The sequence below is a fragment of the Pseudomonas sp. NPDC089396 genome (genome assembly GCF_044749545.1).
Classification (GTDB): Bacteria; Pseudomonadota; Gammaproteobacteria; order Pseudomonadales; family Pseudomonadaceae; genus Aquipseudomonas.
In genome coordinates, this window is sequence record NZ_JBIVIC010000005.1 from 226,528 (window position 1) to 283,179 (window position 56,652).

At 63.3% G+C, this 56,652-nt stretch carries 49 protein-coding genes and 1 riboswitch (2 of these 50 cut by a window edge); of the genes, 25 read left to right on the forward strand and 24 right to left on the reverse strand.

Annotated elements, in window-relative coordinates:
- Positions 1–345, forward strand: the 3' portion of a protein-coding gene (locus ACIPZB_RS11330; RefSeq protein WP_400640258.1) for a chemotaxis protein CheW. Its footprint begins 129 nt before the window's first position; 345 of the gene's 474 nt are visible here — the last part of the coding sequence; its start codon lies off the left edge, out of view; the stop codon is at positions 343–345.
- Between the two features lie 143 nt (positions 346–488).
- Complete coding sequence (locus tag ACIPZB_RS11335; protein ID WP_400640259.1) at positions 489–1,106, forward strand: hemolysin III family protein; 618 nt, start codon at positions 489–491, stop codon at positions 1,104–1,106.
- Here ACIPZB_RS11335 and ACIPZB_RS11340 read toward each other — a convergent pair whose 3' ends face one another.
- The 3 genes from ACIPZB_RS11340 to ACIPZB_RS11350 form a co-directional block, all read right to left on the reverse strand.
- A complete protein-coding gene (locus ACIPZB_RS11340) occupies positions 1,107–1,829 on the reverse strand; it encodes a 16S rRNA (uracil(1498)-N(3))-methyltransferase (RefSeq protein ID WP_008090297.1) in 723 nt (240 codons plus the stop codon).
- A 172-nt stretch (positions 1,830–2,001) separates the two neighbouring features.
- On the reverse strand, positions 2,002–3,408 hold the full coding sequence (locus tag ACIPZB_RS11345) for an adenosylmethionine--8-amino-7-oxononanoate transaminase (protein WP_400640260.1): 1,407 nt from the start codon (positions 3,406–3,408) through the stop codon (positions 2,002–2,004).
- Positions 3,409–3,487: 79 nt separating this feature from the next.
- Entirely contained in the window at positions 3,488–3,979 is a 492-nt protein-coding gene (locus ACIPZB_RS11350) for a hypothetical protein (RefSeq protein ID WP_400640261.1), read from the reverse strand.
- A 210-nt stretch (positions 3,980–4,189) separates the two neighbouring features.
- Between ACIPZB_RS11350 and ACIPZB_RS11355 the strand changes: the two genes are divergently transcribed.
- The 3 genes from ACIPZB_RS11355 (at position 4,190) to ACIPZB_RS11365 (ending at position 7,311) form a co-directional block, all read left to right on the forward strand.
- Positions 4,190–5,935: a flavin monoamine oxidase family protein gene (locus ACIPZB_RS11355; RefSeq protein ID WP_400640262.1), complete on the forward strand. Its 1,746-nt coding sequence runs from the start codon at positions 4,190–4,192 to the stop codon at positions 5,933–5,935.
- A 211-nt stretch (positions 5,936–6,146) separates the two neighbouring features.
- The gene (locus ACIPZB_RS11360; protein WP_400640263.1) at positions 6,147–6,698 is read left to right on the forward strand and encodes a cytochrome b; all 552 of its coding nucleotides are present in this window, start codon (positions 6,147–6,149) and stop codon (positions 6,696–6,698) included.
- Between the two features lie 34 nt (positions 6,699–6,732).
- Complete coding sequence (locus ACIPZB_RS11365; protein WP_400640264.1) at positions 6,733–7,311, forward strand: YceI family protein; 579 nt, start codon at positions 6,733–6,735, stop codon at positions 7,309–7,311.
- A 164-nt stretch (positions 7,312–7,475) separates the two neighbouring features.
- Here ACIPZB_RS11365 and ACIPZB_RS11370 read toward each other — a convergent pair whose 3' ends face one another.
- From ACIPZB_RS11370 to ahcY, 5 genes are all read right to left on the reverse strand, one after another.
- Positions 7,476–9,371 (reverse strand): DEAD/DEAH box helicase, encoded by a 1,896-nt coding sequence (locus ACIPZB_RS11370; protein WP_400640265.1) that lies wholly within the window; start codon positions 9,369–9,371, stop codon positions 7,476–7,478.
- Between the two features lie 218 nt (positions 9,372–9,589).
- Complete coding sequence (locus ACIPZB_RS11375) at positions 9,590–10,378, reverse strand: substrate-binding periplasmic protein (protein ID WP_400640266.1); 789 nt, start codon at positions 10,376–10,378, stop codon at positions 9,590–9,592.
- 42 nt (positions 10,379–10,420) lie between these two features.
- The gene (locus ACIPZB_RS11380) at positions 10,421–11,497 is read right to left on the reverse strand and encodes a hypothetical protein (RefSeq protein ID WP_400640267.1); all 1,077 of its coding nucleotides are present in this window, start codon (positions 11,495–11,497) and stop codon (positions 10,421–10,423) included.
- 94 nt (positions 11,498–11,591) lie between these two features.
- Positions 11,592–12,437, reverse strand: coding sequence for a methylenetetrahydrofolate reductase [NAD(P)H] (metF, locus tag ACIPZB_RS11385; protein WP_400640268.1), 846 nt, complete (start codon positions 12,435–12,437; stop codon positions 11,592–11,594).
- A gap of 116 nt (positions 12,438–12,553) precedes the next feature.
- Positions 12,554–13,963 carry an adenosylhomocysteinase gene (gene ahcY / locus ACIPZB_RS11390; RefSeq protein WP_264311284.1) on the reverse strand — a complete coding sequence of 470 codons (1,410 nt, stop codon included), beginning with the start codon at positions 13,961–13,963 and terminating at the stop codon, positions 12,554–12,556.
- Positions 13,964–13,984: 21 nt separating this feature from the next.
- Positions 13,985–14,081, reverse strand: a riboswitch (S-adenosyl-L-homocysteine riboswitch).
- A gap of 179 nt (positions 14,082–14,260) precedes the next feature.
- Here ahcY and ACIPZB_RS11395 point away from each other — a divergent pair.
- Positions 14,261–14,662 (forward strand): acyl-CoA thioesterase, encoded by a 402-nt coding sequence (locus tag ACIPZB_RS11395; RefSeq protein WP_008100811.1) that lies wholly within the window; start codon positions 14,261–14,263, stop codon positions 14,660–14,662.
- Between the two features lie 134 nt (positions 14,663–14,796).
- Here ACIPZB_RS11395 and ACIPZB_RS11400 read toward each other — a convergent pair whose 3' ends face one another.
- Entirely contained in the window at positions 14,797–16,032 is a 1,236-nt protein-coding gene (locus ACIPZB_RS11400; protein ID WP_400640269.1) for a cation:proton antiporter, read from the reverse strand.
- 178 nt (positions 16,033–16,210) lie between these two features.
- Between ACIPZB_RS11400 and ACIPZB_RS11405 the strand changes: the two genes are divergently transcribed.
- Together ACIPZB_RS11405 and ACIPZB_RS11410 are read left to right on the forward strand one after the other, a co-directional pair.
- Positions 16,211–17,044 carry an EamA family transporter gene (locus ACIPZB_RS11405; RefSeq protein ID WP_400640270.1) on the forward strand — a complete coding sequence of 278 codons (834 nt, stop codon included), beginning with the start codon at positions 16,211–16,213 and terminating at the stop codon, positions 17,042–17,044.
- 27 nt (positions 17,045–17,071) lie between these two features.
- The gene (locus ACIPZB_RS11410) at positions 17,072–17,458 is read left to right on the forward strand and encodes an MAPEG family protein (protein ID WP_008100806.1); all 387 of its coding nucleotides are present in this window, start codon (positions 17,072–17,074) and stop codon (positions 17,456–17,458) included.
- Positions 17,459–17,570: 112 nt separating this feature from the next.
- Here ACIPZB_RS11410 and ACIPZB_RS11415 read toward each other — a convergent pair whose 3' ends face one another.
- Entirely contained in the window at positions 17,571–18,722 is a 1,152-nt protein-coding gene (locus ACIPZB_RS11415; RefSeq protein WP_008096972.1) for a murein transglycosylase A, read from the reverse strand.
- A 119-nt stretch (positions 18,723–18,841) separates the two neighbouring features.
- On the opposite strand from ACIPZB_RS11415, the gene ACIPZB_RS11420 reads away from it, so the two are divergent.
- Positions 18,842–19,288: a c-type cytochrome gene (locus ACIPZB_RS11420; protein WP_400640271.1), complete on the forward strand. Its 447-nt coding sequence runs from the start codon at positions 18,842–18,844 to the stop codon at positions 19,286–19,288.
- A gap of 162 nt (positions 19,289–19,450) precedes the next feature.
- On the opposite strand, the gene ACIPZB_RS11425 is transcribed toward ACIPZB_RS11420, so the two are convergent.
- The 4 genes from ACIPZB_RS11425 to ACIPZB_RS11440 all read right to left on the reverse strand — a co-directional run bounded on the left by ACIPZB_RS11425 (position 19,451) and on the right by ACIPZB_RS11440 (position 24,006).
- Complete coding sequence (locus tag ACIPZB_RS11425; RefSeq protein WP_400640272.1) at positions 19,451–19,843, reverse strand: DUF1090 domain-containing protein; 393 nt, start codon at positions 19,841–19,843, stop codon at positions 19,451–19,453.
- 129 nt (positions 19,844–19,972) lie between these two features.
- Positions 19,973–21,670 carry an NAD-dependent DNA ligase LigB gene (gene ligB / locus ACIPZB_RS11430; protein WP_400640273.1) on the reverse strand — a complete coding sequence of 566 codons (1,698 nt, stop codon included), beginning with the start codon at positions 21,668–21,670 and terminating at the stop codon, positions 19,973–19,975.
- A 145-nt stretch (positions 21,671–21,815) separates the two neighbouring features.
- Positions 21,816–23,006, reverse strand: a complete 1,191-nt coding sequence (gene metK / locus ACIPZB_RS11435) for a methionine adenosyltransferase (RefSeq protein WP_008096967.1) — start codon at positions 23,004–23,006, stop codon at positions 21,816–21,818.
- A gap of 19 nt (positions 23,007–23,025) precedes the next feature.
- Complete coding sequence (locus ACIPZB_RS11440) at positions 23,026–24,006, reverse strand: ArsR/SmtB family transcription factor (protein ID WP_400640274.1); 981 nt, start codon at positions 24,004–24,006, stop codon at positions 23,026–23,028.
- Positions 24,007–24,243: 237 nt separating this feature from the next.
- On the opposite strand from ACIPZB_RS11440, the gene tkt reads away from it, so the two are divergent.
- The 9 genes from tkt (at position 24,244) to ACIPZB_RS11485 (ending at position 33,708) form a co-directional block, all read left to right on the forward strand.
- Complete coding sequence (gene tkt / locus ACIPZB_RS11445) at positions 24,244–26,241, forward strand: transketolase (protein ID WP_400640275.1); 1,998 nt, start codon at positions 24,244–24,246, stop codon at positions 26,239–26,241.
- A 154-nt stretch (positions 26,242–26,395) separates the two neighbouring features.
- Positions 26,396–27,457 (forward strand): erythrose-4-phosphate dehydrogenase, encoded by a 1,062-nt coding sequence (gene epd / locus ACIPZB_RS11450; protein WP_400640276.1) that lies wholly within the window; start codon positions 26,396–26,398, stop codon positions 27,455–27,457.
- 12 nt (positions 27,458–27,469) lie between these two features.
- The gene (locus ACIPZB_RS11455; RefSeq protein ID WP_400640277.1) at positions 27,470–28,633 is read left to right on the forward strand and encodes a phosphoglycerate kinase; all 1,164 of its coding nucleotides are present in this window, start codon (positions 27,470–27,472) and stop codon (positions 28,631–28,633) included.
- A 32-nt stretch (positions 28,634–28,665) separates the two neighbouring features.
- Positions 28,666–28,884, forward strand: coding sequence for a hypothetical protein (locus ACIPZB_RS11460; protein WP_008096961.1), 219 nt, complete (start codon positions 28,666–28,668; stop codon positions 28,882–28,884).
- A gap of 164 nt (positions 28,885–29,048) precedes the next feature.
- Positions 29,049–29,378 carry an MliC family protein gene (locus tag ACIPZB_RS11465; RefSeq protein ID WP_400640278.1) on the forward strand — a complete coding sequence of 110 codons (330 nt, stop codon included), beginning with the start codon at positions 29,049–29,051 and terminating at the stop codon, positions 29,376–29,378.
- Positions 29,379–29,478: 100 nt separating this feature from the next.
- On the forward strand, positions 29,479–30,543 hold the full coding sequence (fba, locus tag ACIPZB_RS11470) for a class II fructose-bisphosphate aldolase (protein WP_008093958.1): 1,065 nt from the start codon (positions 29,479–29,481) through the stop codon (positions 30,541–30,543).
- Between the two features lie 195 nt (positions 30,544–30,738).
- The gene (locus ACIPZB_RS11475; RefSeq protein ID WP_400640279.1) at positions 30,739–32,859 is read left to right on the forward strand and encodes a putative bifunctional diguanylate cyclase/phosphodiesterase; all 2,121 of its coding nucleotides are present in this window, start codon (positions 30,739–30,741) and stop codon (positions 32,857–32,859) included.
- A gap of 39 nt (positions 32,860–32,898) precedes the next feature.
- On the forward strand, positions 32,899–33,399 hold the full coding sequence (locus tag ACIPZB_RS11480) for a M48 family metallopeptidase (RefSeq protein WP_400640280.1): 501 nt from the start codon (positions 32,899–32,901) through the stop codon (positions 33,397–33,399).
- Between the two features lie 12 nt (positions 33,400–33,411).
- On the forward strand, positions 33,412–33,708 hold the full coding sequence (locus ACIPZB_RS11485) for a helix-turn-helix domain-containing protein (protein ID WP_400640281.1): 297 nt from the start codon (positions 33,412–33,414) through the stop codon (positions 33,706–33,708).
- Positions 33,709–33,724: 16 nt separating this feature from the next.
- Here the strand turns inward: ACIPZB_RS11485 and ACIPZB_RS11490 are convergent, their stop codons facing one another.
- The 8 genes from ACIPZB_RS11490 to ACIPZB_RS11525 all read right to left on the reverse strand — a co-directional run bounded on the left by ACIPZB_RS11490 (position 33,725) and on the right by ACIPZB_RS11525 (position 45,466).
- On the reverse strand, positions 33,725–34,177 hold the full coding sequence (locus tag ACIPZB_RS11490) for a GNAT family N-acetyltransferase (protein WP_400640282.1): 453 nt from the start codon (positions 34,175–34,177) through the stop codon (positions 33,725–33,727).
- A gap of 92 nt (positions 34,178–34,269) precedes the next feature.
- The gene (gene yccS, locus ACIPZB_RS11495) at positions 34,270–36,453 is read right to left on the reverse strand and encodes a YccS family putative transporter (protein WP_400640283.1); all 2,184 of its coding nucleotides are present in this window, start codon (positions 36,451–36,453) and stop codon (positions 34,270–34,272) included.
- A 79-nt stretch (positions 36,454–36,532) separates the two neighbouring features.
- Complete coding sequence (locus ACIPZB_RS11500; RefSeq protein WP_400640284.1) at positions 36,533–37,714, reverse strand: NAD(P)/FAD-dependent oxidoreductase; 1,182 nt, start codon at positions 37,712–37,714, stop codon at positions 36,533–36,535.
- Between the two features lie 151 nt (positions 37,715–37,865).
- Entirely contained in the window at positions 37,866–39,203 is a 1,338-nt protein-coding gene (gene dbpA, locus ACIPZB_RS11505) for an ATP-dependent RNA helicase DbpA (protein WP_238540201.1), read from the reverse strand.
- A gap of 112 nt (positions 39,204–39,315) precedes the next feature.
- Positions 39,316–40,743, reverse strand: a complete 1,428-nt coding sequence (gene mdtD, locus ACIPZB_RS11510; RefSeq protein WP_400640285.1) for a multidrug transporter subunit MdtD — start codon at positions 40,741–40,743, stop codon at positions 39,316–39,318.
- A 115-nt stretch (positions 40,744–40,858) separates the two neighbouring features.
- Positions 40,859–42,190 (reverse strand): TldD/PmbA family protein, encoded by a 1,332-nt coding sequence (locus tag ACIPZB_RS11515; protein ID WP_400640286.1) that lies wholly within the window; start codon positions 42,188–42,190, stop codon positions 40,859–40,861.
- Positions 42,190–43,632, reverse strand: a complete 1,443-nt coding sequence (locus tag ACIPZB_RS11520) for a TldD/PmbA family protein (protein WP_400640287.1) — start codon at positions 43,630–43,632, stop codon at positions 42,190–42,192. Before ACIPZB_RS11520 ends, ACIPZB_RS11515 begins: the two co-directional genes overlap by 1 nt.
- A gap of 31 nt (positions 43,633–43,663) precedes the next feature.
- Complete coding sequence (locus ACIPZB_RS11525; protein ID WP_400640288.1) at positions 43,664–45,466, reverse strand: acyl-CoA dehydrogenase; 1,803 nt, start codon at positions 45,464–45,466, stop codon at positions 43,664–43,666.
- Between the two features lie 443 nt (positions 45,467–45,909).
- Between ACIPZB_RS11525 and ACIPZB_RS11530 the strand changes: the two genes are divergently transcribed.
- From ACIPZB_RS11530 to ACIPZB_RS11545, 4 genes are all read left to right on the forward strand, one after another.
- Positions 45,910–46,152 (forward strand): hypothetical protein, encoded by a 243-nt coding sequence (locus ACIPZB_RS11530; protein ID WP_008096752.1) that lies wholly within the window; start codon positions 45,910–45,912, stop codon positions 46,150–46,152.
- Positions 46,153–46,313: 161 nt separating this feature from the next.
- A complete protein-coding gene (locus tag ACIPZB_RS11535) occupies positions 46,314–46,583 on the forward strand; it encodes a DUF3077 domain-containing protein (protein ID WP_400640289.1) in 270 nt (89 codons plus the stop codon).
- Positions 46,584–46,775: 192 nt separating this feature from the next.
- Positions 46,776–47,453 (forward strand): hypothetical protein, encoded by a 678-nt coding sequence (locus tag ACIPZB_RS11540; protein ID WP_400640290.1) that lies wholly within the window; start codon positions 46,776–46,778, stop codon positions 47,451–47,453.
- Positions 47,454–47,509: 56 nt separating this feature from the next.
- Positions 47,510–47,899 (forward strand): hypothetical protein, encoded by a 390-nt coding sequence (locus ACIPZB_RS11545; RefSeq protein ID WP_400640291.1) that lies wholly within the window; start codon positions 47,510–47,512, stop codon positions 47,897–47,899.
- Between the two features lie 129 nt (positions 47,900–48,028).
- On the opposite strand, the gene putA is transcribed toward ACIPZB_RS11545, so the two are convergent.
- Entirely contained in the window at positions 48,029–51,982 is a 3,954-nt protein-coding gene (gene putA / locus ACIPZB_RS11550; protein ID WP_400640292.1) for a trifunctional transcriptional regulator/proline dehydrogenase/L-glutamate gamma-semialdehyde dehydrogenase, read from the reverse strand.
- Positions 51,983–52,130: 148 nt separating this feature from the next.
- Entirely contained in the window at positions 52,131–52,265 is a 135-nt protein-coding gene (locus tag ACIPZB_RS11555; protein ID WP_317660880.1) for a hypothetical protein, read from the reverse strand.
- Between the two features lie 73 nt (positions 52,266–52,338).
- On the opposite strand from ACIPZB_RS11555, the gene putP reads away from it, so the two are divergent.
- From putP to ACIPZB_RS11570, 3 genes are all read left to right on the forward strand, one after another.
- On the forward strand, positions 52,339–53,817 hold the full coding sequence (gene putP / locus ACIPZB_RS11560; RefSeq protein WP_400640293.1) for a sodium/proline symporter PutP: 1,479 nt from the start codon (positions 52,339–52,341) through the stop codon (positions 53,815–53,817).
- 183 nt (positions 53,818–54,000) lie between these two features.
- Positions 54,001–54,837, forward strand: coding sequence for a 23S rRNA (adenine(2030)-N(6))-methyltransferase RlmJ (locus tag ACIPZB_RS11565; protein WP_008095083.1), 837 nt, complete (start codon positions 54,001–54,003; stop codon positions 54,835–54,837).
- A gap of 205 nt (positions 54,838–55,042) precedes the next feature.
- Positions 55,043–56,652: the 5' portion of a carbamoyltransferase gene (locus ACIPZB_RS11570; RefSeq protein WP_008095081.1), read on the forward strand. The gene runs 148 nt beyond the window's last position; only the first 1,610 of its 1,758 coding nucleotides appear in the window; the start codon lies at positions 55,043–55,045; its stop codon lies beyond the right edge, outside the window.

The window sequence follows — 56,652 nt, forward strand, 5'->3', positions numbered from 1 at the left end:
CCGGGCGAGCCCACGTGGCACCTGGGCTGGATCGACTGGCGCCAGCAACACCTGCCGCTGATCGGTTTCGAGGCCGCCTGCGGCGGCGAGACGCCGTGTGGCGAGCGAGCGCGCATCGTGGTGCTCAATGCCCTGGGCGATACCGGCTTGCGTTATCTGGCGGTGCTGCTGCAGGACATTCCCCGGTCGTGCAAGCTCGACAGCCAGCTCAACTATGTGGATGTGGCGCTGGGCAGCCTGGAGCTGGCGGCGGTGCAGGTGGGTGATCAGGTGGCGCGGGTGCCGGACCTGGGCGCACTGGAAAGGCTGGTGCGTGACGCGCAATTGCAACCTGGGGTTGGGTAGGATGTGAGGCTGATGGCCCTATCGCCGGCAAGCCGGCTCCCACATGGGCTTTGCGCGGTACTTGTGGGAGCGGCTTGCCGGCGATTGGGCCGCAAAGCGGCCCCAATAAGGAACCCAGCCCACCCAAGGAGGTCTGTGTTTGCATGTATTACGGTGAACGCTTCAACGCCTGGACCCACCTGGTCGGTGCCGTCCTGGCCTGTATCGGTGCCATCTGGCTGATCGTCGTCGCAGGCCTGCAGGGCGACCCCTGGAAGATCGTCAGTTTCTCCATCTACGGCGCCACGCTGCTGTTGCTCTACAGCATCTCGACCCTTTACCACAGCACCCGCGGCCGCGCGAAGGTGATCATGCGCAAGCTCGATCACCTGTCGATCTACCTGCTGATCGCTGGCAGCTACACACCATTTTGTCTGGTCAGCCTGCGCGGCCCTTGGGGCTGGAGCCTGTTCGGCGTGGTCTGGGGCCTTGCAGTGATCGGCATGTTGCAGGAAATAAAACCGCGTTCGGAAGCGCGGGTCCTGTCGATCATCATCTACGCGGTGATGGGCTGGATCGTCCTGGTGGCGGTCAAGCCCTTGCTGAACAGCCTCGGCACCGCCGGCTTCACCTGGCTGGCGGCCGGCGGGGTGTTCTACACCGTGGGCATCATCTTCTTCGCCTTCGACAGCCGTTTCCGCCACTGGCATGGCATCTGGCACCTGTTCGTGATTGCCGGCAGCCTCATGCACTTCGTCGCGGTGTCGTTCTACGTGCGCTAGTTACGAAAAATCGCCCCACAACTGCTGAGCCACCGCGAGTGCCACCACGGGCGCAGTCTCGGTGCGCAGCACACGGGGGCCGAGGCGGGCGGCGTGGAAGCCGGCCGCCTTGGCCTGGTCGACTTCCGCTTCGCTCAAGCCGCCTTCGGGGCCGATGAGGAAAGCCAGGCGCGCTGGTTTTTCGTGGCTGGTCAGCGGTTCGGCGACCGGGTGCAGGACCAGTTTCAGGTCGGCTTCACTGCCCTTGATCCACTCGGCCAGGGTCACTGGCGGGTGGATCACCGGCAGGGTCGAACGGCCGCACTGCTCGCAGGCGCTGATGGCTACCTGACGCCAGTGGGCCAGGCGTTTGTCGGCGCGCTCGTCTTTGAGGCGCACTTCACAGCGTTCGCTGACGATCGGGGTGATTTCATTGACGCCCAGCTCGGTGGCCTTCTGGATGGCCCAGTCCATGCGCTCGCCGCGGGACAGGCCCTGGCCCAGGTGGATATGCAACGGCGAATCGGCCTGGCCTGGCAGAGCCTGGTCGAGGCTGACGCGCACGGTCTTCTTGCCCACTTCGAGCAACTGGCCAAGGTATTCCTGGCCGCTGCCGTCGAACAGCTGCACGGCATCGCCGGGGGCCATGCGCAGTACGCGGCCGATGTAGTGGGCCTGGGCTTCGGGCAGGTCGTGCTCGCCAAGGCTCAGGGGGGCGTCGATGAAGAAGCGGGACAGTCTCATGGTTCTGCTCAGGAAAAAGTTGGACATCGGCCCTTGTAGGAGCGGCCTTGTGTCGCGAAAGGGCTGCAGGGCGGCCCCAGGGTTTCGGCGGCGCTGCAACATGCCGGGGGCCGCTTAGCGGCCCTTTCGCGACACAAGGCCGCTCCTACAAGGCAGTGCGAGGGTTGTTCGGTCAGCCCGGATCGCGGAAATCAGGGTGGAAGTTCGCCGGCACGGCGACGCTGACGCTTTCCCGCGTGGCGATATCGATGCCTTCACTGGCCACTTCGGCAAGGAAGTCGATCTGCTCCGGGGTAATGACATACGGTGGCAGGAAGTACACCACGCTACCCAGCGGGCGCAACAGAGCGCCACGGGACAGGGCGTGCTCGAACACCTTCAGGCCACGACGCTCCTGCCAGGGGTAGGCGACCTTGCCGGCCTTGTCCTGCACCATCTCGATCGCAAGCGCCATGCCGGTCTGGCGGATTTCGGCGACATGGGCGTGGTCGGCCAGATGCGCAGTAGCGCTGGCCATGCGTGCCGACAGCGCCTTGTTGGCCTCGATCACGTTGTCCTGCTCGAAGATATCCAGGGTCGCCAGGGCGGCGGCGCAGGCCAGCGGGTTGCCGGTGTAGCTGTGCGAGTGGAGGAAGGCGCGCAGGGTCGGGTAATCGTCGTAGAACGCCTGGTACACGGTGTCGGTGGTCAGGCAGGCAGCCAGCGGCAGGTAGCCGCCGGTCAAGGCCTTGGACAGGCACAGGAAGTCTGGGCGAATACCGGCCTGCTCGCAGGCGAACATCGTGCCGGTGCGGCCGAAGCCGACGGCGATCTCGTCGTGGATCAGGTGCACGCCATAGCGGTCGCAGGCCTCGCGCAGCAGCTTGAGGTAGACCGGGTGGTACATGCGCATGCCGCCGGCGCCCTGGATCAGCGGCTCGACGATCACTGCCGAAACGGTCTCGTGGTGTTCGGCCAGGGTCTGCTCCATGGCCGCGAACATGTTGCGAGAATGTTCTTCCCAGCTCATGCCCTCGGGGCGCAGGTAGCAGTCCGGGCTGGGCACCTTGAGGGTGTCGAGCAGCAATGCCTTGTAGGTTTCGGTGAACAGAGGCACGTCGCCGACCGACATGGCGGCAATGGTTTCGCCGTGGTAGCTGTTGGTCAGGGTGACGAAGCGTTTTTTCGCAGGTTTGCCGATGTTCTGCCAGTAGTGGAAGCTCATTTTCAGCGCCACTTCGATGCACGAAGAGCCGTTGTCGGCATAGAACACACGGTCAAGCCCCGCCGGCGTCATGGCGACAAGGCGCTCGGACAGCTCGATGACCGGCTGGTGGCTGAAGCCGGCCAGAATCACGTGCTCCAGCTGATCGACCTGATCCTTGATGCGCTGGTTGATGCGTGGGTTGGCATGGCCGAACACATTGACCCACCAGCTGCTGACCGCATCCAGGTAGCGTTTGCCATCGAAGTCTTCGAGCCACACGCCCTCACCGCGCTTGATCGGGATCAGTGGCAGTTGCTCGTGGTCTTTCATCTGGGTGCAGGGGTGCCACAGGACCTTGAGGTCGCGTTGCATCCACTGATCGTTGAGGCCCATCGGCACTTCTCCTGGCATTGCGGCTTGGTTTGACCGCGTAAGCCTAAGCAATGCCAGGAGGCAGGACAACCGCTAAGGGTCAATGGCGACAGGTACGGGTCCATTCGAGCTTGCGAATGTGCACGGTGCCGGCTTGCGAAGTGGAGATCGTCAGGCGTCGAAACGGCCCGTCGATGTCCTGGTGGTAGGGCTGGGTGGCGATGGGGCCAGGCCTGAATTCGGTGTAGCCGCTGCCCGATAGGGTGAGCCAGTAGAAGTTGCGCGGGATCGGGGCGATCAAGTCGATGTCGTAGCCATCGGTGTCCAGCAGCATTTGCACATTGTCGAACGACTGATCGCTGACCACGTAGTATTCGAGGCGAAGGCGCTCGACCTCCTGGTTGAAGGCGATTTCCACATCGCTGTGCTCGCCGATCACCAGTTCGGTGCCGTCCTCGCCTTTGAAGGCTTCATGAAAACCGGTCCAGGAGGTGCCGTTGGAGCAGATGCTCAAGCCGGATGGGGTACGAAACAACTGCTTGTGTGACAGGAATTGCCTGTCGACGTGCGCAAAGTGCTCCTCATAGATCATGCCGCAGCTCCTTTTGTCGGTTTTCTAGCTACGTGCGAAAGCATCGCGTAGCGGCGCAAGCCTTGGCTACTGGCAAAAATGTCAGTAGCCAAGGGAACTTGATGTCGCTGTAGTGGCAGGGTATGCAGACCTGACGTATTCTTAACGCATCGTCTCGGGGCATTCCTGCCTCTTCCCATTTCTGTAACGTTTGACTCGGAGTTCGCCATCATGGCTGCTGCTTGGGTGCGCCTGTGCGCGTTGGTATTGATCGGTGTGTCCAGCGGCGCCACGCTGGCCAAGGACAAGACACCTACGGCGATCGTCGTGGGTGGTGGCCTGGCTGGCCTGACTGCGGCCTACGAACTGCAGAACAAGGGCTGGCAGGTGACCTTGCTGGAAGCCAAAGCGGGCATGGGCGGTCGCTCGGGTCTGGCCAACAGCGAATGGATCGGCAACAGCAAGGCCCAGCCGGTACTCAACCAGTACCTGGATCGGTTCAAGCTGGAGACACTGGCGGCACCGGAGTTCGTGCGAACCCCTGGCTACCTGATCGATGGCGAGTATTTCAGCGCCACGGACCTGCCTACCAAGCAACCCGCAACCGCCGAGGCGATCAAGCGTTACGAGAAGACCCTCGACGACCTGGCCCGCTCGATCGACGACCCGCTCAACCCGCAGGCGACCAGTACGCTGTTTGCCCTCGACCAGATGAACGTGTCCACCTGGCTGGACAAGCTGCAGCTGCCGACCACCGCACGGCAGCTGATCAACCAGCAGATCCGTACCCGTTATGATGAGCCGTCGCGCCTGTCGCTGCTCTACTTCGCCCAGCAGAACCGGGTATACCGTGGCGTCAGCGACCGTGACCTGCGTGCCGCGCGTTTGCCAGGCGGCAGCCCGGTGCTGGCCCAGGCGTTCGTCAAACAGCTGAAAACCATCAAGACCAACTCGCCGGTGACCTCCATCGTCCAGGACAAGGACAGCGTCACGGTCAAGGCCGGCAGTGCCAGCTACCAGGCCGATTACGTGGTCATGGCCGTGCCCCTGCGAGCCCTGGCCAAGATCCAGATGACGCCGGTCCTGGATACCCAGCATGTGGCAGCGCTCAGGGGCACCAACTACGGTTGGCGCGACCAGCTGATGCTCAAGTTCAAGCAGCCGGTCTGGGAAAGCCGTTCGCGCATGAGTGGCGAGATCTATAGCAACGTGGGCCTTGGCATGCTGTGGATCGAGCCTGCACTCAAGGGCGGCGCCAATGTGGTGATCAACCTGTCCGGCGACAACGCGCGCCTGCTGCAGGCCTTCGGTGACAAGCAGATGGTCGATCAGGTGCTGATCCGCCTGCATGCCTTCTACCCACAGGCCCGTGGCTCGTTCACCGGCTACGAGCTCAAGCGCTACAGCACCGACGCCGGTACGGGCGGTGCCTACCTGGCCTACGGTCCGGGACAGATCAGCAAGTATTGGCGCCTGTGGGAGCGCCCGGTGCAGCGCATTGCCTTCGCAGGTGAGCACACCGATGCCCTTTATCCAGGCACCCTCGAAGGCGCCCTGCGCAGTGGCCAGCGTGCGGCCAGCCAGGTACAGGACTTGCTCGCCGGCAAATCGTTCGACCCGGCCAAGGCGTTGCCGGTGGCGGCCGCTGCAACCGCAGGCGCGGTGGCGGCGAAGGACAAGGGCGGGTTCTTCTCGCGGTTGTTTGGCGGCGCTGACAAGCCTGAGGTGAAGGCTGTACCGGTTGCCAAGGTGGAGGAAGCGGCGCCAGCGCCGGCACCTGCTGCGGCTGCTGTGCCCGCGTCGATTGCCAAGGAAGAGCCTGCCAAACCTGCCGCCAGCAAAGCGGCTCCGGTCAAGCAGGCGCCCGCGCACAAGCCTGCTGCAAAACAGGCGCACAAAGCCGAGCCGAAAAAAGCCACCGCCAAGACCGAGCCGGCCAAGAAAGCGGTGACCAACGCCCAGGCAAAGGCCAGCTAAGGTCCTGGCCGTAGTGGCCTCTTCGCGGGCTTGTGCCGCGAAGAGGCCGGTGCTGACAACTTCAAATTCCCCGCTATCGTTAATGTTTCCTTAATAGCAATCTCACACACTACCTATCGGTTTTCTCGATAATCCAAAGCGATTTTTTCCGCTTTTCTTCGATACGTTTCGCGATAGTCTGTGCACAGCTTTCACGGGGAAACACTGCATCATGCAACTGCGCAACTCACCTTCTCGCTATGGCGTCGTCAGCATCGTCCTGCACTGGGGCGTGGCACTGGCAGTTTTTGGCCTGTTCGGCCTGGGTTTGTGGATGGTCGGGCTCGACTACTACAGCCCTTGGCGCAAATCGGCCCCTGACCTGCACAAGAGCATCGGCTTGGTACTGCTGGCTGTGATGCTGTTGCGTGTGCTCTGGCGCTTCATCAGCCCACCACCGCCGGCGCCGGCCAACCACGGGCCGCTCACTCGCGTGGCCGCCAAGTTGGGCCACCTGGCGCTGTATCTGGGGCTTTTTGCAGTGATGGCCGCCGGTTACCTGATTTCGACCGCCGATGGCGTTGGCATTCCGGTCTTCGAGTTGTTCGAAGTGCCGGCCCTGATCAGCGACCTGCCCGACCAGGCTGACGTGGCGGGTGTCGTTCATCTCTGGTTGGCATGGGGCCTGGTGATCTTTGCCGTGCTGCATGCCCTGGCAGCCTTGAAACACCATTTCATCGACCGTGACGCGACCCTGACTCGTATGCTGGGCCGCAAAGCTTGACTCACAACCTCAATTGCAAAGGAAGGAAGTAAGGATGTTGAAAAAGACTTTTGCCGCTCTGGCGCTCGGTACCGCTCTGATCTCCGCTGGCCAGGCCATGGCCGCCGACTACAAGATCGACACAGAAGGTCAGCATGCGTTTGTCGACTGGAAAATCAGCCACCTAGGCTACAGCTTCATCCACGGCACTTTCAAGAAGTTTGGCGGCGACTTCACTTGGGATAGCGCCAAGCCTGAAGCCAGCAAGATCAACGTCAAGCTGGATACCGCCAGCCTGTGGTCGAACCATGCCGAGCGTGACAAGCACATCGCCAGCGCCGACTTCCTGGATGTGAAGAAGTACCCTGATGCCAAGTTCGTCTCCACCAGCGTCAAGTCCACCGGTGAAAAAACCGCCGATGTGACGGGTGATCTGACCATGCACGGTGTCACCAAGCCGGTGACCTTCAAGGCCACTTTCAACGGTGAAGGCAAGGACCCATGGGGCGGTGAGCGTGCCGGCTTCAACGCTACCACCACGCTGAACCTGAACGACTTCGGCATCAAGGGCCCGGGTGCGACCTCACAGACCCTGGACCTGGATATCAGTGTCGAAGGTGTGAAGCAGAAGTAAGCTTTTGCCTTGGCAATAAAAAACGCCGCCCAATCGGGCGGCGTTTTCGTTTGTCTATTCGGGCCTCATCGCCGGCAAGCCGGCGCCCACAGGTTCAGCACAGATCTTGAGCCCTGTGATTTCCCTGTGGGAGCCGGCTTGCCGGCGATGAGGCCGGTACAGACTCAGCCTTTGCGGGTCAGCAGCGCAGGGCGCTCGCCACGCGGGCGGCTCGGCAGGTCATCCAGTTGCTCTGGCGTCGGGTAACGGTCGAGCTTGGACTCCTTGCGGATGATCACCGGCTGGTTCTGCGGCTCACGCGAGCTGCGCACTGCCGGTTCCTGGCGCAATGCATCGTCGCGACCAGCCGGGCGGTTGCGACCGCCGCCATCGCGACGGCCACCACCACCATTGTTGTTGCGCGGCGGGCGTTTTTCGCCGCTGGCGCTGCGGGGCTGCCCGCCATTGCGGCCTTGACCCTGCCCCTGACCGCCACCGCTGCTGCGTGGGGCATTGGCCTGACCTTGCTGACCTTGGCCGGCACCACCACCTGGGCGACGGTTGCGGCCTTGGTTCTTGGCATTCTGGTAGGGGCTGACGTAGTCGGCGCGGTTACCGAAGTTGTCGACGTCGTCGTCCAGGAACTCTTCCGGGTCACGGTTGGCGGGTGCCTTCGGTGCGCCGGCCTGGCTCGCTTGCTGCTCGCGCGGCTTCCTGTCACGCGGCTTGCGCGGCTGTTGCTTGTCGCCAGCCTTTTCCTTGTCGCCAGCCTTTTCCGCCGCTTGCGGCTTGGCCTTGCCCTTGTCCTTGCCCTTGTCCTTGCGGCCACCGCTGCCGTCTTTGCCGCCGTCGCCACGGGCCTGCTGGTTGCGACCACCACGGCCACTGTTTTGCGGACGCTCGCGTACTTCAGGCTTCTCGGCTTCCACCTGGCTTGGGTCGAAGCCCATCAGGTCGCCGTCGGCGATCTTCTGCTTGGTGACGCGCTCGATGCTCTTGAGCAGCTTCTCTTCATCCGGCGCGACCAGGGAAATGGCCTCGCCCGAACGCCCGGCACGGCCGGTGCGGCCAATACGGTGGACGTAGTCTTCCTCGACGTTTGGCAGCTCGAAGTTGACCACATGGGGCAGTTGGTCGATATCCAGGCCGCGTGCGGCGATGTCGGTGGCGACCAGCACGCGCACAGCGTTGGCCTTGAAGTCGGCCAGGGCCTTGGTGCGGGCGTTCTGGCTCTTGTTGCCGTGGATCGCGGCGGCGCTCAGGCCGTGCTTTTCCAGGTACTCGGCCAGGCGGTTGGCGCCATGCTTGGTGCGGGTGAATACCAGCACCTGCTCCCAGGCGCCCAGGGTGATCAAGTGCGCAAGCAGGGCGCGCTTGTGGCTGGCGGGCAGGCGATAGACGCGCTGCTCGATACGCTCGACCGTGGTGTTCGGCGGGGTGACCTCGATACGCTCCGGGTTATGCAGGAGCTTGTCGGCCAGGTCGGTGATGTCCTTGGAGAAGGTCGCCGAGAACAGCAGGTTCTGGCGCTTGGCCGGCAGGCGGGCGAGGACCTTCTTGACGTCATGGATGAAGCCCATGTCGAGCATGCGGTCGGCTTCGTCCAGCACCAGAATTTCGACGTGGGCCAGGTCTACCTTGCCTTGGCCGGCCAGGTCGAGCAGGCGACCAGGGCAGGCGACGAGCACGTCGACGCCTTTGGCGATGGCCTGGACCTGGGGGTTCATGCCAACGCCGCCGAAGACGCAGGCGCTGACCAGTGGCAGGTCGCGGGCGTACACCTTGAAGCTGTCGTGCACCTGGGCTGCCAGCTCGCGAGTCGGCGTCAGCACCAGCACACGCGGTTGGCGCGGGCCATGGCGCTGGGATTTGTCGGGGTGACCGGCCGGGAACAGGCGCTCGAGGATCGGCAGGGCGAAGCCGCCGGTTTTACCAGTACCAGTCTGTGCGGCAACCATCAGGTCGCGGCCTTGCAACACGGCGGGAATGGCCCGCTGTTGCACCGGAGTCGGCTGGGTGTAGCCCGCAGCTTCGATAGCGCGGACAAGTGCCTCGGAGAGACCGAGGGAAGCAAAGGACATGGGCAATCCTGTTCTCGTGTGGGCTGGGCCCGTTGGGATATTCTGCCTGGCGCGACGGGCATCGGTGGGATGCGATCGCGTCCGGTCCAGCTGGGCTTACACTGCGCATCCGGGAAGCGGGGGGTAGACGCCAAGGGGCGTCAATGCCGATCGGGATGCTTGTTGCGAGGCCGAGCGTCCGGGCGTGAGCCGGGCGGGAAGGCCCGAGTATAACAGAGCTATTGCAGCGTGCTGCTTTCCTGCTGCTCAACGGCGTGAGGAAGATGGCCGGAGTCGCCAATATAGCGTTCGATTATCGCGACAAAGGCTGGCTCTTGCTTGAACCGTCGCAGCTCATTTGCAAAGGCTTGGGCCAGCTGTTCGCGCCCGGGCTTTCGTGCCAGCCCCAGGTATTGGGATTGGCGGCTGATCACCAGGGGCAGTTCTTCGACCTGTTGTTCCAGGCCAAGTTGCTGGCGCAGGTAGCGCCCCACCCTGCGGTCAGTCACCAGCAGGTCGATACGCCCGAGCATGAGTTTGCCGAAGTTGGCTTCATGGCTGGGGCCCGGTTCACGCCTGAAACCTGACGCTTGTTCGAATGCCGGGCCATAGGCATAGCCCGGCGAGGTACCCACGGTCAGGTCGCGCAGGTCGCTGAGCTGGCTGATGACATGACGCCGGCGGCTGGCCTGGTACAGCACGAATTCGACATCCGACATGGGCTCCATGGGGTAGACCATGTAGGCCTTGCGCGCGTCGGTCTGGAAAATATCCATCACGCCGTCGGCCAGGCCTTGTTCGACCATCGCCAGGCAGCGCTTCCAGGGCAGGAACTGCCATTCCACTTCGACCCCCAGCCGCCTGAACACTTCGCTGGTGACTTCGTAGTCAATGCCCTTGGGTTGCCCGGCATCCCGGTAGATGTACGGCGCCCAGTCGTCGCTGACCAGGCGCAACCGCTCGCCCAGCGCCATCGGGCTCAGGCAGGCGAGCAGCAGGATACACAGCAGGCGGTTGATAGCAGGCATGGCGCGAGATTACGCGCTCGGCCAGGGCAAGGCCAGTCTGGCTCAGTGGGAAGCGGTTCTCAGAAGATGTGCCTCGATGTCCTTGCGTCGCTCGCCCAGCGACAAACGCAAGCCCGGATGGCGCAGGCACTGGCGCAACTGTTCCGGCGCGATGCGGCCGTTGCGCTCATTGAGATTTTCCAGCGCCTTGTCCCACCAGGCCGGGGCGCAGGCGCGGTCGAATTCGTTGGGGTAGGGGTAGCAGCCATACAGCAACTCACGCGCGAACTGCCGCTCGCGGCTTGGCAGCGTAAGGCTCAAAGCCTTGTAGCCCAGACGGTGCAGCGCGGGTGGCCGTGGCAACTGATCATTGACCAGCAGTACATCGGCCAGCGCCGCCGCGCTCAGCGGATCGTCGCCATGCTTGCGCAACCAGGCCTGGATCTTGGCGCGGAACTGGGCCTTGCGGCTCCAGTAGTGATGGATGACATCGGTACATTCGGCCAGTTCGAGCTTGCGGTACGCCGCCACTGCCAGGCAGAACTCTTCCAGGGTGTAGGCCGCGCGGGCCAGCGGGTAGAGCTCGTCCATCAGGGCGATGGATTGGTCGAGCGTTGCAGCGTCTTCGGCGGTAAGCCCGATGACCCCGGAGTTCACCAGCGGCATCTGGCAGTCGGCCAGGCCGCGCTGCTTGAGGATACCCAGCAGGTTCTTGTACAGCAGGCACGTCTGGTTGGCGCCATAGCGCGCACCGACGAAGTTGCACAGCAGGTGGCCGGGGCGGACGCGTTGGAACAGCCGCAGGGGCGAGGTGCGAAAAAAGGTGTCGGTGTCGATCAGTACGGCCAGGGGATGCTGCCCAAGGATCTGGCGCAGTAGTACGTGCTTGCTGCGAAAGTGATAGCCGTGCGGTGCGTTCCACGCGTTGCGGGTGGCTTCGTCGAGCACGTGCACGGTGACCGGCAACTTGCCATAGGGCTGCGGGTTGTCGGTGTAGACCTGGATGTCCAGGGTCTCGCTTGCCTGCACGTCCAGGTGCGCCAAGGCGCTGACGATGCTGAAACAGGCCTCCTGGTGATAGGTGGCTGGGCCAAAGGCCAGGTAGACCAGTTGTGGACGGGAAGGAGAGCGCGACTGCATTTCAGGCAAGACCTGTTTGATCCAGAAAGGAAATAAGGCCTTAGTCTATGACTAAAGCCTTAATCATTTCTGAATGAGATCTTGCCAAAAAGTTTCAGCGAGGCAGCTTCAGGTTGTTCCAGATCGCCAGGCTGGCATCGGCTTGGTTCAGGGTATAGAAGTGCAGGCCCGGAGCGCCGCCTTGCAGCAGCTCCTCGCACATGCGAGTGATCACTTCTTCACCAAACGCCTGGATGCTGGCGGTGTCGTCGCCGTAGGCTTCCAGCTGCTTGCGGATCCAGCGCGGGATCTCAGCGCCGCAGGCATCGGAGAAGCGTGCCAGCTTGCTGTAGTTGGTGATCGGCATGATGCCGGGCACCACCGGAATGTCCACGCCCAGCTTCTGCGCGCGCTCGACGAAATAGAAGTAGCTGTCGGCGTTGAAGAAGTACTGGGTGATGGCGCTGTCTGCACCGGCCTTGACCTTGTGCACGAAATTGGCCAGGTCGACTTCGAAGTTGCGTGCCTGCGGGTGCATTTCCGGATAGGCGGCAACTTCCAGGTGGAAGTGGTCACCGCTTTCCTGGCGGATGAACTCGACCAGGTCGCTGGCATAGCGCAGTTCGCCACTGGCCATGCCCATGCCCGAGGGCAGGTCGCCACGTAGGGCGACGATGCGCTTGATACCGGCGGCCTTGTACTGGGTGAGCAGTGCGCGCAACTCGTCCTTGGAATCGCCGACACACGACAGGTGTGGCGCGGCAGGTACCTTCGCCTCGCTTTCCAGCTGCAGCACGGTGTTCAGCGTACGGTCGCGGGTCGAGCCACCGGCACCGTAGGTGCAGGAGAAAAAGTCCGGGTTGCAGGCGGCCAGCTGGCGGGCAACGCCCATCAGCTTTTCGTGACCGGCATCGGTCTTGGTCGGGAAGAATTCGAAACTGTAGCGGCGTTCTTGTGACATCTCTGTTTCCTGCAAACTGCAAGTAAAAGCCAGGACGGTGGGGCCGGCCTGGCTTGGGCATCGATCAAGATTCAACGACTACAAGCGCCCGGCGGCATCCGACGGGCGCTTGTCGCTTAGTAGCGGTAGGCGTGCGGCTTGAACGGGCCTTCGACAGTCACACCGATGTAGTCGGCCTGTTGCTTGGTCAGTTGGGTGACCACGCCGCCGAAGCCGCGGACCATTTCCAGGGCCACTTCTTCGTCGAGCTTCTTCGGCAGCACTTCAACGGTCAGACGTTCGGCTTTCTTCTCGGCCGACAGGTCGGCGTACTTCTGCTCGAACAGGAAGATCTGCGCCAATACCTGGTTGGCGAACGAGCCGTCCATGATGCGGCTTGGGTGGCCAGTGGCGTTACCCAGGTTCACCAGGCGGCCTTCGGCCAGCAGGATCAGGTAGTCGTCGTTCTGCGGGTCGAAGTCGCCAGCGCCGGTGCGGTGGATCTTGTGCACCTGCGGCTTGACCTCTTCCCATGCCCAGTTCTTGCGCATGAAGGCGGTGTCGATCTCGTTGTCGAAGTGGCCGATGTTGCAGACCACGGCACGCTTCTTCAGGGCCTTGAGCATGTTGGCATCGCAGACGTTGACGTTACCGGTGGTGGTGACGATCAGGTCGATCTTGCCCAGCAGGGCCTTGTCGATGCTGGCTTCGGTGCCGTCGTTGATACCGTCGATGAACGGCGAGACCAGCTCGAAGCCGTCCATGCAGGCCTGCATGGCGCAGATCGGGTCAACTTCGGTGACCTTGACGATCATGCCTTCCTGACGCAGGGACTGGGCCGAACCCTTGCCCACGTCACCGTAGCCGATCACCAGGGCTTGCTTGCCCGACAGCAGGTGGTCGGTACCGCGCTTGATGGCGTCGTTCAGGCTGTGACGGCAGCCGTACTTGTTGTCGTTCTTGCTCTTGGTGACCGAGTCGTTGACGTTGATCGCCGGGACTTTCAGCTCGCCTTTGGCCAGCATGTCCAGCAGGCGGTGCACGCCGGTGGTGGTCTCTTCGGTGACGCCGTGGACGCGGTCCAGCACGGCCGGGTATTTCTTGTGCAGCAGCTCGGTCAGGTCACCGCCGTCGTCGAGGATCATGTTGGCGTCCCATGGCTGGCCATCCTTGAGGATGGTCTGCTCCAGGCACCACTCGTACTCTTCCTCGGTTTCACCTTTCCAGGCGAAGACCGGGATACCGGCGGCAGCGATGGAAGCCGCCGCCTGGTCCTGGGTGGAGAAGATGTTGCAGGACGACCAACGCACTTCGGCACCCAGGGCAACCAGGGTTTCGATCAGCACGGCAGTCTGGATGGTCATGTGGATGCAGCCCAGGATCTTCGCACCCTTGAGCGGCTGCTCAGTCAGGTACTTGCGACGCAGGCCCATCAGGGCAGGCATTTCCGATTCGGCGATGATGGTTTCGCGACGGCCCCAGGCGGCCAGGGAGATGTCGGCGACTTTGAAATCGGTAAAACCTGCAGGCGTGTTTACAGCGCTCATTGAGAGCCTCCATTCGTAGTGTGCGAATGGGCGCCGTTGTGCGTTAAGCGTCCGCTTGAGCGGACAACGCCCCATCCGAGCCTGACAGGCCGAGCCTGCTGCAGCGCCCCTCGGACAGGTGGCGGGCATGGCACCGCGAATGGCTGCCATGTGAATCGGCAGGGATTATAGCCGTGGCTGTGTGACACACCCAAGGCTTTCTGTCGATTTATCGAGACGATAGTCGATGTTCAATGGAGCGCCCGGCGCGTCTCTGCCATCATGACTTCACGTTAGCCAAGCAGGTCAGGAGTACTGATGAACTTTCACACCCGCAAATGGGTAAAACCCGAAGACCTCAACCCCAACGGCACCCTGTTCGGCGGCAGCCTGCTGCGCTGGATCGACGAAGAGGCGGCGATCTACGCCATCGTCCAGCTGGGCAACCAGCGCGTAGTGACCAAGTACATGTCGGAAATCAACTTCGTGAGTGCCTCGCGCCAGGGCGACATCATCGAACTGGGCATTACCGCCACCGAGTTCGGCCGCACCTCGATCACCCTGCGCTGCGAAGTGCGCAACAAGATCACCCGCAAGAGCATCCTCACGGTAGACCGCATGGTCTTCGTCAACCTGGGCGAAGATGGCATGCCGGCCGCCCACGGGCGGACCGAGATCAAGTACGTGCAGGACCAGTTCCCGGATTCGGCGGTCGAGTGATGGCATTAGGGCTGCTCTGCAGCCCAATCGCTGGCAAGCCAGCTCCCACAGAAAGTGCACAAGCTTCAAGGGCTGAGGGGGTAACTGTGGGAGCCGGCTTGCCGGCGATTGGGCCGCAAAGCGGCCCCCAAATGTCAGGGTTGCACGCTGACCTTGCGCACCACCCGCCCAATGCTCAACCCCTGCACCAGAATCGAAGACAGCACGACGATATAGGTGATCGACAGCAGCAAGTCACGCTCGCTCCCCTGCGGCAACGACAGCGCCAGCGCCACCGAAACCCCGCCGCGCAAACCACCCCAGGTCAGCACCCGCACGGTGCCTTTCGGCACACTGCGCCAGCGGCGCAGCAGCAAGATGGCCGGCGCCACCGTCAGCAAGCGTGACAGCAGCACCGCTACCGCCAGCACGCCACCCGCCGCCAGGTGCAGCCAGTTGAACGGCAGCAGCAACAGCTCCAGGCCGATCAGGGCGAACAGCAGGGCGTTGAGCATGTCGTCGATCAGTTCCCAGAAACCGTCCATGTAACGGCGGGTCATGTCGTTCATCGCCAGGTTGCGACCCAGGTTGCCGATGATCAGGCCGGCCACCACCATCGCGATCGGTGCTGAGACGTGCAACTCGTAGCACATCGCCGAGCCACCGATGACCAGTGCCAGGGTCAGCATGACCTCGACCTGGTACTGCTCGACGCTCTTGATCATGCGATAGGTGGCGTAGCCGATCAGCCCGCCGAACATCACGCCGCCGACGGCTTCGCGGGCGAACAGCAGCGCGGTGTCGGAGAAGCTCGGCGTTTCGCCCAACTGGATGATCCCCAGCAGCACGGTGAATACCACGACAGCAGTGCCATCGTTGAACAGCGACTCGCCGACGATGGTGGTTTTCAGCGGTTTGGAGGCGTTGGCGGTACGCAGGGCGCCCAGCACGGCGATCGGGTCGGTCGGGGAGATCAGTGCGCCGAACAGCAGGCAGTAGATCAGCGGCACCTGCCAGCCGAACAGGGTGAAAACCCAGTGCGACAGGTAGCCGATGACCACGGTGGCAATCAGTACGCCAAGGGTCGCCAGCAGGCCGATGGGCCAGCGGTAGCTGCGCAGGTCTGCAAGGTTGACGTGCAGTGCGCCGGCGAACAGCAGGAACGCGAGCATCCAGTGCATCAGCAGGTCATTGAAATCGATCTGGCTCATCAGCCCTTCGACACGTTCTTCCAGGCCAGGGAAGCCAATCAGGCTCAGGCCCTGCAGCATCAGGGAAAACAGCAGTGCCGTGACCATCACGCCGATGGCGGGTGGCAGGCCGATGAAGCGGTAATTGACGTAGGTGAGGAGGGTGGTGAGGCAGATAAACGCGGCAACTAATTCAAGCATCCTGAGTCCTGTAGCAATGGCTTCCAAGGCGTACCCGAACGGCATCGGGCAGTGGTTTGATGACCTGGCGACGGCTTCGGGGCACAGGTTTGACCGGATTTGTTCTTTTCGTTCAATGGCACCCTGCGGGCAAGAAGCGTTGTATCGTTGCCTGCTCTGACTGCAAGGAGCGCCCCGCGTGTTGGCAACTTCCCTGGTTCTGATCGCCGCCCTGCTGCACGCGACCTGGAACACCCTGATCAAATTCAGCGGCGAACGCCTGCTGGTCATTGCCAGCATGGACAGCGTGGCACTGGCCTTCGCTGTGTTCGCCGTGGCGTTCGTCGATTTTCCCCCCGCCGAAATCTGGCCCTGGCTGCTGGCCTCGGCGCTGGCCGAGCAGCTGTACCGCTTTCTGCTGATCCAGGCCTATCGGGTGGGCGACCTGGGCCTGGTCTATCCTCTGATGCGCGGGCTGTCGCCGCTGGTGGTGCTGGGGCTGACCCTGGCCTTCGCCGGCGAGTCGCTGAGCCAGCAGCAGATCATCGGCATTTTGCTGATTCCTTGCGGCATGGCCTGTTTGTTGTGGCAGGGCGGCGGCGGGGATCGGTTGCCCTGGTCGATGTTGCCGGTAGTGGCGCTGATCGGCCTGTGCATCGGCTGTTACACCTGGTTCGATGGGCAAGCGGTGCGGCTATGGGGCAAGCCCTGGGACTACCTGGTGTGGCTGACCTTGCTCAGTGCCTGGCCATTTCCGCTGCTGGCCAGCGTGGCGCGGCGGGCACCGTTCGTGCTGTTCTGGCGCACGCAGTGGCGGCTGGGCGTGGCGGTGGGTGTGTGCGTGCTGCTCAGCTATGCGCTGGTGCTGTGGGCCATGCACCTGGGGTCGGTGGCCGAGGCGGCGGCGCTGCGGGAGCTGAGCGTGATCCTGGTGGTGCTGCTGGGCATGCGCTACCTCAAAGAACCTTTTGGCGGGCCAAGACTCCTAGCTTGCGGGCTGGTCCTGGCAGGCATGCTGGTGATGAAGCTCTAACCCACTTTCGAACAAGGAGTCATGAGCATGACCGTTGCCCTGTGGTGCATCCTGATCGCGCTGGTGCTGCCACCGCTCTGTGCGCTGATCGCCAAAGTCAGTAGCGGCCGCTTTGGCCTGAAAGACAACCATGATCCGCGTGCCTTCCTCGACACACTGTCGGGGCTGCCGCGCCGTGCCCATGCCGCGCAGCAGAACGGCTACGAAGCGTTCCCGGCATTCGCGGCGGCGGTGCTGGTGGCGGATGTCGTCGGCAATGCCGAACAGGTGACGCAGGATGTGCTGGGCGTGATGTATGTCACCAGTCGCCTGCTGTACATCATCTGCTACCTGGCGGACTGGGCGGCGTTGCGCTCGCTGGTGTGGTTTGCCGGCCTGGCGTTGATCGTTTCGTTCTTTGTGGTTTCCATCTGAGATTGTGTCGCCTTCATCGCCGGCAAGCCGGCTCCCACAGGTTCGGCACAGGTCTTGAGCCCTGAGATTTCCCTGTGGGAGCCGGCTTGCCGGCGATGAGGCCGGTACAGGTTCACGGAACCTTTGGCACCTCTGGCAATGGCTTGCCCTTGGGCCACAGCATCCAGATCTGCCCCTGCTGCTTCATGTTGCCAGCCAATTCCCCGGCCTGCGGGCCAGTCCCCCAGAACAGGTCTGCGCGCACCTCACCGGTGATCGCGCCGCCGGTATCCTGGGCCCCGACTGGGCGCACCACCGGCGTGCCATCCGGGCGCGTTGTGGACAACCACAGCAAGCTACCCAACGGAATCACCTTGCGATCGATGGCCACGCTGTAACCCGCGGTCAGCGGCACGTTCAGCGAGCCGCGTGGCCCTTCGTTGCTGTCCGGGCGCGTGCCGAAGAACACGTAGCTGGGGTTGCTGGCCAGCAGCTCCGGTACGCGCTGCGGGTTGGCCTGGGCCCAGGCATGGATGGCGCCCATGCTCACGTCTTCCTTCTTCAACTGACCCTGTTCGATCAGCCAGCGGCCAATCGGCCGGTAGGGGTGGCCGTTCTGGTCGGCGTAGCCCAGTCGCAGTTGGCGGCCATTGTCCAGCTGCACACGCCCCGAACCTTGGATCTGCAGGAACTGCAGGTCCATCGGGTCGGTCAGCCACGCCAGCACAGGCGCCTTGGCGCCGTCGCGGTAGATCACCTCGGCAGTGTCGTAAGGCTTGAGCATGCGGCCTTCGAGACGACCGCGCAGGCGCTTGCCCTTGAGTTCGGGATAGACGCTGGCCAGGTCGACCACGATCATGTCCTCTGGCACCCCGTACACCGGAACCTGCGCGGTTTCGGTGCGTTTCAGGCTGCCAGGGTAGACCGGCTCGTAGTAGCCAGTGATCAGGCCATTGGCGTTGTTTTCGGCAGAGCGAAGGCCGTAGACCTGCAGTTGCTGCTGCAGAAAGGTGCGTACCTGGGCGGGATCCTGTTGAACGGATTGCGCGGCTTCACAGGTGGGAGCCCACGCGGGGTCGCGCTTGAGTTTTTCACAGCCAACCCGCCAGGCAGCGAAACCTGCCAGCAGATCACTGTCGCTGACACTGGGCAGGTCGTTCCAGGTGGCCGGCGCATAGGTGGCGATGGCATGTGGCTCGGGCTTGGCGGTTTCGCCGCCGTTACAGCCGGCCAGCAGGGCCAGGGCCGGGAGTGTCCAGGCCAGGTGGCGCAGGGCAGATTTCATCGGAGGGTTCCTGTCAGGGGTGAACATGAAGATTCACCCCTGTGTTTTATGTGGCTATTGGTCTTTGTCCGGTGGGCGGCGATACTGGCCGCCCATTTGCGAAGGCCCAAGTGACCGTGATGTTCAAGCGATTGACCGTAGTACTGCTCGCCGCCCTTGCCATGACTGCCTGTGACCGGGTCGACCCGAACTCGCCACTGGGCAAGCGCAAGGCGATCTTCAAGGACATGCTCAAGACCAGCGAGGACTTGGGCGGTATGCTGCGCGGACGTTTGCCGTTCGACGGCGTGAAGTTCGCCGGCGGCGCGGCGACGCTGGATGCCTTGTCCCATGAGCCATGGCAGCATTTCCCCCAGGTCCGGGATGAAGGCGACAGCAGCGCACGGCCTGAAGTGTGGGAGCGGCAGGCGCGCTTTCATGACCTTGCACGGCAACTGGAAGATGTCACCGGCGAGTTGGTCGACGTGACGCGCAGCCAGCCGCTGGACGTGGCACAGCTCAAGGGACCGATGGACAAGGTCGAAGCCGCGTGCAAGGCCTGCCATACCGAGTTCCGCAATCATTGATCGCCTGTGAGGGCCTCATCGCCGGCAAGCCGGCTCCCACAGGGAAAACACAGCCCTTGAGCGCTGCGCAGTACCTGTGGGAGCTCACAGGGAAAACACCGCCCCTGAGCGCTGCGCAGTACCTGTGGGAGCCGGCTTGCCGGCGATAGGGCCCTCACGTCTTCAACGGTCGAGTTCGTCGACCGCTTCCTGCAGTTCCTTGCGCGATTCGGCCAGCTTGTCCTTGCGCTTGTTGATCTTTTCCGCGTCGCCTTTCTTCTCGGCCTTCTTCAGGTCTTTCTCGCGCTGCGCCACTTCGTGACGGGCATCGAGGACCTTTTGCTCACGCTCTTTGCGCAGGCTCGCGTCGGTGCAGTTGTCGACGCCACGCAGCGCCTCTTCGAGGCCCGCGACCTGGTCGCTGTTACCGTGGTCACGGGCAATCTTGAGCTGGTTCTCGATGGCGCTGCGTTTGGCGGCGCAGCCAGTCAGGCCGTCATCCGGTTGCGCAGCCTGGGCGACACCTGCGCTCAAACCGAGCGTTGCCAGCAGAACGAGAGTGGAAATACGTTTCATAAGGGCCTCCTTGACGGGGGGGCAGCAAAAAGTGGGACAAATGCTGCCTTGGTTTTGTTGATTTAGAAACCCTTGTTGGACTTTTCTAGAACAAACCAAGACGTTTCGTACCTGTTTTTTTGTGAAAACTCATTGCTCCACGCTTGGTCGAGGCAATTGGAATCCGTCTATATCGTAGTCACTCAATCGCTCGGCGATGCGCTGAACATCCGTTGTGGAAAAGAAGTTGGCCAGCTGCCGCGCCCGTGTTTCGCCTATTCCAGGCAGGGCTTGCCAATCAGCCGTCGAGCGCTTGGCCAGCGTCGGCCAATCCCCCTGCAGCGACAGTGCGCGCGGTGCGGGTACGCCGAGCGCGCGAAGCCACTGCTCGAAAGGTCGAGAGCGGCCCACAGCGAAGCTGTACAGCAAGCGGTTGGCCGTGGCTTCGCTGATGCCGGGTACTGTGATCAATTGATCGGCATCGAGTGCCAGCCAATCGCTGATGGCAGCCACCCGCCCACTTTCCACCAATCGTCGCCAGGTGCCGGGGCCTGCACCGGGCATGGCCAGGCCATGCTTGCTACCGAGCCAGGCAAGCCTGGCGATGAATTGCTCCTCGCAACCTGCGCTGGCCTGCCAGCAACTGTGGGCGTCGAAGCGGCCCGGCGCGGGCGGTGCGACGGGCTGGCGCTCGGTTGCGCGGTGCACGACCTGTTCAAAGCGTGGGATGGTCAGGCCGGCGAGGCTGATCGCCACCTGGTCCCCTGGGCGAACGTCGACGGCTTGCCAGCGGGCCAGCGAACCCAGGCTGACCTGGGAGATGCGTCGATCGTCCAGTTCGACCGGGTGAAGTTTCAGCAGCGGCGTGATCTTGCCGGTGCGTCCAACCCGAAAATGCACATCGCGGACCTCTGCCAGCGCCTGGGCAAACGGGTGCTTCCAGGCCGCGATCCAGTAAGGTGCATTGGCTTGCCAGCGCTCGGCAGGTGGGCGGCTGTCCTGGCGCAGGATCACGCCGTCGGTAGCGAAGGGCAGGGGTGAGCGATACCAGTACAGCCGCCAGTAGGCGGCCTGCTCGGGGGTGTCGATGGCTTTGCTGTAGTGCTGGCTGTCCGGGAAACCCAGCGCGCTCAGTTGTACCAGGCGTTCGGCCTGGCGGGTCGGGCCGTGCGGCCAGTCCCAGACGAAAAGGCCGATGCTGGCACCGCGTTCACGGCCCAGTTGCTTGCGCGCCAGCAAGCCGGCCACCGTGCCACGGGCGTTGACGCTGCCTGCCTGGGACTGCACGTGAGCCTCCAGGTGCAGGTACAGCTCGCCCTGCAGCGTCAGGTCCACTGGCCGGGAGAGTTGCCGAGGGATCGCCTCCAGGTAGGGGATGTGACGACTCCAGTCGTGCCCCTGAAGGCCGTCGCCGCGGCTGAGCAGTTGCACCAGTTGGCCTTGCCGGTAGCTCAACGAGACCGCAACGCCATCGACCTTCGGCTGGATCCACACGCCTGGCTTGCCCGCCATCCAGCGACCCACAGCCGCCTCATCAGGCAGTTTGTCGACGCCGGTATGGGGAACCGGATGGGCTATCGGACCACGTGCGCTGGCCAGTGAGTTCAATTCGCCGTCCAGTGCGAAACACCGCTGCAGCTGCAGCAGGCGCTGGCGACTCTGGTCGTACAGTTCGTCGGCCACCAGCGCCTTGCCGAGGCGGTGGTAGTGGTCGTCCCAGCGGCCCAGGGTGTCGCGCAAGGCGGCCACTTCGGCGGTTGCCCGCGCAGCGGACCATGCCGGGCATTCGCGGGCATGGGAAGGAAAAGCGGGCAGTATCAGCAGCGTGAAGAACAGCATCCATGGCATGGCCAGCATCCTTGCGTGGCGGAGTGAAGCGCCTCAGCCTAGGCAGGTGCCCTCGACCCTGCACGGCACAGTTGTCAGGTGATATGTCACAAAAAAGCCCCTGCCGATCGCTCGGCAGGGGCTTTCGTTTACCGCTGTAGGAAACTTACAGGCCGGCAGCGTCACGCAGCTGCTGGGCGCGGTCGGTGCGCTCCCAGGTGAAGGTGGTGAAGGTGTCGTCGCCGACAGTCTTCTGCTGCGGGGTGCGGCCGAAGTGACCGTAAGCAGCGGTTTCCTGATACATCGGGTGCAGCAGGTCGAGCATGGTGGTGATGGCGTACGGACGCAGGTCGAAGCACTCGCGCACCAGCTGGACGATCTTGTCGTCGGAAACCTTGCCGGTACCGAAGGTGTTGATCGAGATCGAAGTCGGCAGGGCCACGCCAATGGCGTAGGACACCTGGATCTCGCAACGCTCGGCCAGGCCGGCGGCAACGATGTTCTTGGCTACGTAGCGACCGGCGTAGGCGGCGGAACGGTCGACCTTGGACGGGTCCTTGCCGGAGAACGCGCCGCCACCGTGACGGGCCATGCCGCCGTAGGAGTCGACGATGATCTTGCGGCCGGTCAGGCCGCAGTCGCCCACCGGGCCACCGATGATGAAGTTGCCGGTCGGGTTGATGTGGTACTGGGTGTCCTTGTGCAGCAGTTCGGCAGGCAGGGTGTGCTTGACGATCAGCTCCATCACGGCTTCCTGCAGGTCTTTTTGCGAGACTTCAGGGTTGTGCTGGGTCGACAGGACGATGGCGTCGATGCCGACCACCTTGCCGTTTTCATAGCGGCAGGTGACCTGCGACTTGGCGTCCGGGCGCAGCCATGGCAGCAAGCCGGACTTGCGCGCTTCGGCCTGGCGCTCGACCAGGCGGTGCGAGAAGCAGATCGGCGCCGGCATCAGCACGTCGGTTTCGTTGCTGGCGTAGCCGAACATCAGGCCCTGGTCGCCCGCGCCCTGGTCTTCCGGCTTGGAGCGGTCGACGCCCTGGGCGATGTCCACCGACTGCTTGCCGATGATGTTCATCACGGCGCAGGTGGCGCCGTCGAAGCCGACGTCGGAGCTGTTGTAGCCGATGTCGATGATGACTTTACGCACCAGTTCTTCCAGGTCTACCCAGGCCGAGGTGGTGACTTCACCGGCGATGATGGCGACACCGGTCTTGACCAGGGTTTCGCAGGCCACGCGGGCATACTTGTCCTGGGCGATGATGGCATCCAGGACCGCGTCCGAAATCTGGTCGGCGATCTTGTCCGGATGCCCTTCGGACACGGACTCGGAGGTGAAAAGGGAGTATTCGCTCATCTCGAAGGGTTCCTAAAATTTACCGATGGTGTGTGTCGCCAGTCGTCCGCTGGAAATGGCGGACCTGTATCTGGAAACCGTTACGCAAGCCTACGTAGAGGCTGTCCCCGGGGGCTAACCCGGCCGCATTGGCCCAACGGGCCAGGTCGTCCTGTTCGAAGCCAAGCCAGAGGTCGCCGCAGGCGTCCCGCGCCCACCCCTGGTCATGGCTGCACAGTTCGGTGACCAGCAGGCTGCCGCCCGCTTTCACCCGTTTGGCCAGCAGGCGCAGGGCCTGGGCCGGGTCGCTGAAATGGTGCAAGACCATGTTCAGCACAACGCAGTCGGCTTCCACATCCGTTGCACCCAGTGCATCGGCCAACTGCAGGTTCACATTGTCCAGGCCTTCGCGCTCGCAGACCTGGCGCGCCAGCTCGAGCATGGTCGGGCTGTTGTCCATGGCCGTGACGCGGGCGAAGCGCCGGGCCAGGTCGGGCAGGAAGCCACCGTCGCCGGGGCCTACCTCCAGCGCACTGGCGCTTGGTGCGAAATTCAACTTGTCGAGCAGGGTCAGCAGGCTTTCGCGGTACTGCGGCAAGCCGGCGATCAAGTCTTGCTGGGCGCGGAATTTCTCTTCCACGCGCAGGAAGAAGTCCTGGCTGGTGGCCGCACGACGCTGCTGGATCTGCGCGATGCGGGCCTGGACATCCTGCGCCAGCGCCAGTTCGTCGACCTCTTCGAGCAGCGCCGTGTGCAGGCGACCGTGCGGCAGGGCACGACGATAGAAAATGGCATTGCCTTCGCGGCGCGTGGCCACCAGCTCGGCCTGGGCCAGCACCTTGAGGTGGTGGCTCATGCCCGACTGGCCGATGTCGAAGATCTGCGCCAGTTCCAGCACGCCGAACGAGTCGCTGGCCAGCACCCGCAGAACATTCAGGCGCAGCTCGTCGCCGCTGGCCTTGCACAGGGCTGCCAGGGTGTCGCTTTGCTGGGACGGGATCGATTGCGCGCGCTGATTCATGAGGCGGCAGTCTAGACAGGCGACGTTGCCCTCGCAAGGTCAATATCAAAAAGTTTTGATATTGGGTGATGGGCGGGCGGTTGGGCGCTTGGCATTCCCGGTTTTCACCCGATTTGGCGTCCAATCACAGGAAAAATCCCCAACTGCGACCATACGTCATTGCCCCCGGGCCCGCCTGTGGGCGAAAATGGCCGCCTTTTTTCGTAACACCACCTATTCAAGCCCAGGAGATAAGCGATGCCCAGCCGTCGTGAACGTGCCAACGCCATTCGTGCCCTCAGCATGGATGCCGTGCAAAAGGCTAACAGCGGCCACCCAGGTGCCCCTATGGGCATGGCGGATATCGCTGAAGTACTTTGGCGCGACTATCTGAAGCACAACCCGAGCAACCCGAGTTTCGCCGACCGTGACCGCTTCGTGCTGTCCAACGGCCACGGCTCGATGCTGATCTATTCGCTGCTGCACCTGACCGGCTACGACGTCACCATCGATGACATCAAAGGCTTCCGCCAGCTGCACAGCCGTACCCCGGGCCACCCGGAATACGGTTACACCCCGGGCGTCGAGACCACTACCGGCCCGCTGGGCCAAGGTCTGGCCAACGCCGTGGGCTTTGCCCTGGCTGAAAAAGTACTGGGTGCCCAGTTCAACCGTGAAGGCCACAACATCGTCGACCACAACACCTACGTGTTCCTCGGCGATGGCTGCATGATGGAAGGTATCTCCCACGAAGTCGCCTCGCTGGCCGGCACCCTGGGCCTGAACAAGCTGGTCGCCTTCTACGACGACAACGGCATTTCCATCGACGGTGAAGTGCACGGCTGGTTCACCGACAACACCCCGGCACGCTTCGAAGCGTACAACTGGCAGGTGATCCGCAACGTCGACGGCCATGACGCCGAAGAAATCAAGATGGCCATCGAGACGGCGCGCAAGAGCGACCGTCCGACCCTGATCTGCTGCAAGACCATCATCGGCTTCGGCTCGCCGAACAAGCAGGGCAAGGAAGACTGCCACGGCGCACCGCTGGGCAACGACGAAATCGCCCTGGCCCGCAAGGAACTGAACTGGAACCACGGTCCGTTCGAAATCCCTGCCGACATCTATGCCGAGTGGGACGCCAAGACTGCCGGTGCCGCGGCCGAGGCCGACTGGAACCAGCGCTTCGACGCCTACGCCAAGGCCTACCCGGAGCTGGCTGCCGAGTTCAAGCGCCGTGACAGCGGTGAGCTGCCGGCCGACTTCAGCGAGAAGGCCCAGGCCTATATCAATGAAGTGGCTGCCAAGGGCGAGACCATCGCCAGCCGCAAGGCCAGCCAGAATGCCCTGAACGCCTTCGGCCCGCTGCTGCCTGAGTTCCTCGGTGGTTCGGCGGACCTGGCAGGTTCCAACCTGACCCTGTGGAAAGGTTGCAAGGGTGTCGAAGCCAATGACGCCAGCGGCAACTACGTGTTCTACGGCGTGCGCGAATTCGGCATGACCGCGATCATGAACGGCGTCGCCCTGCACGGCGGCCTGGTGCCTTACGGCGCGACCTTCCTGATGTTCATGGAATACGCCCGTAACGCAGTGCGCATGTCCGCGCTGATGAAGCAGCGCGTGATCCACGTCTACACCCACGACTCCATCGGCCTGGGCGAAGACGGCCCGACCCACCAGCCGATCGAGCAGCTGACCAGCCTGCGCAGCACGCCGAACCTGGACACCTGGCGCCCAGCCGACGCGGTCGAATCGGCCGTGTCCTGGAAGCACGCCCTGGAGCGCAAGGATGGCCCGTCGGCGCTGATCTTCTCGCGCCAGAACCTGCAGCACCAAGCGCGCGACGCTCAGCAGATCGCCGACATCAGCCGCGGCGGCTACGTCCTCAAGGACTGCGCAGGCGAGCCTGAGCTGATCCTGATCGCCACCGGTTCCGAAGTGGGCCTGGCGGTTCAGGCACATGCCAAGCTGACCGAGCAGGGCCGCAATGTGCGCGTGGTTTCCATGCCGTGCACCAGCGTGTTCGACGCCCAGGACGCTGGCTACAAGCAGTCCGTGCTGCCGGTGGAAGTGGGCGCGCGTATTGCCATCGAAGCTGCCCACGCCGACTTCTGGTACAAGTACGTCGGCCTGGAAGGTCGTATCATCGGCATGACCACTTACGGTGAGTCGGCTCCGGCCGCTGCGCTGTTCGAGGAATTCGGCTTCACCCTGGAAAACATCCTGGGCACCGCCGAAGAGCTGCTGGAAGACTGATACCGACTGTGCGAGGCGAGGGCGTTGCCCTCGTTTCGCGACACAAGGCCGCTCCTACAAGGTATGGCGTACACCGTACCCTGTAGGAGCGGCCTTGCGTCGCGATGGGCCGCGAAGCGGCCCTAACAGCCATCATGCGTTAGCGAGCCACCGAATGCCCCACCCGCGTCCCTACAAAGTTGCACTCAACGGTTACGGCCGCATCGGCCGCTGTGTCCTGCGCGCACTGTTCGAGCGTGGGGCGAAGGCTGGTTTCGAGATCGTTGCGCTGAACGACCTGGCCGACCAGGCCAGCGTGGAATACCTGACGCGCTTCGACTCCACCCACGGGCGTTTCCCCGGCGAGGTCAGGGTCGACGGCGACTGTCTGCACATCAATGGCGACTGCGTGAAGGTCTTGCGCAGCGCCACCCCCGAGGGCGTCGACTGGGCAGCCCTGGATATCGACCTGGTGCTGGAATGCTCCGGCGCCTACCACACCCGCGCCGATGGCCAGCGTTTCCTCGATGCCGGCGCACCGCGGGTGCTGTTTTCCCAGCCCATGGCCAGCGAGGCCGATGTGGATGCCACGGTGGTCTACGGTATCAACCAGGATTGCCTGACGGGCGCTGAGCGACTGGTGTCCAACGCCTCCTGCACCACCAACTGCGGTGTGCCGCTGCTGCGGGTGCTGGACCAGGCCTTCGGCATCGAATACGTGCAGATCACCAACATCCACTCGGCCATGAACGACCAGCCGGTGATCGACGCCTACCACCATGAAGACCTGCGCCGCACGCGCTCGGCCTTCCAGTCGGTGATCCCGGTGTCCACCGGGCTGGCGCGTGGTATCGAGCGCCTGCTCCCGGAACTTGCCGGGCGAATCCAGGCCAAAGCGGTACGCGTGCCGACCGTCAACGTCTCGTGCCTGGACATCACCCTGCAGACCGCCCGCGACACCAGCGCGGCCGAAGTCAACCGGGTGCTGCGCGAGGCGGCGCTGGAAGGCCCGCTGAAAGGCCTGCTGGCCTACACCGAGCTGCCCCACGCCAGCTGTGATTTCAATCATGACCCGCATTCGGCGATCGTCGATGCCAGCCAGACCCGCGTCTCAGGCCCCCGCCTGGTGAACCTGCTGGCCTGGTTCGACAACGAATGGGGGTTCGCCAACCGTATGCTCGACGTTGCCGAACACTATCTGCACGTCGTTCACCCAACCCGCAGCAAACAGCCCTGAAGGACTGCATTCATGACCGTGTTGAAGATGACCGACCTCGACCTGCAAGGTAAGCGCGTACTGATCCGCGAAGACCTCAACGTGCCTGTGAAGGACGGTGTGGTAGCCAGCGACGCGCGTATCCTGGCAGCGCTGCCGACCATCAAGCTCGCCCTGGAAAAGGGCGCGGCGGTAATGGTCTGCTCGCACCTGGGTCGCCCGACCGAAGGCGAATTCTCGGCCGAGAACAGCCTCAAGCCGGTAGCCGATTACCTGAGCAAGGCCCTGGGCCGCGACGTGCCGCTGGTCGCCGACTACCTGGACGGTGTCGAGATCAAGGCCGGTGACCTGGTGCTGTTCGAGAACGTGCGCTTCAACAAAGGCGAAAAGAAGAACGCCGACGAGCTGGCGCAGAAGTACGCCGCCCTGTGCGATGTGTTCGTCATGGACGCTTTCGGTACCGCCCACCGCGCCGAAGGCTCCACCCATGGTGTTGCCAAGTTCGCCAAGATCGCCGCTGCCGGCCCGCTGCTGGCTGCCGAACTGGATGCCCTGGGCAAGGCCCTGAAGGCCCCGGCCAAGCCGATGGCGGCCATCGTTGCCGGTTCCAAGGTGTCCACCAAACTGGACGTGCTGAACAGCCTCAGCACCGTCTGCGACCAGCTGATCGTCGGTGGCGGCATCGCCAACACCTTCCTCGCCGCTGCCGGCCACCCGGTGGGCAAGTCGCTGTACGAGCCTGACCTGGTCGACACCGCCAAGGCCATCGCCGCCAAGGTCAGCGTACCGCTGCCGGTCGACGTGGTGGTCGCCAAGGAATTCGCCGAAAGCGCCGAAGCTACCGTCAAGGCCATCGCTGACGTTGCGGCTGACGACATGATCCTGGACATCGGCCCACAAACCGCCGCCAACTTCGCCGAGCTGCTGAAGTCGTCGAAGACCATCCTGTGGAACGGCCCGGTCGGTGTGTTCGAGTTCGACCAGTTCGGCAACGGCACCCAGGTGCTGGCCAAGGCCATCGCCGACAGCGCCGCGTTCTCCATCGCCGGTGGTGGCGACACCCTGGCAGCCATCGATAAATATGGCGTCAGCAAAGATATCTCCTACATTTCTACCGGTGGCGGTGCATTCCTCGAGTTCGTCGAAGGCAAGGTACTGCCGGCCGTGGCGATCCTGGAAGAGCGGGCAAAAGCCTGACAATGGCGGCGCCTGGCAAAGGGAGCGACCTGATGGTCAAGCGATTGCCTGTGATGATCGTGGCAGGTTTGCTGGGCGCCTGCTCCAGCAGCCCGTCCCCGGACGGCGATTCGGCGCAAGCGCCCAAGGGCGGTTGCTACCAGTCCGAGTGGCAAGCCGAGACCGTGCCGGTGATCAGCAAGCGCGTGGGCCCGGAAGGCCTGGAAAAGTATGACGAAGACCACCAGCGCATGGCGCCGGGCTGCCCTTGATCGGGTGGCAGGCAACCTGAAGGCTGTTTTGTGGTCTTGAACAAGGGGCCGCTGTGCGGCCCAATCGCCGGCAAGCCGGCTCCCACAGATGGGGCTGCACTGCCTGTGTGGGAGCCGGCTTGCCGGCGATTGGGTCGCGCAGCGACCCCTAGCGGAGTAACGTGATGAAAGCGCTCTTGGCCGTGACGGCCCTGGCGACACTGGCAGGATGCTCGCTGCTGCAGCCGGCGCAACCCGCCCCGGCAGACAACTGGACCCGCTGGGTCTGCGACACCCAGACCGAAGTGCTTTGGCGCTTCGCAGATGCGCAACAGGATTCGGTCGACGTCCGCCTCGGTGGCGGTGACCAGGTCTACCGGCTCAAGTCCGAGCCGAGTGCGTCGGGTGCGATGTACAGCGATGGCGTGCTGGCCTTCCACACCAAGGGCGAAGAAGGCCTGGTGTACTGGGTGGCAACCAACGATCTGATAGGGCGGGGCTGCAAGGCACCGTGACTGGCCGGGCCGCATAGGCGGCCCACACTACTTGAACAGCAACCGCCCCTGCGGCAGGCTTGCACGAAACAAACGACGCTTGTCGGGAGAGAGATACACAATGGCACTCATTAGCATGCGCCAGATGCTGGACCACGCCGCCGAGTTCGGTTACGGCGTTCCGGCTTTCAACGTCAACAACCTCGAGCAGATGCGCGCCATCATGGAAGCGGCCGACAAGACCGACTCTCCGGTAATCGTCCAGGCTTCGGCCGGCGCTCGCAAATACGCCGGTGCTCCGTTCCTGCGCCACCTGATCCTGGCAGCGATCGAAGAATTCCCGCACATCCCGGTGTGCATGCACCAGGACCACGGCACCAGCCCTGACGTCTGCCAGCGCTCGATCCAGCTGGGCTTCAGCTCGGTCATGATGGACGGCTCGCTGGGCGAAGACGGCAAGACGCCGACCGACTACGAGTACAACGTCCGTGTCACCCAGCAGACCGTTGCCATGGCGCACGCTTGCGGTGTTTCGGTAGAAGGCGAGCTGGGCTGCCTGGGTTCGCTGGAAACCGGCATGGCCGGTGAAGAAGACGGTATCGGCGCCGAAGGCGTGCTGGACCACAGCCAGATGCTGACTGACCCGGAAGAGGCCGCCGACTTCGTCAAGAAGACCCAGGTCGACGCCCTGGCCATCGCCATCGGCACCAGCCACGGTGCCTACAAGTTCACCAAGCCGCCTACCGGTGACGTGCTGGCGATCGATCGCATCAAGGAAATCCACAAGCGCATCCCTAACACCCACCTGGTGATGCACGGTTCTTCCTCGGTACCGCAAGAGTGGCTGGCGATCATCAACCAGTACGGCGGCGACATCAAAGAGACCTACGGCGTGCCGGTCGAAGAGATCGTCGAAGGCATCAAGCACGGCGTGCGCAAGGTCAACATCGACACCGACCTGCGCCTGGCCTCGACCGGTGCCATGCGTCGCCTGATGGCGCAGAACCCGAGCGAGTTCGACCCGCGCAAGTTCTTCGGTGAAACCGTCAAAGCCATGCGTGACGTGTGCATCGCCCGTTACGAAGCCTTCGGCACCGCCGGTAATGCCTCCAAGATCAAACCGATCTCCCTGGAAGGCATGTTCCAGCGTTACCTGAAGGGTGAGCTGGCCGCCAAGGTCAACTGATCCTTTGGTGCTGACGAAAAACCCGCAGAAATGCGGGTTTTTTTATGCCTGAATAAACGGCAAGTGACCGTTAGTCGACTACCCTTGGATTTATTCACTGATAGCGTTCTGATTGCATTGTTTGTTGTAACCTCATGTCTAGAGTATTAATCGGATCCAATCGTTCGTTGACGTCGGTCAGACAAGAGAAGCAGCATGGATGGCGCTTACCCTCAACCACTGGAGAGCAACTCCGTACTTCTGGTGGTAGACGATTACCCGGAAAATCTCATCAGCATGCGAGCGCTCCTGGCCCGCAAGGATTGGCTGGTGCTGACGGCAAGCTCAGGGATGGAAGCCCTGAGTGCCTTGCTCGAACACGATGTCGACCTGGTGCTGCTGGACGTGCAGATGCCGGAAATGGACGGCTTCGAAGTCGCCCGGCTGATGCGTGGCAGCCAGCGTACCCGGCTCACCCCGATCATTTTCCTTACCGCCAACGAACAGTCCGATGCCGCCGTGCTCAAGGGCTATGCCAGTGGCGCGGTGGATTACCTGTTCAAGCCGTTCGACCCGCAGATTCTCAAGCCCAAGGTACAGGCGCAGCTGGACCAGCAGCGCAACCGCCGCATGCTGCAGCGCCTGACCCGCGAACTGGAGGCTGCCCGGGCGTTCAATGCATCGATCCTGGAGAATGCCGCCGAGGGCATTCTGGTGGTCGATGCCTCGGGCAGCATCAGCTTCGCCAACCCGGCGATTTCGCATTTGCTGCAGGCGCCGGTGGAGCAGCTTCAGGGCGCGCACCTGCTGGACCTGGTGCAATTGCCCAATGCCACCCTGTGGCACGACTGCGACTTCCATCAAGCCTACCTGGCACGGAGCATTTTCCGCGTTCACGATGCCCATTTGCGCACGGTGGGCGGACACCTGGTGCCGGTGGCGCTGTCCTGTGCACCGCTGCCTGCCGATCAGCAGGCGATGGTGGTGACAGTGCTCGACATGTCGGTGGTGCGCAACCTGCACCAGCAGCTCGAACACCAGGCAGTCACCGATCCCCTCACCGGGCTGTTGAACCGCCGTGGCTTCTACCAGGCTGTCGAAGGCGTGCTGCTGCGCAATGACCGCCCTGACAAGGCCCGGGCCTTGATGTACATGGACCTGGATGGCTTCAAGCGGATCAACGATTCGTTGGGGCACGAGGCCGGCGATCGGGTACTGCGCTGGGTCGCCGAGCAGTTCAAGGACTGCCTGGGCAGCGAGGCGCTGTTGGCGCGCATGGGCGGTGATGAGTTCACCGCGCTGTTCGATAGCCTGCCTTATCCCGAGCAGGCCGGGCGGTATGCCGAACAGCTGCTGGAACGCGTCTCCATCCAGCAGCAGTTGGAGGGCTTGGACGTGAGCCTGGGGGTGAGTATCGGTATCGCCACCTACCCGGACTGCGGAGCCACTGTCGAAGGCCTGCTGCGGTCGGCCGATGCCGCCATGTATGCGGCCAAACAGGCAGGGCGCCAGCAGTACCGCTTCTACGACCAGGAGCTCAATGGCCGGGCGCGTTCGCGGCTGATGCTCGAAAACAGTGTTCGCGCCGCTGTCGAGGCGCACGACTTCAGCCTGGTGTATCAGCCCCAGGTCAGTTTCACCGATGGCCATTTGCGCGGCTTCGAGGCCTTGCTCCGCTGGCAGCATCCCAGCGTCGGCGACGTGCCGCCGGGCCTGTTCATTCCATTGCTGGAAGAAGCCCGGCTGATCAACCGTCTGGCCAGCTGGATCTATCGCCAGGGCGCGGCCCAGCGCCTGGCCTGGGACGAGCGCTTCGGCCCGGACCTGGTACTGGGCATCAGCCTGAGCCGGGCGCAGTTCGCCATGCCCAGCCTGGCCGATGAGCTGCAGCGGGTGATCCAGGAATACCGGCTGAACCCGGCGCAGTTGGAGGTGGAAATCGCCGAGACCTCGCTGATGTCCAACCTCGACACGGCGATCAAGCAGATACAGCGCGTGCGCGAACTGGGTGTGCGGGTCGCGCTGGACGACTTTGGTTCTGGCGACTGCTCGCTGCGCATGGTGCGTGATTTGCCGATAGATACCTTGAAACTCGACAGGCACCTGGTGGCACGCCTGCCGGGTTCGACCCAGGACGCGGCGCTGGTGCGCAGCGTCATCGGCCTGTGTGCGGATTACCGCATCACGCTCATCGCCGAGGGTGTGGAAACGCCGGCCCAGGCGGCCTGGCTGAAAGCCAATGGCTGTGCCTACGTGCAAGGTTTCCTGGTCGCTCACCCGATGACGGCGGCCGATGCCAGCGGCTTCCCGTCAATTTTTTCCTGGCCACGGCCCTGATTGGCTAGAATCGCCTTTCGTTACGCCGAAAGCCGTGCCATGACCGTATTACGCTACTTGCAAGCCTACCCGCCGCACCTGCAGCAGCAGGTGCAGCAAATGATCGACAGCGACCGCCTGGGCGAGTACCTGCAGCGTCGCTACCCAGGCCGCCATGACGTGCAAAGCGACAAGGCGCTGTACACCTATGCCCAGGAGCTGCGCCAGCAGTACCTGCGTACCGCGCCAAGCCTGGACAAGGTGCTGTTCGACAACCGCCTGGACCTCACCCACCGCGCATTGGGCCTCAATACGGCGGTGTCGAGGGTGCAGGGCGGCAACCTCAAGGCCAAGAAGGAAATCCGTATCGCCTCGCTGTTCAAGGAGGCGGCGCCGGCGTTTCTGCGCATGATCGTGGTGCATGAGTTGGCGCACCTGCGCGAGCGCGACCATAGCAAGGCGTTCTACCAGCTGTGCCAGCACATGGAACCGGACTACCACCAACTGGAATTCGACCTGCGCGTCTACCTGACCTACCGGGAACTGCCAGGCAACCTGTAAGGACCACGCAGCATGGAAGTGAGCAAGACCAAGAGCAGCTTCTATCGTCGCCTGTACGTGGCCTGGCTCATCGACAGCCAGACCGCCACCAGCGTACCGGCCTTGATGGAGGCCACCGGCATGCCGCGGCGCACGGCGCAGGACACCATCGCCGCGCTGGCCGACCTGGATATCGTCTGCGAGTTCGAGCAGCAGGAAGGCGCACGCAATCATGCCGGGCATTACCGCATCCATGACTGGGGGGCGATCGACAAGCAGTGGATCATCCAGCACCTGCGGCAGATGCGAGAGGTGCTTGGTTACCCGTGAGCCGCGGGGCGCAAGCTCAGACCTTGCGCATGCCGATGTGGGGGATGTCGTCTTCCAGGAATTGCTCGCCCACCACTTCGAAGCCATGCTGGCCATAGAAACCTTGCAGGTGCGCCTGCGCCGACAGGTACACCGGCATCCCCGGCCAGCAGTGCGCAGCCGCCTCCAGGCCCTTGAGCAGCAACGGGTGACCCAGCTTCAGCCCGCGCGCCTGCGGTGCAGTCACCACACGGCCAATGACCACATCGCCACCCTGTGATTGCGGATCGAGCACACGCAGATAGGCCATCAGCTTGTCATCCTGCCAGCCCATGAGGTGCAGGGTGTCGCCCGCCAGGTCTTGGCCATCGACGTCCTGGTAGGCGCAGCGCTGCTCGACCACGAACACTTCGGTGCGCAATTGCAGGATGGCGTAGAGCTGATCTTTGGTCAGATCAGAGTGGTGCTTGCAGATCCAGTCGATGGACATGGCGGGTGACTCCTGAAAAAGATCGTCGATCATCGCAAATCTGCCGGTCGGCGACGAGTGCCGGCGATAGGGCCCGTACAGGCACAACCTACTCAGGCCGCCGATCCCTCTTTGATCAGGTGCGCCGCCAACGTTCTCAGGGGCCCCAGCTGCCGGCAGATCAAGGCCAGCTGCGTCTGCACCAGGCGTTGATGCTCATCCACTTCATCCGGCATCTGCTCAAGGGCATTGGCCAAGGCTTCCTCGGCATCGCTGTGTATCGCCACCGGCAACCGTGCCGCCAGGCCATTGGCGATTTCGTCCAGGCTGTTGGCCAGGCTTTGCCCGGCCCCCTCGATCAAGTGTTCCTGGACCTCGGCCGGCAAGGCACTGTCACGGTGCGCGCCCAGCCCGGAGAGGTAGCTGAGCAACGTATGCGACAGCACCAGGAAGCGAAAGCCCACATCGGCCTCCTTACGGAAATGCCCCGGCTCCATGAGCATGTTGGCCAGCGTGGTGGACAGCGCGGCGTCCGCGTTGTGGGCGTTGCGCCGGGCCAGGCGGTAGGCGAGGTCGTCGCGCTTGCCGTGGGCGTACTGCTGCATGATCTGGCGCAGGTACACGCTGGCGCAGGTCAGGGTGTTGGCCAGTGCCTTGTTCAGGCGTCGGCCCTGCCAGTCGGGGAGGAACAGGAACACCGCAAGAATGGCGATCAGGCTCCCCACCAGGGTATCGAACAGCCGCGGCAGGAACAGGCCATAGCCATCGCCGATCTGGTTGAAGCAGAACAGCACCATCAGCGTGATCGCCGCCGTGGCCAGGGTGTAACGGGTTGTGCGGTTGACGAAGAACACCACCCCCGCGACCACGGCGAACAACGACTGGATAAGCGGGTTGGGGAACAGGTCGAACAGTGCCCAGCCGACGGTCAGGCCGATCGCCGTGCCGAACACCCGCTGCACCAGCTTGCGCCGGGTGGCGCCATAGTTGGGCTGGCAGACGAACAGCGTGGTGAGGATGATCCAGTAGCCTTGGGTCGGGTGAATCAGATGCACCATGCCATAGCCGATCGACAGTGCCAGCGGCAGGCGCAAGGCGTGGCGGAACAGCAGAGATGTCGGTGTAAGCTGGGTGCGCAGGCGGCTCCAGACGTCCTTGAGGTTGTGCGGCGAGCGGTCGAGCAGGCTGCTGTCGCTGGCATCGGCCAGGCTGTCCGGGTTGCTGGCGGCGCCCAGCAGGCGGTCGAGGGTGGCCAGGTTGGCAGCCAGGGCGCGCAGCGAGCGCAGCAGGCCGCGCCAGGCGGGGTTGTTCTGGTTGCGCAGGTGTTCCAGGGAGGCGTTGAGGTCTTCCAGGGTGTCGGCAAACCGACTGTCCAGCACGAACGGCTGGCGCAGGCGGATCGAGCGCGCCAGGTCCTGGCAGGCCGAGCCTTGATGGCGCAGCAGGCGCTGGCAGCGGAACATCACGTCGCTGTGGAAGAACGCTTCCGCCAGGGCATTGTAGGGGTAGTGCGAGGCACTGACGCGCTCATGGATGTCCTGGGCCAGGAAGTACAGTTTCAGGTAACGGCTGACCTTGGAGTTGGGCTGGCTGTTGCCGACCCGGTGCAGGATGATTTCCTTGGCCGCGTTGAGTGCGGCGACCACCTTCCCGTTCTGCTGGGCCAGCTCCAGGCGCCGGGCTTCCAGGTCATGGTTGCGGATGGGTTCGAAGAGGTTGGCCTTGAGTTTGAGGTAGCGGCCCAGTTCGAAGAACAGCTTGGCCAGGCTCTGTTGCACCGGCTGGTTGGAGAACAGCGCCTGCCAGAGCACCGACAACAGGCCATACCACGCGGCGCCTGCCACCAGCAGCATCGGTTCGTGCCAGAAGTCGGTCACCTGGCCGCCGCGCTGGTCGACACCGATCATGGTGTACACCGCCGTGATCAGCGTTGCCGAGGCGATCGCCCCATAACGCTCGCCCAAGGCGCCGAGCATGGTCAGGCCGAACGCCGCCAGGGCCAGCGCGATGGCGAAGACCCAGGGGTAGGGGAACAGCAGCTCGACGGCCAGCGCGGCAATGGCAAAGCACACCAGCGTCACGGCCAGGGCGCTGAGACGGCCCTGCCAACTGTCGTCGGTCTCGGCCAGGGCGCTGGCGATGATGCCCAGGAACAGCGGAATCAGCAGGCCCATCTCGTTCTGGTACCAGCACAAGGCCAGGCTGCCGGTGAGGGCAATCGTGACCCGGATGCTGTAGCTGAACTTGTCTTGGCCCCACAGGCGACGCAGTGACTGACGGAACGAGCTCGATGACATGATGGCCTTGGGCAGTGATCGAATGAATGCATTGCCGCACGGACCAGCAAGAAGCGTTCCGTGCTGAATGGATTCTACTCTACACGAACTGCGCCGCAGCGTTGGCCGATGCCCAGGCCCACTGGAAATTGAAGCCGCCCAGGTGGCCGGTCACGTCCAGTACTTCGCCGATGAAGTACAGCCCAGGGGTCTTCAGCGATTCCATGGTTTTGGAGGACACTTCGCGGGTATCGACGCCGCCCAGGGTCACTTCGGCGGTGCGATAGCCCTCGGTGCCGGCCGGCACCACCTGCCAGGCCGCCAGCTTGTCGGCGATCTGCGCCAGTTCCGCCGGGGTGTACTGCTTCATCGGCTTGGACTCGAACCACTGCTCGGCCAAAAGGTTGGCCAGCTTGCGGGTGAACACCTCGCCCAATACGGTCTTGAGCTCGGCATTGGCGCGCTCGCTCTGTTGCTGTTGCAGCCAGGTCAGCGCATCACGGTCAGGCAGCAGGTTGATTTCGACGGTGTCGCCAGCCTCCCAGAACGACGAGATCTGCAGGATCGCCGGGCCGCTCAGGCCCCGGTGGGTGAACAGCAGGTTTTCGCGGAAGCTGGTGCCGTTGCAGCTGGCCGTGCAATCGAGCGAAGTGCCCGACAGCTCGGTGCACAGTGCCTTGAGTTGGGGCTCGGTGATGGTGAACGGCACCAGGCCGGCGCGGGTCGGCAGCAGGGTATGGCCGAACTGGCGCGCCACCTGGTAACCGAAACCGGTCGCGCCCAGGGTCGGGATCGACAGGCCGCCGGTGGCGATCACCAGCGACTGGCAGGCGAACTGGCCGGCGCTGGTCTGCAGCAGGTAGCCGTTTTCGGTCTTTTCGACGTGCTGGATGCTGGTTTCCATGCGCAGGTCGGCACCGGCGTCGTCGCATTCGGCCAACAGCATGTTGAGGATGTCACTGGCCTTGTTGTCGCAGAACAGCTGGCCGAGCTTCTTCTCGTGGTAAGGCACGCCGTGCTTGGCCACCAGTTCGATGAAGTCCCACTGGGTGTAGCGGGCCAGGGCCGATTTGCAGAAGTGTGCGTTCTGCGACAGGAAGTTGGCCGGCTCGGTGTACATGTTGGTGAAGTTGCAGCGACCGCCGCCAGACATGAGGATCTTCTTGCCTGGCTTGTTGGCGTGGTCGAGCAGCAGCACCCGGCGGCCACGGCGGGCGCTGAGCTGGGCGCACATCAGGCCGGCGGCGCCGGCGCCGAGGATGATCACGTCGGTGGTGTGCACGGGGTAACCTCTTTCAAGTAACAGGGGCCGCGCTGCGGCCCAATCGCCGGCAAGCCGGCTCCCACAAGGTCTGCACGATGCCCGAAGGCTGTGGAGATCCTGTGGGAGCCGGCTTGCCGGCGATGGGCTGCAAAGCAGCCCCCAAAAGACTTCAGATAATGCGCACTTTCAGGGCGCGGCCCTTGATCTTGCCGCTGTTGAGCCGCTGCATGGCCTGCTTGGCCAGCGCCCGCTCCACGGCAACAAAGGCCTGGAAGTCGAAGATGGCGATCTTGCCCACCTGCTTGCCCGGAATACCGGCATCACCGGTCAGCGCACCCAGAATGTCACCCGGGCGCAGCTTGTCCTTGCGCCCAGCGGCAATGCACAGCGTGGTCATCACTGGCAGCAGCGGCTCGCCACCCTTGTTCTTCAGGCCGTCCAGCTGATCCCAGCGCAGCGGGCTCTTCTGCAGCGCTTCGATGGCCTGGGCGCGATGGCCTTCGGCCGGTGCCACCAGGCTGACAGCGATGCCTTTCTCGCCCGCACGACCGGTACGGCCGACGCGGTGCACGTGGATTTCCGCATCGCGCGCCAGTTCGACGTTGATGACCATGTCCAGGCCATCGATGTCCAGGCCGCGGGCGGCCACGTCAGTGGCCACCAGCACCGAGCTGCTGCGGTTGGCGAACATGGTCAGCACCTGGTCGCGGTCACGTTGCTCCAGGTCGCCATGCAGGGACTGGGCGACGATGCCCTTGGCCGTCAGGTGGGCAACCACGTCCTCGCACTGCTGCTTGGTGAAGCAGAACGCTACGCACGACTGCGGGCGGTAGTGGCCGAGCACACGGGTGACGGCCTCCAGGCGCTGCTGCGGGTCGATCTCGATGAAGCGCTGCTCGATCTGGTTGTCCGTGTGCAGGCTTTCGACCTTGACCTGCTGCGGCTTGCGCATGAAGTCGGCGGCCAGCTGCTCGATACCGGCCGGGTAGGTAGCCGAGAACAGCAGGGTCTGGCGGCGCGACGGGGTCTTGCCGATGATGCTGGCGATGGCGTCGAAGAAGCCCATGTCGAGCATGCGGTCGGCTTCGTCCAGCACCAGGGTGTTGAGCCCGTCGAGCACCAGGGTGCCCTTGTCCAGGTGCTGCTGGATGCGGCCCGGGGTGCCGACGATGATGTGCGCACCGTGCTCCAGCGAGGCGATCTGCGGGCCCAGCGAAACACCGCCGCAGAGGGTCAGGATCTTGATGTTGTCCTCGGCGCGGGCCAGGCGGCGCAGCTCCTTGGCCACCTGGTCAGCGAGCTCGCGGGTCGGGCACAGCACCAGGGCCTGGCAACCGAAGTAGCGCGGGTTGATCGGGTTGAGCAGGCCGATGCCGAAGGCGGCGGTCTTGCCGCTGCCGGTCTTGGCCTGGGCGATCAGGTCCTGGCCTCTGAGGATGACCGGCAGGCTCTGGGCCTGGATCGGCGTCATCGAGGCATAGCCGAGGGCGTCCAGGTTGGCCAGCATGGCGGCGGACAGCGGCAAGGTAGCAAAGGCGGTGGAATCGGTGGTCACGAGGCGGGCCTGCGGTGCGAAGCGAAAAATGCCGCACAGTCTACCAGCCCCGTGGCCATTCGCCCTACGATTCCACGTGCTGTTCCGGACGACGGGCACGCCTTCCGTCCGTCGGCGCCAGTTGCAGGAAGATCGCGGCGGCCAGCATGGCCATGATGCCGATGGTCACGAAGGTCAGCTGGAAGGCTTCCAGTGTGGTTTCCACGCCTTCAGCACTGCCGGCTGCGGTGAAACCGCCCAGCAAGGCGCCAGCGCAGGCCACGCCCAGGCTCAGCGAGAGCTGCGCGACCACCGACAGCAAGCTGTTGCCGCTGCTGGCGGCGGCATCGTCGAGGTCGATGAGGGTCACCGTGTTCATGGCCGTGAATTGCATCGAGTTGACCGCGCCGAGCAGGCCCAGCTGGACCAGCAGCAGGACATACGGCGTCTGCTCGTCGACCAGCCCGAGGCTGGCCAGCAGCAAGCCCAGCAACAGGGTGTTGCCGGTGAGCACGATGCGGTAGCCAAGGCGTTCGATCAGCGGCCTGGCGACGGACTTGGCGAGCATCGCCGCCGCCGCCAGCGGGATCATGCTCATGCCGGCCTGAGCCGGTGAGTAGCCCAGCGCCACCTGCAGCAGCAACGGCACCAGGAAGGGCAGTGCACCACTGCCCAGGCGCGCGAACAGGTTGCCGAGAATGCCGATGGCGAAGGTGCGCACGCGGAACAGGCTGGGCGAGAACAGCGGCTCCGGGTCGCGCCCGGCGCGTAGCCAGTAGGCGGCCAGGCAGGCCATGCCGGCGAACAGCAAGAGCATCACCCGCAAGTGCGGCAGGTGCAGTTCGCCCAGGCCTTCCATGGCGATGGTGATCAGCACCATCGCCGCCCCGAACAGGATGAAGCCCGGGCCGTCGAAGGTGGTGCGCTCGGCGCCGCGCAGGTCGGGGATGAACTTCCACACCGCATAGCAACCCACGGCGCCCACCGGCAGGTTGAGCAGGAAGATCCAGTGCCAGCTGAGGATTTCCACCAGCCAGCCGCCCAGGGTCGGGCCGAGCAGCGGGCCGAGCAGGCCGGGGATGGTGATGAAGCTCATGATCCGCACCAGCTCGGTACGGGGGTAGGCGCGCAGCACCACCAGGCGCCCGACCGGCAGCATCAGTGCGCCGCCCAGGCCTTGCACCACGCGGGCAAAGATCAGGAAACCGAGGCTGTTGGCCATGGCGCACAGCAGCGAGCCGAAGCTGAACAACAGGATGGCGCTGAAGAAGATGCGCTTGGTGCCAAAGCGGTCGGCGATCCAGCCCGAGGCGGGAATCAGCAGGGCCACGGTGAGCATGTAGGCGATGATCACGCCCTGCATGCGCAGCGGGTCTTCTTCCAGGGAGCGGGCCATGGCCGGGAGGGCGGTGTTGAGGATGGTGCCGTCCAGGGACTGCATGAAGAATGCGATCGCCACTACCCAGGGGATCCAGCGGGCGGTGGTGGGGTCCAGCGGGGTGCGTTCTGGCATGGCTTCCTCTTCCGTCTGTCCGGGCCTCATCGCCGGCAAGCCGGCTCCCACAAGTTCCGCTTCGCCGCGGACACTGTGGGAGCCGGCTTGCCGGCGATGAGGCCCGAATGGCCAATCACAAAGTCAGGGTCAGCCCTTTGACCAGCGCCCCCGGCAAATGACTCGACCCGGTGCTGCGCTGCCCATAGGTACTGGTCGACAAGATCATCTCGCGCTCGCGCGTCAGGTCTTCCAGCTGGTCGCCCAGCAGGCTGTACAAGCTGTCATCGAAGCGCATGGTGCTGACCGGCCCCTGAATCTCCCCGTTCTCCACCCAGAAGGTGGCAAAGCGGGTAAGCCCGGTCATACGCGCCGCTGGCAGGTCCGAATAGTTCAAGTACCACAGGTTGCTGATGTACAGCCCGGTGCCAAGCCGTTCGAGAATCTGCTCGCTGGCAAGCTCCCCTGGGGCCAGGCTCAGCGCGCAGGGTGACTCGTAGCTGTCGGCGCCATTGGCCAGCAGCTCGAACTCCACCGCACTGCGGGCGCTGACCAACCTGTCCACGGCTTGCCCCTGGCGGATCAAGGCCACATCCAGGCGCGGTGAACCCTCATCGGAAAACGCCGGGCTCAACGAACCGCTGACCTGCTCGCTGAAACTGACCTGCGGGCTCAGCTGCGCATCGCCGCTGTACAGGCGCTGCAAGGCGCTGTTGCCGGTGGCCAGGGCCTGGGCGGAAAACCCACCCCAGCACAGCATGCCGGCGATTTCGTCCATGGCGGCTGGTGCCAGGTAAGCGCGGTAGCGCCCAGGCTTGAGGGTGATCGCCGGGCGGCCGAGGAAGCCCAGTTGTTCACGGGCCAGACGCAGGCGCGCGATGAAATCGTCGTCGCTCCACACCTGGCCGGCATAGTTGGCCTTCACGGCCTGGCCATTGTCGTGGAACAGGCTCCAGTCGAAGTTGAAGCTGTTGGCCTGATGCCAGCCAAAGGCGCCAAAGGAGCTGGCGAAGCCCCGGCTGATCGGGCCGGCGGCATAGATCCCGACCAGGTCCAGGTCGCCGGCCTCGCGGTCGAGCAGCGCCAGGACGTCGCTTAGCTCTGGCAGCGCTTGCGCTTGCAGGCTGTGGCTGTGCCAGGCGTTTTCGTCCAGGCGCAGGTAGGGGTCCTTGGCCAGCAACGGCAGGGTCTGGCGCAGTTGCGCCAAGGCATCGTTCAGGCGCTGACGGTCCAGTTGCGCATCGTCGCTCAAGGTCACCTGATGTTCTGCCTGGCGCCCGTCGCGGATCAGCCGCAGGTGTGCGCTGGCCTGGCTGACTGCGCCGGCCTGGCGCACCTTGGCGTGGTTGAAACGCACGAACTGCGACTGTTCGGCGCTGTAGCCGAGGGTGAACTGTTCGCCGGGTTGCAGGGCATCACGCAGGGCGCTGACCAGGCCTTCGAAGCGTTGCTGTGGTGTGGCACTCATCAGGCGTCTCCCCCGAATACGTCGATCTGGCGGAACACGCAGGCCGGCGAGGCGTGGCCGACCCGTACCACCTGGTTGGGTTCGCCCTTGCCGCAGTTGGGTGTGCCCAGTACCTGGAAGGTGCTGCGGTCGCCGACCGCCGCCAGGTTGCCCCAGAACTGCGCGGAGATGCCGCGGTAGTTGGGGTTCTTGACGATGCCCTTGAGCTCGCCGTTTTCGATCAGCTGGCCCCATTCGCAGCCGAACTGGAACTTGTTGCGCGCATCGTCGATGGACCAGGAGCGGTTGGTGCGCATCAGGATGCCGTGCTCGATGCCTTCGATCAGTTGCTGCAGCGACTGATCGCCCGGCTCGATGTTGAGGTTGGCCATGCGGTCGATCGGCGCGCGGTTCCAGCCACAAGCGCGGCTGTTGGCCACGCCGTCGAGGCCGGAGCGGAACTGCGACAGCGCGCCGCCCAGCGGGCGCAGCAACAGGCCATCGCGGATCAGGAACTGCTTGCTGGCCTGGCTGCCGTCGTCGTCATGGCTGTAGCTGGCCAGTTCTTCGCCAATGGTTGGGTCGAAGGTGACGTTGAGCAGTTTCGAGCCGTACTGCAGATGGCCGAAATCGCTGGTTTTGACGAAGCTGGTGCCGGCGTAGTTGCGCTCGTCGCCGAGAATGCGGTCCATCTCCAGCGGGTGGCCGATGGACTCGTGGATCTGCAGCATCATCTGGTCGGGCATCAGCAGCAGGTCGCGCGGGCCGCTCGGGGTGTTGGGTGCCTGCAGCAGTTGCAGGGCTTCGTCGGCAACGCGGCTGGCGGCACCGAGCAGGCCGCAGCGCTCGACGATCTCGAAGCCACCCTGCTGGCCGAAGTTGTCCCGGCCCAGGCTGCGGCTCTGGCTGTCCTGGCCGTCGCTGGCGGTCACGCCCAGGCCCGGGAACAGGAAGCGCTGGGCATGGCGCAGTTCGGCGCCGGCGGAGTTCAGGTAGGTCTGCTCGACCAGGCTCATGCTCAGGCTGGCCTGCCAATCCACCAGGCGGCTGTCCTTGGGCACGCTGGCCGATTCGGCGGCGAGCAGGCCCAGGCAGTCGGCGAGGCTCGGCAGCGGCTGGTCGAAGTTGGGCGAGACATGGTCATGACGCGCGCTGGGCACCGGTTGCTCGCGCAGGTCGAGCAGGCTCTGCCGGGCGATTTGCCGGGCCAGTGATTCGGCCTGTTCCAAGGCGCGCTGCAGGCCCTGCTGGGACAGGTCGGCGGTGGCGGCATAGGCCTCCACGCCATTGACCCGCACAGTCAGCATGGCGCCTTCGTCCTGGCTGAAGCAAGGCGGCTCGGCGACGTTGCGCCGTACCGAAAGCGACTGGTGCGACTGTTTTACATGGCGCAGGGAAAACAACTCGGCCGTGCTGCGCAGCGCGGCAAAGCGCTGGCGCAGCAGGGCGCTGCAATCGAACATGTGGAAGCCTCCGTCTACACGGTGGCTCCCCCTAGAACCACCCCTCTTGCATGGCGAGGCAAGTGTCGTCGCGTGCCTCGAGCAATGCCAGCTCATTATGGCAGCCAGGTACTTCCCAGGTCAGGAAATAACGGGCGGCCTGCAATTTGCCCAGGTAGAAGTCGCGGTCCGCGGCATTGCCCTTGAGCAGGCCGAGTTCGGCGTGGATCGCCTGTTCCAGCCAACGCCAGCCGACGACGCAGTGGCCGAAGGCCTTGAGGTACAGGGCGGAGTTGGCCAGGGTGCCGGCGATTCTGCCTTGCGCCAGGTCGCCAAGCAGGGCCAGGGTTACGCCTTGCAGGCGATTGACCAGTTGCTCCAGGGGCTGGCGCAGGGGGTCGAGGTTCGGATGGTGGCTGGCGCGCTCGCCGGTGCCGGCGATCAGCCGGATAAGTTGCTTGAGGCCGGCACCGTTGTTCTGCGCCAGCTTGCGACCGAGCAGGTCAAGCGACTGGATGCCTTCGGTGCCCTCGTGGATCGGGTTCAGGCGGTTGTCGCGGTAGTACTGCTCGACTGGGTATTCGCGGGTGTAGCCGTGACCGCCGAGGATCTGGATGGCCAGTTCGTTGGCCTTGAGGCAGAACGTCGAGGGCCAGGACTTGACGATCGGGGTCAGCAGGTCGAGCAGCTCCTTCGCCTGTTTGCGTGCGCTTTCGTCGGCGGCTGTGTGGGTATCGTCGAACAGGCGCGCAGCATACAGGCCTAGGTCGAACGCACCTTCGACGTAGGCCTTTTGCGCCAGCAGCATGCGCTTCACGTCGGTGTGGTTGATGATCGGCACGGCCGGGCTGAAGGGGTCCTTGCTGTCCGGCAGGCGGCCCTGGGGGCGTTGCCGGGCATATTCCAGCGAATACAGGTAGCCGGCGTAACCGAGCATCACCGCGCCCATGCCGACGCCGATGCGTGCCTCGTTCATCATCTGGAACATGCAGGCCAGGCCCTGGTGCGGCTGGCCCACCAGATAGCCGACGCACTGGCCGTTGTCGCCGAAGTTCAGCGCGGTGGAGGTGGTGCCGCGCCAGCCCATCTTGTGGAACAGGCCGGCCAGCAGCACATCGTTGCGCGGGCCACGGCTGCCGTCCTGGTTGACCAGGTACTTGGGCACGATGAACAGCGAAATGCCTTTTACCCCGGCGGGGGCATCCGGCAGCTTGGCCAGGACCATGTGCACGATGTTTTCCGACAGTTCGTGGTCGCCGCCGGAAATGAAGATCTTGTTGCCCTTGAGCCGGTAGCTGCCGTCGCCGGCGGGTTCGGCGCGGGTGCGGATATCGGCCAGCGACGAGCCTGCGTGGGGTTCGGTCAGGGCCATGGTGCCGTAGTAGCGGCCTTCGATCATCGGCTGCAGGAACAGGCGTTTCTGTTCGTCGCTGCCGAAACTCTCGATCAGGTTGGCTGCGCCCATGGTCAGGAACGGGTAGGCCGTGGTGCCGGCGTTGGCGGCCTGGAAGTGGGCGAAGCAGGCTTGCGAGACCAGGCTGGGCAGCTGCATGCCGCCGACTTCGAAGTCGCGGTTGGCGTTGAGGAAACCGGCTTCGAGGAAGGCGTCGACAGCGGGTTTGACCTCGGGGATCAGCTCGGCGCGGCCGTCGACGTAGCGCGGCTCGTTTTCGTCGGCCTTGCGGTTGTGCGGGGCGAAGTACTTCTCGGCGAGGGTGCGGGCGGTGGTCAGCGCGGCGTCGAAGGTTTCGCGGCTGTGCTCGGCGAAGCGCGGACGCTCGGTCAGGGCTTCGGCGTCGAGGACTTCGTAGAGTTCAAAGGCGAGGTTGCGGGGGCTGAGCAGAGTCTCGGGCATGGGGGCGGTCCTTTGCGGGGTTGGACCGAGTCTAGGGTTTGAACGGGGAGGGAAGAAGGTTAATTGGTGTGGGTGATATGGGTTTAGAAGGTGGGGTGGCGGGGAGGGAGTTGGCGAAAGCGTAAGTTGTTGCGATTTGTGTGTAAATTGTAGGAATTTCCCGCTTTATTGTAGTCCATTTCCCAAACATACTCTTAGCCCTTCCAAGCCATTGCGATGTTCTGGGTGGCGCTCTAGTCTCGGGCGGTCGTTGCGCATCAGCGACCGGCTTTGACAGGCCGTCCAGAAAATTCTCATGGTTTTCGCCTTTATGGCGGCTGTGTGTGGGGCACTTCGTGTGCGCCGGGTTTTTTGGATTTTTCTACCGGTCTGTCAACCCATACACAGCCGCCACCCTTTTGTTTGACAGCAGATGGTGGCGGCCCTCATCGAGAAAAATACCAATGCTTAAGATCGTCCCCGATCCACCTCACAACTTCCATTCCCTCGAAGACACCATCATCCAGGCCACGGAGTACGCCCAGTGCGCACACACCGTGGTGCATCAGGCCTTGCTGCTGCAGCCCAAATCTCCGGCATCGATCCTGATGATGGCCTCCATGCATGAACTCGAAACGCTGCGGGTGTTGCTAGAGACGGCGTTGATCCAGGCGCAGATGCCGGCCGAGCCGCGGGTACTGCACTAGGCCGCGAGTCATGTGTTGCCTGGTCTGGCCCTATCGCCGGCAAGCCGGCTCCCACAGGTACGGCGCAGCATTCGAAGTCTGTGCCGCCCCCCCCTGTGGGAGCCGGCTTGCCGGCGATAGGGCCAGACCGGCCAATAGAGAACTTTCAGGGAGATCCAACAATGAGCACAGGCGACACAAAAACCTGCACAACGGTGGGCAAGACCCAGTTCTTCCAAGGCGAAGGCATGACCCAGCCATTGTTTTGCATAGCCCCCGGCATCCCTTGCCAAGCTGCTCGTGAACAGGCTTCTGAGCTGATGGGCTATGTGCGGGACATGACCCTGACTGGGCTGATGGAAGGCGACCAGAAATTGATCTGGGCTTCCCACTACCTGAGTGGCTTGGCCAAGGCCCTGCTGGATGATGCCGAGCTGGGGATGAAGCACTGAGTCTTCGCGACGCTTTTTGAGCGACTACATGAAGTATCGGGGTCGCCTTGCGGCCCTTTTTGATCCAGGTCTGCCCGTGCCTGAGATTTCAAAGATGAAAAAGGAAATTTCCTACTTCCAAATAGGAAATTTCGATGGTGCGTTAGTGAGCCGTTTTGGTTAGACATTGTTCTTTTACTATGGAGTAGCGCTATGGAAAGGCTGTCTCGCTGGAGCGGTATTTGGAAGGAGGAGTTGGATAGAGTTGAAGATCCATTCTTTGCCACTTCTTATGTTTTCGACAACCTTCAAGGAAGGTGCGACCTTTCCGGGTTGAGAGAGCTCCTGAAAGACTGCGGTTTTTTTCAAGCTGAAAAACTCACGCGAGATCAAATAATGATGGTGCTACGGCCTGTAGAGAGGGGTGAGTGGCTTCTGTTAAAAGATAAGCCTTTTCGGCCAATTGACCCTGAGCGTTACAGTGGATCAAGGTTTTGCAAGTCTAAGGTGGAGCTGCAACAGTTCGCTGCGTCAAGCGTATGCGGTGAAGGGGCTGGCAAATGGAAGATTGTCAATATTGAACTCAACAAGGTGGCATCTGGAGCGGCTTTTCTTGCTAACTTCTTGACCTCTCGCGGAGATGAAGGTCGAGTATTTCTGTCCTCCGGGAAAGACTTTGCAAACACAACAAGAACCGTCACTCAGCGATGGGTTCCTTTATCGGAAGGCGAGCGAGAGTTTTCGCGATCTTCCGCAGTTCATCAATACGGAACGGAACGAAAGACTCAGCAGCATTATGTGGAGGCTGACGATCACTGGGACATTTCCGGTGCGTCCTGGCATTGGCGTCCTGTGCTGGCCAATGAGGTCTACGAATTTAAGAAAGGATAATTTCATAAATGCCGGTATTTAACACAAGGCGTTCCACGCTGTTGTTCTGGAGTGCTATGGATGCTTTCTATATTTGCTTTGTGTTGTTTGGCAGCCTGCGCCGAGGTGCGATACCGCTTTGGACCGACCTGAATGACGCGCTCACCAACATGAGGAATTGGGGAGGTGGTCTGGAGGTGATGATATGGCTCGGCCTTGCCATACAGCTTTCTGTGGTTGTTAGCTGTGTGCTGTTTTACAGGGGTGGCAGGTCAGCTATCTACTTTGCAGCCGTGCAAATTCCATTTCGAGCGTTATTTATTGTTCCGTCCGTATCCATTTTGTTGATGGTGCCGACTTTGGTTGCTGGCCTGAGTAACTGGATGTGGGCATGCCTGTTAGTGGCTTCAGAGTTCGCCAAGGCATTGAGCTTGTGGTGGTTGCGTCGTGGTGGGATGACGCACTGACTGCTCGCCACGACCTTTGTGGTGGTCATGAGATCGATCTCATAGGCGCTGCAACTCCCAAGACAGGCTCCCGCAGCCAACACAAAAAAAGGAGAGCCTAAGCTCTCCTTTTTCTTCAACCATTAGCCATCAGCCAATAGTCATCAGGCTGGCGTTCCCCCCCGCCGCAGCGGTATTCACGCTCACCGCCCGCTCGATCACCAACCGCTCCAATGCAATCTGATGATCGCCACTGGACAGCCCGTGTACACCCACGATCGCCCCGGCACGCTTGGCCACCTGCTGGCATACGCCGCGCAGCTGGTCCGAGTCGCCATGGTGGATCACGGCGTCGAACGCCACTTCATCCTTGTTCCAGTCCGCCACCAGCTTGACCTTGGCCTGCAGCTCCTTCGGCAGGCGAGCGCGCAGGGCTTTGCCCGGCTCTGCATCGGCCCACACCGCCGAGCTGCCGACGGCCAGCACGGCTGCGAACTGCGCCAGCAGGTCAGCCTCGTTGTCGGCCAGGCACAGCACGTGTTCGCGCGGCAGGATGGTGTAGCTGTTGCGCTCACCGGTAGGGCCTGGCAGCAGACGGGCGATGCCGCTCTGCGACTGGCCGGCGAACTGGCTGCACAGCGCGGCCAGGTCAGCTTGCTGGTTGCTCTCGGCCCAGGCCTTGAGGCTGTGCAGCGGCTTGACCAGCTGCTCGTGCAGGGTGCGGTCTGGCTTGCCTTCGCCATCCTGATGCTGGAAGTGGCGGCCAATCGCGTCGGCCGGGCGGGTCGACAGCAGGCGGTACAGGTACAGCGGGCCACCGGCTTTCGGGCCGGTGCCGGACAGGCCTTCACCACCGAACGGCTGCACGCCCACCACCGCACCGACGATGTTGCGGTTGACGTACATGTTGCCGGCGTTGGCGGTTTCCACGACCTTGGCGATGGTCTCGTCGATGCGGGTGTGCACGCCGAGGGTCAGGCCATAGCCGGAATTGTTGATCTGCTCGATCAACTGGTCGAGGTTGCGGCGGTTGTAGCGCACCACGTGCAGCACCGGGCCGAAGATCTCGCGCTTGAGCTCGTCGAAGCTTTCCAGCTCGATCAGGGTCGGCATGACGAAGGTGCCGCGCTTGACCTCGGCCGCATCAGCGATGGCCACCTGGTAGACCGAGCGACCTTTCTCACGCATGCCCTGAATGTGCTTCTCGATGCCAGCCTTGGCCTCGGCGTCGATCACCGGGCCGATGTCCACAGCCAGGCGGTCCGGGTTGCCCAGGCGGCTTTCGGCCATGGCCCCCTTGAGCATTTCGATCACGCGGTCGGCGGAGTCTTCCTGCAGGCACAGCACGCGCAGGGCCGAGCAACGCTGGCCGGCACTGTCGAAGGCCGAAGACACCACGTCGATCACCACCTGCTCGGTCAGCGCCGAGGAGTCGACGATCATCGCGTTCTGGCCGCCGGTTTCGGCGATCAGCGGGATCGGGCGGCCCTGGTTGTCCAGACGGCCGGCGACATTGCGCTGCAGCAGGCGAGCCACTTCGGTGGAGCCGGTGAACATCACGCCTTTGACGCGCTCGTCACCGACCAGGCCGGCACCGACGGTTTCGCCGCGGCCTGGCAGCAGTTGCAGGACGCCTTCCGGGATGCCCGCTTCGAGCAGCAGGCGCACGGCCTGGGCGGCGATCAGCGGGGTCTGCTCGGCCGGCTTGGCCAGTACCGGGTTACCGGCGGCCAGTGCTGCGGCCACCTGGCCGCTGAAGATCGCCAGCGGGAAGTTCCACGGGCTGATGCACACCACGGGGCCCAGCGGGCGGTGGGCATCGTTGCTGAAGTCGTTGCGTGCCTGCACCGCGTAGTAGCGCAGGAAGTCTACGGCCTCGCGCACTTCGGCGATGGCGTTGGCGAAGGTCTTGCCCGCCTCGCGGATGAGCAGGCCCATCAGCGGCTGGATCTCGGCTTCCATCAGGTCGGCGGTGCGCTCCAGAATCGCGGCGCGCTCGGCGGGCGGGGTGGCCTGCCAGATCGGGGCCGCGTTCAGCGCGCACTGGATGGCGTTGTCGACGTCGGCGACCGTGGCTTCCTGGACGTGACCCACCACGTCGCGAAGGTCGGCTGGGTTCAGCACCGGCGCGGCAGCGGCTTCGCTGGCGGCGCAGGCCAGCAGCGGGGTGGCTTTCCAGTCGTTGTGAGCGGTGGCCAGCATGGCGCAGGACAGCGACGCCAGGCGGTGCTCGTTGGCCATGTCGATGCCGGCCGAGTTGGCCCGCTCGCTGCCGTAGAGGTCACGCGGCAGCGCAATGCGTGGGTGCGGCAGGCCGATGCTGCCTTCCTGGGTGCCCATGCGCTCGATGCTGGCGACCGGGTCGGCGACCAGTTCCTGAATGGAGATCGAGTGGTCGGCGATGCGGTTGACGAACGAGGTGTTGGCGCCGTTTTCCAGCAGGCGACGGACCAGGTAGGCCAGCAGGGTTTCGTGGGTGCCGACCGGCGCGTACACGCGGCACGGGCGGTTCAGCTTGCCTTCGGAGACCTTGCCCACGACTTGCTCGTACAGCGGTTCGCCCATGCCGTGCAGGCACTGGAACTCGTACTGGCCGGGGTAATAGTTCTGGCCGGCGATGTGGTAGATGGCCGACAGGGTGTGGGCGTTGTGCGTGGCGAACTGCGGGTAGATGGCTTCCGGGACCGCCAGCAGTTTGCGGGCACAGGCGACGTAGGAAACGTCGGTGTACACCTTGCGGGTATACACCGGGTAGCCTTCCAGGCCTTCGACTTGGGCGCGCTTGATCTCGCTGTCCCAGTAGGCGCCCTTCACCAGGCGGATCATCAGGCGGTGGCGGCTGCGCTTGGCCAGGTCGATGACGTAGTCGATCACATACGGGCAGCGCTTCTGGTAGGCCTGGATGACGAAGCCGATACCGTTCCAGCCGGCCAGCGACGGCTCGAAGCACAGGCGCTCGAGCAGGTCGAGGGACAGCTCCAGGCGGTCGGCTTCCTCGGCGTCGATGTTCAGGCCGATGTCGTACTGCTTGGCCAGCAGGGTCAGCGACAGCAGGCGCGGGTACAGCTCTTCCATCACGCGCTCGTACTGGGCGCGGCTGTAGCGCGGGTGCAGGGCCGACAGCTTGATGGAGATGCCCGGGCCTTCATAGATGCCACGGCCGTGGGAGGCCTTGCCGATCGAGTGGATCGCCTGCTCGTAGGAGGCCAGGTACTTCTGCGCATCGTGCTCAGTCAGCGCGGCTTCACCGAGCATATCGTAGGAATAACGGAAGCCCTTGGATTCGAAGCGGCTGGCGTTGGCCAGGGCTTCGGCGATGGTTTCGCCGGTGACGAACTGCTCGCCCATCAGGCGCATGGCCATGTCGACGCCCTTGCGGATCATCGGCTCGCCGCTCTTGCCGATGATGCGGGTGAGCGAGGAGGTGAGGCCGGATTCGTTGTGGGTGGAGACCAGCTTGCCGGTCAGCAGCAGGCCCCAGGTGGCGGCGTTGACGAACAGCGATGGGCTGTTGCCCAGGTGCGGCTGCCAGTTGCCGGTGCTGATCTTGTCGCGGATCAGGGCATCACGGGTGCCTTTGTCGGGGATGCGCAGCAGGGCTTCGGCCAGGCACATCAGGGCGACGCCTTCCTGGGACGACAGCGAGAATTCCTGCAGCAGGCCCTGAACGATACCGGCACGGCCACCGGCGCTCTTCTGGTTACGCAGTTTTTCTGCGAGGCCTGCGGCCATCTTGTTGGTGGCTTCTGCCAGCGGTGCGCTCAGGCGTGCCTGCTCCAGCAGCATAGGCACCACTTCCTGCTCGGGGCGGCGGTAGGCGGCGGTGATGGCCGAACGCAGCACCGACTGCGGCAGGATGCTTTCGGCAAACTCCAGGAAGCACTGGTGGCTGTGGTCTGGCTGCACTTCACCAGCATCGTCGGCGACGCTGTTGGCTTGACCGTTGAGTTCGGTCAGGGTGGCACCACCCTCGAGCTTCTCCAGGTAGTTGAAGATCGCTTGCTTGATCAACCAGTGCGGCGTGCGGTCGATGGACTGCGCAGCGGCCTTGAGTCGCTCACGGGTCGGGTCGTCAAGTTTGACCCCCAGGGTGGTCGTCGCCATTTCTTATCCTCGTTATTGCCACGGGCGTGGCCTAAGCTAGTGTCAAGAGTATCTGTAGGACAATTCGGGTGCAACCAGGTGCAACCCGTTTTTCGTCTACAAAAGGTGCAACTCGTCTGGCGAAATTCCTCACTGGATAAATGCGTGTTTATTCGATGCGTTTTCTTATGAAAACTGCAGTTTTTGCTCCAAAAGGGAGCAAAAAAGGCATGAGTTCTGAAAAAGCACGGCCGGGTGCAACTTGCAAATGAAAAATGGTTGCACCTGCTTTGCGTTGTTGCATAGGATTCGCCGCCTGGGTGCAACCGTCTTGCTACGGGTGCGCATGAGATAAAAACAAACGCCAGGGCACACGCATGGGCAATCCACTAACGATCACTTTCGTGATCTACATCGCGGCAATGGTGCTGATCGGCTTCGCCGCCTATCGCTCCACCAACAACCTTTCCGACTACATCCTCGGCGGGCGCAGCCTAGGTAGCGTGGTCACCGCGCTTTCCGCCGGTGCTTCCGACATGAGTGGCTGGCTGTTGATGGGCCTGCCGGGCGCTATCTACTTCTCCGGTTTGTCCGAAGCCTGGATCGCCATCGGCCTGACCGTCGGTGCCTACCTCAACTGGCTGTTCGTCGCCGGCCGCCTGCGCGTGCAGACCGAGCACAACGGTGATGCGCTAACCCTGCCGGACTACTTCTCCAGCCGCTTCGAAGACGCCAGCGGCCTGCTGCGGATCATCTCGGCCATCGTCATCCTGGTGTTCTTCACCATTTATTGCGCTTCCGGCATCGTTGCCGGTGCCCGTCTGTTCGAGAGCACCTTCGGCATGTCTTACGAAACCGCGCTGTGGGCAGGCGCTGCGGCGACCATCGCCTACACCTTCATCGGTGGTTTCCTGGCGGTCAGCTGGACCGACACCGTGCAAGCCTCGTTGATGATCTTCGCGCTGATCCTCACGCCGATCATCGTGCTGATCTCCACTGGTGGTATCGACACCACCTTCCTCGCCATCGAAGCGCAGAACCCTGCCAACTTCGACATGTTCAAGGGTGCGACCTTCATCGGCATCATCTCGTTGATGGGTTGGGGCCTGGGCTACTTCGGCCAGCCACACATTCTGGCGCGCTTCATGGCCGCGGATTCCGTCAAGTCGATCGCCAAGGCCCGTCGCATCTCCATGACCTGGATGATCCTGTGCCTGGCCGGTACCTGTGCCGTGGGCTTCTTCGGTATCGCCTACTTCTCGGCGCACCCCGAGTTGGCGGGCCCGGTCACCGAGAACCACGAGCGTGTGTTCATCGAGCTGGCAAAAATCCTGTTCAACCCGTGGGTTGCCGGTGTGCTGCTGTCGGCCATCCTGGCGGCGGTAATGAGCACCTTGAGCTGCCAGTTGCTGGTGTGTTCCAGTGCCTTGACCGAAGACTTCTACAAGGCATTCCTGCGCAAGAATGCTTCCCAGGGTGAGCTGGTCTGGGTCGGTCGTCTGATGGTGCTGGCCGTGGCCCTGATCGCCATCGCCATGGCCGCAAACCCGGAAAACCGCGTGCTGGGCCTGGTGGCCTACGCCTGGGCTGGCTTCGGTGCCGCCTTCGGTCCGGTGGTGCTGATTTCGGTGCTGTGGAAGGGCATGACCCGTAACGGCGCACTGGCCGGTATCGTGGTCGGTGCACTGACCGTGATCCTGTGGAAGCAGTTCGATACCTGGGGCCTGTATGAAATCATCCCGGGCTTCCTGTTCGCCAGTATCGCCATCGTGCTGGTGAGCAAGCTGGGCAGCCCGTCCAAGGGTATGGTTCAGCGTTTTGAAACGGCTGATGCGGCGTATCACGCCGACAAGTAACACTGGGCGAATGGGCTGGCCCCATCGCCGACAAGCCGGCTCCCACAGGTACCCCACAGCACTCAAGGCATGTGAAATCCCTGTGGGAGCCGGCATGCCGGCGACGGCGGCGCTGCCGATCGACAGTCAGGCCTGACTCCGTGCGCAAGGCAAGGTAAACTTGTCGCCCCCGCAGGAGTTTCCATGAACTATCGTCACGCCTTCCACGCCGGCAACCACGCCGACGTCCTCAAGCACATCGTGCTGACCCGCCTCATCGCCCTGATGTCGCGCAAGGAGCAGCCGTTCGCCTACATCGATACCCACGCAGGCCTTGGTCTGTACGACCTGCAAGGTGATCAGGCGACCCGTACCGGTGAATACCTGGAAGGTGTCGCGCGCCTGTGGAACCGTGATGACCTGCCAGCGATGGCTGCCGATTATCTGCGCATCATCAAGCGCCTCAATGCCGATGGAGAGCTGCGCTACTACCCGGGCTCGCCTGAGCTGGCTCGCCGCCTGATGCGTCAGCAAGATCGCGCGTTGCTGAACGAAAAGCACCCGGAAGACGGGCCGCTGCTCAAGGAAAACATGAAGAAGGACCCACGCGTAGTGGTCCATCTGGGCGAGGGCTGGCACGTGCCGAGGGCGCTGCTGCCGGTGCCGGAGAAGCGCGCGATCATGCTCATCGACCCGCCGTTCGAGCAGGCCGATGAACTCAAGCGTTGCACCACATCGATGAAAGAGGCGATCGGCCGCATGCGCCAGACTGTCGCGGCCATCTGGTACCCGATCAAGGACCAGCGCTCGCTGACCCGCTTCTATCAGGACCTGACCAGCACGGGTGCGCCCAAGCTGTTGCGGGTCGAACTCTATGTGCATCACCAGGACAGCCCGCAGGGCCTCAATGGCTCGGGCCTGGCCATCGCCAACCCGCCATGGGGGCTGGAGGAGGAGCTCAAGGAGCTGCTGCCCTGGCTGGCCAAGGAGCTGGCGCAGACTGCGGGCAGCTACCGCATGGACTGGCTGATCGCCGAATAATCATTGGTTGCCTGTACCGGCCTCATCGCCGGCAAGCCGGCTCCCACAGGTAGGGTGCTGCTCTGAGGGGTAGCGCCGTACCTGTGGGAGCCGGCTTGCCGGCGATAGGGTCAGTTGGAATTCTTTGCGTTATAATCTCGCCCTTTAGCCGCCACCCGCCTACGAGGCCGCTGGCGCATCTCTACCGAATGAAGAGGCTAAACCCTTGGCATTGACGATTCTTGGCCTGTCCGGCGCCCTTAGCCATGACCCTTCCGCGGCCCTGTACATCGACGGCAAACTGATTGCCGCCGCCGAAGAAGAGCGCTTCGTGCGTGACAAGCATGCGAAGAACCGCATGCCCTACGAGTCGGCGAAGTTCTGCCTGGAGCAGGCAGGTATCAAACCGTCCGATGTCGACGTGGTCGCCATCCCGTTCGCGCCCATCAGCCTGTTCGGCAAAGCCCGCTGGCACTATGCCAAGCGTTACTGGTACGCCCCGGACCGCGCGCTCGACGCCATCCTGATGGGCAACCGCCGCTACAAGCGCTACCGCAAGAAGATCGTCTGGTGCCTGGAGCAACTCGGTTTCGACCCGAAAAAGGTCAAGATCGAGCCGGTCGAGCACCACCTGGCCCACGCATCCAGTGCTTACCACTGCTCGGGCTTCAAGGAAAAAACCGCGATCCTCGGCATCGACGGCAAGGGCGAGTACGCCACGACCTTCTTCGGCTACGGCGAAAACGGCAAGATCCACAAGATCAAAGAGTTCTTCGACCCGGACTCGCTGGGCGGCCTGTATGGCGCGATCACCGAGTTCCTCGGCTTCGAAATGCTCGACGGCGAGTTCAAGGTCATGGGCATGGCGCCTTACGGCGATGCCAGCAAATATGACTTCTCGCGTCTGGCCAGCTTCGAGAACGGCGAACTGGTGATCAACACCGAATACGCCAACGTGATTGGCCTGCGCCGCTATAAAGAAAAGGGCAAGGGCTTCTACTTCTCGCCGAAGCTGATCGAATGGCTGGGCCCCAAGCGCGAAGGCGATATCGCCGACGAGCCGTACATCCACTATGCGGCGAGCATGCAGGCGCTGTTCGAGAAGCTCGCCCTGCAGATGATCGACCACTACCTGGGCGATACCCTGCGTGAAACCGGCAAGCTGGCCTTCGCTGGCGGCTGCGCGCTGAACGTCAAGCTCAACCAGAAGATCATCGCCCGTTCCGACGTCAAGGAACTGTTCGTCCAGCCGGCCTCCGGCGACGCCGGTACCGCGGTCGGTGCTGCGGCCTACGTGTCTCACGCCCGTGGCGTACCGGTCGAGAAGATGGAACACGTCTACCTCGGCCCGTCGTACTCCAACGAGGACGTGATCGCGGCCTGCGCCCGTCACCCGAACCAGCCCAAGTGGCGCAAGCTCGACAACATGCCGCAGCAGATCGCCAAGATCATGGTCGACGGCAATCCGGTGGCCTGGTTCCAGGGCCGCATGGAGTTCGGCCCGCGTGCGCTGGGCGGTCGTTCGATCATCGGCTGCCCGAGCGTCGAGGGCGTGGCTGACCGCATCAACCACCAGATCAAGTTCCGCGAGCGCTGGAGACCCTTCTGCCCGTCGATGCTCGACACCGTCGCCCCGCAGATGATCAAGGTCGATCACCCGGCGCCGTTCATGACCTTCACCTTCGAAGTGGCTGAAGAGTGGAAGACCCGTGTGCCCGAAGTGGTCCACGAAGACGGCACCTCGCGGGCCCAGGTGCTCAAGCGCGAGTACAACCCGCGCTACTACGACATGATGAAGGCGCTGGAAGACCTGACCGGCAACGGCGTGTCGCTGAA

Coding starts and splice junctions, on each gene's coding strand:
- ACIPZB_RS11335 (WP_400640259.1), top strand. CDS start 489: ATGTATTACGGTGAACGCTTCAACGCCTGGACCCACCTGGTCGGTGCC.
- ACIPZB_RS11340 (WP_008090297.1), bottom strand. CDS start 1,829: ATGAGACTGTCCCGCTTCTTCATCGACGCCCCCCTGAGCCTTGGCGAG.
- ACIPZB_RS11345 (WP_400640260.1), bottom strand. CDS start 3,408: ATGGGCCTCAACGATCAGTGGATGCAACGCGACCTCAAGGTCCTGTGG.
- ACIPZB_RS11350 (WP_400640261.1), bottom strand. CDS start 3,979: ATGATCTATGAGGAGCACTTTGCGCACGTCGACAGGCAATTCCTGTCA.
- ACIPZB_RS11355 (WP_400640262.1), top strand. CDS start 4,190: ATGGCTGCTGCTTGGGTGCGCCTGTGCGCGTTGGTATTGATCGGTGTG.
- ACIPZB_RS11360 (WP_400640263.1), top strand. CDS start 6,147: ATGCAACTGCGCAACTCACCTTCTCGCTATGGCGTCGTCAGCATCGTC.
- ACIPZB_RS11365 (WP_400640264.1), top strand. CDS start 6,733: ATGTTGAAAAAGACTTTTGCCGCTCTGGCGCTCGGTACCGCTCTGATC.
- ACIPZB_RS11370 (WP_400640265.1), bottom strand. CDS start 9,371: ATGTCCTTTGCTTCCCTCGGTCTCTCCGAGGCACTTGTCCGCGCTATC.
- ACIPZB_RS11375 (WP_400640266.1), bottom strand. CDS start 10,378: ATGCCTGCTATCAACCGCCTGCTGTGTATCCTGCTGCTCGCCTGCCTG.
- ACIPZB_RS11380 (WP_400640267.1), bottom strand. CDS start 11,497: ATGCAGTCGCGCTCTCCTTCCCGTCCACAACTGGTCTACCTGGCCTTT.
- metF (WP_400640268.1), bottom strand. CDS start 12,437: ATGTCACAAGAACGCCGCTACAGTTTCGAATTCTTCCCGACCAAGACC.
- ahcY (WP_264311284.1), bottom strand. CDS start 13,963: ATGAGCGCTGTAAACACGCCTGCAGGTTTTACCGATTTCAAAGTCGCC.
- ACIPZB_RS11395 (WP_008100811.1), top strand. CDS start 14,261: ATGAACTTTCACACCCGCAAATGGGTAAAACCCGAAGACCTCAACCCC.
- ACIPZB_RS11400 (WP_400640269.1), bottom strand. CDS start 16,032: ATGCTTGAATTAGTTGCCGCGTTTATCTGCCTCACCACCCTCCTCACC.
- ACIPZB_RS11410 (WP_008100806.1), top strand. CDS start 17,072: ATGACCGTTGCCCTGTGGTGCATCCTGATCGCGCTGGTGCTGCCACCG.
- ACIPZB_RS11415 (WP_008096972.1), bottom strand. CDS start 18,722: ATGAAATCTGCCCTGCGCCACCTGGCCTGGACACTCCCGGCCCTGGCC.
- ACIPZB_RS11420 (WP_400640271.1), top strand. CDS start 18,842: ATGTTCAAGCGATTGACCGTAGTACTGCTCGCCGCCCTTGCCATGACT.
- ACIPZB_RS11425 (WP_400640272.1), bottom strand. CDS start 19,843: ATGAAACGTATTTCCACTCTCGTTCTGCTGGCAACGCTCGGTTTGAGC.
- ligB (WP_400640273.1), bottom strand. CDS start 21,670: ATGCCATGGATGCTGTTCTTCACGCTGCTGATACTGCCCGCTTTTCCT.
- metK (WP_008096967.1), bottom strand. CDS start 23,006: ATGAGCGAATACTCCCTTTTCACCTCCGAGTCCGTGTCCGAAGGGCAT.
- ACIPZB_RS11440 (WP_400640274.1), bottom strand. CDS start 24,006: ATGAATCAGCGCGCGCAATCGATCCCGTCCCAGCAAAGCGACACCCTG.
- tkt (WP_400640275.1), top strand. CDS start 24,244: ATGCCCAGCCGTCGTGAACGTGCCAACGCCATTCGTGCCCTCAGCATG.
- epd (WP_400640276.1), top strand. CDS start 26,396: ATGCCCCACCCGCGTCCCTACAAAGTTGCACTCAACGGTTACGGCCGC.
- ACIPZB_RS11455 (WP_400640277.1), top strand. CDS start 27,470: ATGACCGTGTTGAAGATGACCGACCTCGACCTGCAAGGTAAGCGCGTA.
- ACIPZB_RS11460 (WP_008096961.1), top strand. CDS start 28,666: ATGGTCAAGCGATTGCCTGTGATGATCGTGGCAGGTTTGCTGGGCGCC.
- ACIPZB_RS11465 (WP_400640278.1), top strand. CDS start 29,049: ATGAAAGCGCTCTTGGCCGTGACGGCCCTGGCGACACTGGCAGGATGC.
- fba (WP_008093958.1), top strand. CDS start 29,479: ATGGCACTCATTAGCATGCGCCAGATGCTGGACCACGCCGCCGAGTTC.
- ACIPZB_RS11475 (WP_400640279.1), top strand. CDS start 30,739: ATGGATGGCGCTTACCCTCAACCACTGGAGAGCAACTCCGTACTTCTG.
- ACIPZB_RS11480 (WP_400640280.1), top strand. CDS start 32,899: ATGACCGTATTACGCTACTTGCAAGCCTACCCGCCGCACCTGCAGCAG.
- ACIPZB_RS11485 (WP_400640281.1), top strand. CDS start 33,412: ATGGAAGTGAGCAAGACCAAGAGCAGCTTCTATCGTCGCCTGTACGTG.
- ACIPZB_RS11490 (WP_400640282.1), bottom strand. CDS start 34,177: ATGTCCATCGACTGGATCTGCAAGCACCACTCTGATCTGACCAAAGAT.
- yccS (WP_400640283.1), bottom strand. CDS start 36,453: ATGTCATCGAGCTCGTTCCGTCAGTCACTGCGTCGCCTGTGGGGCCAA.
- dbpA (WP_238540201.1), bottom strand. CDS start 39,203: ATGCTGGCCAACCTGGACGCCCTCGGCTATGCCTCGATGACGCCGATC.
- mdtD (WP_400640285.1), bottom strand. CDS start 40,743: ATGCCAGAACGCACCCCGCTGGACCCCACCACCGCCCGCTGGATCCCC.
- ACIPZB_RS11515 (WP_400640286.1), bottom strand. CDS start 42,190: ATGAGTGCCACACCACAGCAACGCTTCGAAGGCCTGGTCAGCGCCCTG.
- ACIPZB_RS11520 (WP_400640287.1), bottom strand. CDS start 43,632: ATGTTCGATTGCAGCGCCCTGCTGCGCCAGCGCTTTGCCGCGCTGCGC.
- ACIPZB_RS11525 (WP_400640288.1), bottom strand. CDS start 45,466: ATGCCCGAGACTCTGCTCAGCCCCCGCAACCTCGCCTTTGAACTCTAC.
- ACIPZB_RS11530 (WP_008096752.1), top strand. CDS start 45,910: ATGCTTAAGATCGTCCCCGATCCACCTCACAACTTCCATTCCCTCGAA.
- ACIPZB_RS11535 (WP_400640289.1), top strand. CDS start 46,314: ATGAGCACAGGCGACACAAAAACCTGCACAACGGTGGGCAAGACCCAG.
- ACIPZB_RS11540 (WP_400640290.1), top strand. CDS start 46,776: ATGGAAAGGCTGTCTCGCTGGAGCGGTATTTGGAAGGAGGAGTTGGAT.
- ACIPZB_RS11545 (WP_400640291.1), top strand. CDS start 47,510: ATGGATGCTTTCTATATTTGCTTTGTGTTGTTTGGCAGCCTGCGCCGA.
- putA (WP_400640292.1), bottom strand. CDS start 51,982: ATGGCGACGACCACCCTGGGGGTCAAACTTGACGACCCGACCCGTGAG.
- ACIPZB_RS11555 (WP_317660880.1), bottom strand. CDS start 52,265: ATGCAACAACGCAAAGCAGGTGCAACCATTTTTCATTTGCAAGTTGCA.
- putP (WP_400640293.1), top strand. CDS start 52,339: ATGGGCAATCCACTAACGATCACTTTCGTGATCTACATCGCGGCAATG.
- ACIPZB_RS11565 (WP_008095083.1), top strand. CDS start 54,001: ATGAACTATCGTCACGCCTTCCACGCCGGCAACCACGCCGACGTCCTC.